This is a genomic window from Brachybacterium sp. EE-P12, assembly GCF_003711805.1.
Taxonomy (GTDB): Bacteria; Actinomycetota; Actinomycetes; order Actinomycetales; family Dermabacteraceae; genus Brachybacterium.
In genome coordinates, this window is sequence record NZ_QXCP01000003.1 from 340,959 (window position 1) to 383,807 (window position 42,849).

Consider the following 42,849-nt stretch of genomic DNA (forward strand, 5'->3'; position numbering starts at 1 on the left):
GTACGCCGCGGCGGCCGACGGGAACGTGCTCGCCTCGATCAGCGGGTCGTGGTCCGACGCATTGAACGAGACCGTGCCGGGCGGCTCCGGGAAGTGGGCCGTCGCGCCGATGCCCACCTGGCCCGACGGCTACGCCTCCGGCGGCCACGGCGGCTCCGCGGCCGCGATCCTCGCGAACTCCGCGCATCCCGCCGAGGCGCTCGAGTTCCTCACCTGGATGTGCACCGACCCCGCCGGCATCGACGCGATGATCGAGCACTCCGGCATCGGCTGGTCGCCCGCCGCCGACTACATCGGTGAGATCCGCCAGCAGCCCAGCGAGTTCTTCTCCGGCCAGAACTACAACGAGGAGGTCATCGTGCCGATGGCCGAGGGGCAGAACCTCGACTGGACCTGGGCCCCGCTGATGCAGCGCGCCCAGGCGATCATCGGCGACGGCATGACCGCCGCCGTGACCGGCGACGTCCCGCTCGCGGACATGTTCGCCAGCGCGCAGGAGGAGATCGTCGAGATCATGCGCACCATCGGTCTGAACGCGGAGGAGGCACGATGAAGGGCAAGAGCGCCCCCTGGCTGCTGCTGGCACCCTTCCTGGTGCTGTTCATCGGGACGATGATCGTCCCGATCATCATGGCGATCGGCTACAGCTTCACGCGCGTCGAGCGTCTAGGCCTCCTCGGCGAGGCCGGCGTGAACAGCGCCTTCGCGGGCCTGGACAACTACGTCGCCGCGCTGACCAACGTCAACTTCCTGCAGTCGATCGGGCGCATGATCCTGTTCGGCGTGGTGCAGGTGACCGTGATGATCGTGGCCGCCACGATCCTGGCCCTGCTGCTCGAGAGCGCCTCGGCGAAGTGGCCCGGCTTCTTCCGCGCCACCTACTTCCTGCCCTACGGCATCCCCGGCGTCATCGCCACGATCCTGTGGTCGTTCCTGTACATCCCGGGGCTCTCCCCGATCGTGGACGTGCTCGAGGTCGTCGGCATCGACATCGACTTCCTCGGCCCGAACATGGTGCTGTGGTCCATCGCGAACATCGTCACCTGGACCTACACCGGCTACAACATGCTGATCATCATCGCGCAGCTGAAGTCGATCCCCGGCGAGCTCTACGAGGCCGCGAAGATCGACGGCGCGAGCTCCTTCCGGGTGGCGACCTCGATCCAGCTGCCGCTGATCCGCCCGGCCCTCATGCTCACGATCATCTTCTCGATCATCGGCACCCTGCAGCTGTTCGCCGAGCCGCGCCTGCTGCAGACCATGAGCGCGGGGATCACCTCGGAGTACACGCCGAACATGTCCGCCTATGCCTTCGCGTTCCAGTACAACGACATCGGCATGGCCGCGGCGCAGTCCGTGATCATCGCGGTCGCGGCCTTCCTGCTCTCGGCCGTCGCGCTGGGCATCTCGAACTGGATGGAGAAGCGTCGATGAGCACCACCGACAACGCCCCCACGCACCGCGCCAAGCCGCTCGGGAATGCCGCCAAGGCCGCCCGGGGCGACGGCCGCGCCGGCACCCGCGACGCGGGCCGGAAGCCCACCACCACGATCATCGTCACCGCGATCCTCGCGATCGTCGCGGTGTACTTCCTGGTGCCGGTGTACTGGGTGGTCGTCAACGCCACCAAGTCCACCGAGGACCTCTTCGGCACCAGCGGCTTCTGGTTCGGCGAGACCTTCCAGCTGTGGGAGAACATCAAGGCCGTCTTCAGCGCCAACGGTGGGATCTTCCCCCGCTGGGCCTTGAACTCGCTGCTGTACTCCGGAGTCGGCTCGGTGCTGGCGACCTACTTCGCGGTCGCCGCCGGGTACGCCCTGGCCAAGTACCGCTTCCGGGGCCGGGGCCTGGTCTACGGGCTGGTGCTCGGCGGCGTGCTCGTGCCCGGCACCGCCGTGGCCCTGCCGCTGTTCTTCCTGTTCTCCTCGATCGGGATCACCAACACCTACTGGGCGGTGCTGATCCCGTCGCTGGTGAGCCCCTTCGGTCTGTTCCTCGCCTCGATCTATGCCGGCGCCGCGGTGCCGGACGACATGCTCGAGGCGGGACGGCTCGACGGCGTGGGGGAGATCGGCCTCTTCCACCGCCTGTCCCTGCCGCAGCTGGTCCCCGCGATCGTGACGATCCTGCTGTTCCAGTTCGTCGCGATCTGGAACAACTACATGCTCCCGCTGGTGATGCTCGCCGACGAGGAGCTGTACCCGATCACGCTGGGCCTGGACAACTGGCGGGCCCAGACGGACCGTCTGCCGGAGTTCTACCAGCTCACCACCGGCGGCGCGCTGCTGTCGGTGATCCCGCTGGCGATCCTCATCCTGGTGCTGCAGCGCTTCTGGCGCGGCGGCCTCACCGAGGGCTCCGTCAAGGGCTGAGCTGGGCCGGCTCGGCGGGTGCCGCCGCGCCCGTCGGCCTCGCCCGTTCGGCAGGCCGGGCTCGTTTGGTCGGGCACGGGCGTCACAGCGACCGCTGCGCCATATATGGCATACAGGTCGCGCTGGCGCCAGTATCCGACCATCGCTCTGTGCGGGGAGCCTTGGTGATCAGGTGTGCCGCGCTGGTGCGGTGGGCCTGTCGGCCTCGCCCGCTCGGCGGGCTGGGTTCGTTTGGCCGGGTACGGGCGTCACAGCGACCATTACGCCGTAAACGGCATACATGTCGCGCTGGCGCCAGTACCCGACCAAGGCCTTGCCGGCTCTCAGTAGGTTTCGACGACACGGACGTCGTCGACGTTGATCCACTGATCCGCTGCGGCCTCCGAGTAGAAGCCGAGCTCCAGCTGCCCAGTCGTCACGCTCACCTCGAGCGCGACGCGGATCCACGAGCTCGAGGACACGGGAAGGTCGGCTCGGGCCTCGGGCGCGCCATGTCCCTTGACGTACATGTACGCAGCCTCCTGCCCTCCGCTGTTCAGCACCCACGCCGACACCTGGTGAGTGCCGTGAGATAGCCCCTCGACGATCTGGAACGTCGACACCGTGTGGGCCGTAGCCTTCCAGTGTGTGAGTTTGTATGAGCCGACGACAGCGGGATCTTGGGTGAAGATGGCGTCCAGGTCGTTCGGGTCCTCGGCCCAGACGCCCCAGCCGCTCGGGCTGTTGGTGTATCCGTCAGCCTCGAATCCGCCGTTGACCACGTGATTTTCTCGCGGAAGCTCGCCGAATACCGAGAGCGTGCTGAGCGCCTCGCCGTCCCAGTCGAACAGCGTCTGGTTGTCCCAGGGGTTCGACAGCGTGCCGGGGTCATCGTTGTCGGCCTTCCCGGCCTCCGACCCCCAATGGGCGCCGTCGACGGGGAGCCAGGTGGGCTCCCACCAGACGAGACCTCGGCCGCGGCCGTCGGGGACTGCGAGCACGATATCGCGCAGGTCCCGGAGGAATGCGGTCTGCCCTGCGACGGTGGCCGGGTATCCGCCATCCTCCTCCTCGGCGGTGTAGAACGAGTTCCCGAGACCGTCCCCGTCCTCGAGGGTCCAGGCGTAGGCGGTTTCGACGACGAGGACGTCCTTGTCGTATCGCTCGCTGATGTCATTGAGGTTGTCGGCGAGTTCGCCCATGGTCCCGTGCCAAAACGGGTAGTAGGAGAGCCCGATGACATCGAAATCCACGTTCTCGGCCACGATGCCGTCGAACCACCATCGGTATAGCGCGTTGTCCCCTCCATGGTCGAGGTGGAGGATGATCTCGACACTCTCGCCGGGCCCGAGCGCACCGCGGACCCCGTCGATCCCGGATCGGAGCAGCTCGGCGAGCTGGGAGAAGTCCGGATTGCCGGCGCCGACCTTCCCGTCGTCCCACAGGATGCCGGCGGTCGTCTCGTTCCCCATCTGCACCATGTCGGGGAGCACGCCGGCCGATCGCATCTGCCCGATCACGTCTTCGGTGTAGTCGTGGACGGTATCGACGAGATCGGTGTAGGACAGGGATCGCCAGGCCTTCGGCTTGGTCTGCGTTCCCGGGTCCGCCCACCAGTCGCTCAGGTGGATGTCGAGCAGAATCCGCATTCCGTGAGCTTTCGCCCGTCGAGCCATCGCGATCGTCGCGAACAGGTCGTTGGTCCCGCCGCCGTACGGCTCACCCGCCGCTGTGTACGGGTCGACCCAGAGTCGAAGGCGTGCAAGGTTCATTCCCGAGGCTGCCATGAGCGCGACGGGATCCGTGACGATCCCGCCGTCGGAGAAGACCCCGCCGCGTTCTTCGACCTCGGCGAGCATGCCGAGATCGCCTCCCATGATGAGCTCGCCGCCGGCCGCACGGGCCTGCTCGGCCGGACCGATGGCACCGAGTCCGAAGCCTGCAGCGACGAGCCCTGCAGTTCCGAGGACGACTGTGCGCCGTGTGGGTTTCCGTATCGCATCGTTCGAGAACGTCATCGTTCATCTCCTTCCTGCCGCAGCTCTCGCTGCGGGCCGCCGCGGCCCCGTGCCGCGGGCGTCTCATGGCGGAACGCCGCCCACGAGTCGAGTGCTCGGCCGTCCTCGTCGAACAGCGCCTGGTTCGACCAGTTGTTCCCGGGCTCTGCCACGTCGTCGCCGTACTCCATGCCCGCTCGGCTCGCCCAGCTGGTGCCCTCGATCGGGATCCACGCCGGTTCCCAATACACGAAACCGAGTCCGCGATGGTCAGGCACTCCTGCGAGCGTTGTGCTCAGGTCCTCGAGGAAGTGCCGTTGTCCATCGACAGTTGCGGGGTACCCGAGGTTCACGGCGGACTCCGCGTCGAAGATCGCAAAGGCGCCGTCGGCAGTGTCGGGTCGATGCGCATAGGCGGTCTCGACGACGCACAGGTCTTTCCCGAAGCGTTCGACCAGGGAGGCGAGGTTCCGCCCGAGATCGTCGAGGGTTCCGTGCCAGATCGGGTAGTAGGACAGGCCGATCACGTCGAAGTCGACTCCGCGTGCGGTGATCTCATCGAACCAGCCGCGGTAGAGGTCTGCCGCCCCGCCGAAGTCGAGGTGGAGGATGATGCGGGTATCCGGTGACTCGGCACGGACCGCCCGTGCTCCTGCTGCGAGAAGGCAGGAGAGGGTGTCGAACTGTCGTCTGCGCTCGTCCGGGTCCACGTCCTCGAATCGCCTCTCCTCGAAGAGGTAGCGGGGCGTGCGGCCGACGGGCCAGAGCATCCCGTTGGTGATCTCGTTGCCGACCTGGACGTAGGCGACCTCGATCCCCTCGTCGGCGAAGCGGCGCATGACCATGAGCGTGTAGTCCTCGACGGCGCCGGCGAGATCGCTCTCGTCCAGCTCTGACCAGGCGCGGGGGAGACGCTGCTTCTTCGGGTCGGTCCAGAAGTCGCTGTAGTGGAGGTCGAGCATGACATCGAGCCCCGCCTCCCGGGAACGGCGGGCAAGCCGGATGGTCCGCTCGAGATCGTTCGTGCCACCGAGATACGGGGCACCGTCCTCGTCGTAGGGGTCGACCCACAGGCGTAGACGCGAGAGTGTCGCTCCTTCGGCTGCCATGATCGTGAATGGATCATCGGAAGTCCGGTCTCGGTGGGAGAACACGGCGCCGAGCTCCTCGAGCTCTTCGGTCATCGACGCGTCTGCGCCGCGGATCTGAAGGATCATCCCTTCTCCCCTCCGGCCGTGAGGCCGCTGATCAGGTGCTTCTGAAGCACGACGTACAAGATGGTGATGGGCACCGCGACCAGGACGGCCCCGGCGGCGAAGGTGGTGAACTCGTTGCGGGTCTCGTCGGCGATCATCTCGAACAGGCCGATGGCGATGGTCTTGTGCTGAGGGCTGCTGATCAGCAGTTTCGGGAGAATGAAGTCCATCCATGGCACGGCGAACTGGGTGATCGCGACGAAGGTCAGCATCGGTTTCATGAGAGGGAGGATGATGTGGGTGAAGATCCGTGTCCGCGAGGCACCGTCGATGAGTGCCGCTTCGTCGAAGCTCGTGGAGATGCCGTCGACGTACCCTTTGAGCAGCCACGTGTTATAGGGAAGCTGTGCGGCAAGGCTCGCGACGATCAGCCCCGTGAGGCTGTCGAGCAGGCCGAAGTTCAGGAACAGCATGTAGACGGCGATGGCGCTGAGGAATGCAGGGAAGATCTGCAGTATCAGCATCGACGTCAGTGCGAACGTTCGACCGCGAAAGCGCAGCCGGGAGAAGATGTAGGCGCTGAGCGCCGATATGACGACGCTGAGGACCATGTTGCTCGTCGCGACGATGAGCGAATTCAGATACCACCGTGGAAAATCGGTTGCGGTGAGGAGTCGGACGTAGTTCCCCAGTGAGGGGTCCGAGGGGATTGCGGAGGCTTGGGCGAGCCCACCGGTCGCTCCGAAGGACGCCCCGACGACCCACACCAGCGGGTAGATGACGACGACCGCGAGCACGGCGAGCTCGATGTGGATGAGGATCGTCTTCGCCCTGTCCCAGAGCACGGCGGTACCGGTGCTGCGCGCAGAGCCGCCGGCGCGTGCGGTGCGACCGGCACCGGATGGGCGGGTGGTGCCGATGATGTCAGAGCTCATCGAATGCCCTCGATCTCTTGAGGTTCCACAGGGAGAAGGTGCCTACCAGGACGAAGATGACGATCGACATGACCGCACCGATGTTGTACAGGCGGTTGTCGACGGTCAGTGTGAACAACCAGGTGATGAGGAGGTCCGTGCTTCCCGCGAATTGGTAGTTCGAATTTGCGGGTCCACCCTCGGTGAGGAAGTAGATGACTCCGAAGTTGTTGAAGTTCGCGACGAACGCGAGCACGGCCAGCGGGGCGGTCGCCCGATAGATGATCGGGAAGGTGATCCGGCGCAGGATCTGCGACGACGATGCGCCGTCGAGCACTGCTGCCTCGTAGTAGTTCTTGTCGATGTTGGTCAGTGCGCCGCCGATGAGCGCCATGAAGTACGGGAAGCCGAGCCAGAGGTTCACGAGCAGCGCCATGACCCGAGCGAGCAAGGCGTTGCTGGGGTCCGTGAACCAATAGATGCGCTGGTCGATCAGGCCCCAGTCGAGCAGGATCTGGTTGATCGGTCCGAACTGTCCGTTGAACATCGATCGGAAGACGAGTGCGGAGATCATCGCCGGCACGGCCCACGGCAGGATGTAGATACTCCTCCAGAACCGTGGGTACCGGACACGCGAGCTGTTGAGGATGACCGCTTGGATGAATCCGAAGAGATATGTCGTCACAGTTGCGATGAACGCCCAGACGACGGTCCATGTGAGCACACCGAGAAAGGTGCCTGACCAGGCTTTGATGGAGAAGATGGCCGTGAAGTTCGACAGGCCGACCCAGTCGACGAGCGACAACGGAGGCAGGTTGTCGCGGTTGTAATTCGTAAAGGCGATGAGGATGCCGAAGATGATCGGCAGAGCGCTCACGAACAGCAGCAGCGCCAGAAGCGGCGACAGCACGATGTATGCGTACGACGACTGCCACAGAGCCGTGAAGTACTCGCGCGAGGTGGGTGCGGTCCCCGTTCGAATGAGGATGCGCCGCGTACGCACCGCGTCGATGACGTTCCAGGCATAGAGCGCGGCGATCACGAGCAGGGTGAGCAGAGCGATCAAGCCGTTGACCATCAGGACGATCGAGTGGTCGCCGCCGGTCAGGCCTGTCAGGCCCGTCGACCGCGGCTCGGTGCCCAGTGTGATCAGGCCCCACAGCCCCCGGAGGAAGAACCCGCCGTTCCTCCTGAAGCTGTAGCTGGTCAGATTGCCGTAGTAGCCGGTCACCAGCTCTGTCGCGACCGTCGCCACCATGAGAGTGAGGAAGATGAGCCCCTTGGCGTACTGGCGGTTCATGGCCTGTCCGCTTCCCCACAGGAGTGCGGAGGCCAGCCCTGCCGCCCACGCGGACGACTGCTGCGGTGCAGGTCGCTCCGGAGCCGACGGCGGCGCTTCCCTCTTCGCGAGCGTGTGTGTCATGGGGCCTACTCCCCGAGACTCGAGAGGTTCTGGTAGTCGGTTTGCGCTTGGCTCTGTGCGTCTCCGACCTCGAGGATGCCGTCCCAGACCTGGGTGACGAGCGCATTGCCCACCGTGTACATGTACGCGGGGATCTCTTCGACGAGATCGGAGTTCTGGGACTGTGCGAGAACCCCCTGGGCGTGCTCGTCGTCGGCGAGTCCCTCGATGCTCGAGGAGAGCTCCGGGGTCAGTGCGGGAACCGCCCCGATGGAGGAGTAGAGCGCCTCGGCGCCGGCGTCGGAGGCCATGAAATCGGCGAGGACGCGGGCTGCGGCCGGGTAGGGGGTGTAGCCGGAGACCACGGCGACCGACAGGCCGGCCAGGGAGAGCGCAGCGCCGCCGTCCGCGGCGGTGGGCAGCGTGGTGACCCCGTACTCGAAGCCGAGGCTCTCGGCGGCAGGGTCGAAGTCACCGAAGGCCCAGGGGCCGGTGATGACGTATGGCGTCTCACCCTTGGCGAACTCGTTCTCGACGGAGTCGTAGGTCGCGTCAGCCGAGTTCACGTCCCAGATGTCCCGCAGGCTCGCGAAGTACTCGAGGCCGGCGGTCAGCTCGGAGGAATCGAGTTGAGGGTCCTCCAGGTCCCCGTCGGGATAGAGCCGCCAGCCGAGAGAGGACAGCACCGGATAGGCGTAGTACATCTCTCCAGCGAGGAATCGGATCGTCCAGGTGTTTGCGGCGCTGTCGTTGTAGCTCGCCGCGAGGTCGGTGATCTCTTCCCAGGTGGTGGCCGGCTCCTCGGAGCCGGTGAGGCTCTTCAGGAGGGTCCGGTTGTAGAACAGCGCGATCGATTCGGTCGCGATCGGCACGCCGTGCATGGCGCCTTCACGGCTGACGGCGGCGGCGAACACCGGGCCGGATCGCTCGGTGAGCGCGTCCTCGTACTGACCGATGGGTGCGGCCGTCCCGGCGTCGATGGCGCTGGAGAGCTGGTCGTACTGGAGCGTGAAGACATCGGCACCGCTGCCGGCTTCTCCATCGAGCGCCATGCGCTCGCCCGCATCGACCTTGGCGACGATCTCGACATCGATCTTCACGTCGGGGTGGACATCCTGGAACGCCGAGACGATGGCGTCGCCGTACTCCTCGTACTCGACCCAGAGGGTCAGGGGCGCCTTGCCGGTGGCGACCTCCTCTTCCATCACGTAGCCCCCGCTGGCCTCGTCCCACTCGAGGTCGCCGTCCGCCCCGCCCTCGGCGGGGGCTTCAGTGCAGGAGCTCAGGGCCGTGACCGCGGTGGCCCCGATCGCTGCGCTGCCGAGGATCATGCTCCGCCGGCTGGGGTGTCCGGTATGCCCTGATGAGTACGCCATCGTCGCTCTCCTTCTGTTGCGGCCCCTGCATCCTTGCGCGGCCTGTCGGGAAGCGGCCCCTCCCGTCTCGGGCCACCGGATCAGCCAACGCATCGATGCAGTGACTGTGATCGATTACAGTAAAAGGTGCCCTAGGTGGTCCTGTCAAGGTTCATGTCGGGCCAGCAGTGCGGAAGTTTTTCCGCTTCGTGTCTGTGAACGATTCCGGCAAGTGGGTCGCCCGGCTTGTCCCGGCAGTCCTCCTGCGCTTGAGTGGGCGCATGAGAGATGTTCACGCCCGGCTCCGCCATCGGCGGCGCGACCTGTTGGCTGCTGGGGCAGCATTCCCGTTGGCCGCGCTCGGCCTCGCGGCCTGCGGCGGGGGTGACGGCCCAGATCCGGACCTGCGGGCCGACCTGCCCCGCGCCGAGGTGGGCCCGGCCCGGGACGCCGGCGACCTGGTCATCCCGTTCACCGCGACGCTGCTGGCCGCGATCGACCGGGCACCCGTCAACGCCGTCTGCTCACCGCTGTCGGCGCAGGTTGCGCTGGCCATCATCGGGATGGGCGCGGCCGGGAGCACTCGCGCGCAGATGGAGGAGGTGCTCGGCGGCCCCACGGACGAGCTCGCCGCCTCCGCCAATACGCTCGCCCAGGTGCTCACCGCCGTCGGCGACCGGGAACGCGAGCTCGCGGAGGAGGAGGCGCCCGAACCGGCGACCGCCTCCCTGGTCAACGGCACATGGGTGCAGGAGGGGATGGAGGTGCGCGAGCCGTTCCTGGAGGACCTCGCCACCTGGTTCGGCAGCGGCCTGTTCGAGGCGGATTTCGTCGATGAGGCTGCGCGGGAGCAGGCCCGTGGCGAGATCAACGGCTGGGTCGCCGATTCCACGAACGACCTCATCGAGGAGATCGTCCCCGAGGGGGCGCTGTCGAAGAGCACCCGGCTCGTCCTGGTCAATGCCCTGCATCTGAAGGCCGCCTGGCCGAAGGAGCTCACGCGCAGCGGTGGCACCTTCACCGCCGCCGACGGCGAGGAGCTCAGCGCCGAGATGCTCGAGGGCGGCACCACAACCTGGTATGAGGACGAGGTATGTCGCGCCACCTCCTTGGATACCTATGGCGAGGAGCTCGCCCTCGCCCTCGTTCAGCCCGCCGGCGACCTCGACGAGGTGCTCGACGCCTGGGCGACGTCGGCCGAGGCTCCCGATGCCGGCCTCGCGGCGCTGCTCGCCGGGCTCGGGGAGTCCGAGTCCCGCACGCGGCTGAGTGTGCTGGCGCTGGACGTCGGCTGGGGTGCCCCGCTCACTCCCACGCTGCAGCAGCTCGGCATGACCGAGGCCTTCAGCGGCGGTGCCGATGGCGGCATGAGGTGGCATATGCACCACCTCGTGCCGCCATGAGCCCGTCCGCGACACGGGCCGGGGCCGCCCGATGTCCACTTCCGCTGGCGGAGTCGGCTCACGTGCACTTGGATGGAGGGATGGATTCCTCCCGTGGCCCTGCTTCCGCCCGACCCGTCGCCTCCGCCCGGGCCGCCGCTCCCGCCCGGCCCCCGGCCGCTGCCGGTCTCGCCGTGGCCCCGCGCCGCCGCTCGGTGCTCGCCGCGGCGGCGGCGCTGCCCCTGGCCGGGGCCGGGCTGTCGGGCTGCGGCGCGCTTGAGGGGATCGTCGGCGACGACATGGAGCCCGACCTCGTGGCCGAGCTGCCGCGCCGGAGGCCCGGCGAGGTGGGCGGGCTCGGCCGGCGCGTCGTCCCCTTCACCGCCCACCTGCTCGCCGGCATCGGCCGCGGCGACGTCAACGCCGTCTGCTCCCCGCTCTCGGCGCAGACCGTGCTGACCATGGCCGCGCTGGGCGCCGCGGGAGACACCCTCGCCCAGATGGAGGAGGTGCTCGGCGGCACCGTCGACGAGCTCGCCACCACCGCCAACACGCTCTCCGCGGTGCTCGCCGCCGTGGGGGACGCGGCCCGGGAGGAGGACGACCCCGAGGGGCCGGAGCCCGCCGTCGCCTCCCTCGTCAGCAGCACCTGGCTGCAGGAGGGCATGGCCGTCGAGCAGGGCTTCCTCGACGGCCTCGCGGAATGGTTCGGCAGCGGCGTGTTCGAGGTCGACTTCACCGACGAGGCCGCGCGGGAGAAGGGCCGGGAGCGGATCAACGACTGGGTGGCCGAGCAGACGAACGACCTCATCGAGGACCTCGTGCCCGAGCAGGCGCTCTCCGATCGCACCCGCGCCGTGCTCGTGAACGCCCTGCATCTGAAGGCCGCCTGGCCCAGCCCGCTCGAGCGCCGCGGCGGCACCTTCACCACGGACGAGGGCGAAGAGCTCTCCGTCGAGCTGCTCCACGGCAGCAGCTCCGCCTGGTTCGAGGACTCGGTGTGCCGCGCCACCGCGCTCGAGGCCGCCGGCGGCGAGCTCGCCCTCGCGCTGATCCAGCCGGCCGGGAGCATCGGCGAGACGATGGACGCCTGGGCTGAGGTCGCGGGCACGCCCGCGGCGGGCCTCGGCGGGCTGCTCGACGGGCTCGAGGACTCCTCGGAACAGGTCGACCTCGCCGTGCCGCCCTTCGACATCGCCTGGGACTCCTCGCTGGTGGAGGTGCTCGAGGGCCTCGGCATGACCGAGGTGTTCTCCGAGACGGCGGACCTCTCCGGCATCACCGCCGAGGAGGACCTGACGATCACCGAGATCCTGCAGAAGGCCGTGATCACGGTCGACGAGGAGGGCATGGAGGCCGCGGCCGCCACCGCGGCGATGGTCGACACGACCGCGGCCCCGGCCGAGCCGAAGCAGCTCGTCCTGGACCGGCCGTTCCTCTTCGTGGCCTACGAGCGCACGACCCGTGCGCCGCTGGTCGCCGGCTGGATCGGGGATCCGACGCAGGCGCGGTGAGGACGGGCTGTACGGAGAGTCGAGCCGAGGCCCCTCACCGAGGAGCGCCCACCTCATCATGCTCCGGGAGCACCCGGATGAACTCCTCCCACGCACGGAGCGAGGTGACCGGGCGCAGAGAGGCCGAGCCGTTCTCCTCCTCGATGAGGAGATGATGCTCCGCACGCCGGATCTGCACCACGAGGTCCTCGCCGGGCTCCTCGTCGAGCGACGTCCAAGAGCTGCGGGCCTCGACGATCTGCCACGAGTCGTCGGCGGCGGGCCCGAGGACGTCGCCGATCAGGGGGTCGAGGCCCGACCAGGCCGCGACGCGCGTGGCGGCGTCGGGGTCCGTGAGCCGGACCAGCTGCTCCTGCGGGACCCGGATCGGTCCCTGCTCCGGGGTGGGTGCGGTGCCCGGCAGGAAACGGACGAGCCGGGTCATCCCGCCGGGGAGGGTTCCGATCGGATAAGCGGTCAGCTCAGCGAGGCCGTCCTTCAGCGGGCTGCGACGCACACCGACGCCGTTCGCGCCGACGAGGAGGTCGTGGTGCTGCTGTGCACCGGGACCCGAGACGGTGATCCCGACGCGGAACAGCGGTGCCGTCAGTGCCCCGCGAATCCCGTCCATCGTCGGGTCCGCTGCGATGCCGGAGGCGTGGGCGGCGAGCACTGCGGAGAGCTCGTCGTCGGTCGAGAGGGCGCTGATCAGGTGGTCGAGCGAGGCGCTGGGACCTCGGAAGGATGCGGTGGCGGGGTCGAAGGCGATCACGCGAGATCCTCCACGTCGAGTCGGATGCTGAGGGTGTCGAGGATCTGCTCCATGAGCGCGGAGCTCTCGCGATCCCGGAATGGGAACGAGGTGAGGGCGAGGGTCACCAAGGTGTCTCCCGCGAGGGCGAACACCTGCCGGGTGATCACCGTCAGGCCGGGAGGGGCGGTCTGCAGCAGGGCTCGGGAATGCCCGCGCAGTCCGCCGACGGCCGCCGGCCGATCCTCGAGGAGGTGCAGGTCGGGGACGGACGCGTGCTGCTGCGCGCGGGAGATCGCGGTGATCGCTTCGAGGTCCCGCGGGGTCTCGGACGGGAGCGGCTCCAGGGTGACGACGATGTTGTCGGCGAACGGGCCGGCCTCCTCGGCGGAGAGCTTCGCGACGAGCGTGGGGGCGCAGTCTCGACGCTCGACCTCCCAGGTACCGGGGATGTCGACGTCGACAGCGACGCCGGGAGCCGTCGTCGTCGTGACGGAGATGCGTTCCAGGTCCATGCCGCTCCTGCCTCGCCCTCGTGCTGTGACGTCTCCGGGCCTCATCCCAGGACCCAGTCGACGATACCGTTGGCGGCGCTGCTCCCTCCGAGCCCGCCGAGGATGCCGCCCACAGCACCGCCGATGACGGTTCCGACGCCGGGACAGATCATGGTGCCCAGCGCGGCCCCGCCCGCGGCGCCGCCCCACGCTCCGAGTCCCCCGCCGAGTGCATTGGCGCCGCCGTCGACGGCGGCGCGTCCGATGCGCTCGCCGGTGCTCAGGCTCGGGTCCGCGGAGTCCTGTTCCCAGCGGTCCCACGCAGCGAAGCCGCTGGTGACGACCGCGCCGACGGGGCCGAGTGCTTTGGAGAACTTCGAGGCCGCACCCGCGGCTCCCCTCATCGAGTTCACCAGGTCGTCGCCGCCGACGAGCATGAACGTCGCCAGGGTGCGAGGGGATGTCAGGAACTTCGCGAGCCCCGAGTAGGCGCCGCTGACGCCGTCGACGAGGCCGCTGAGGCCCATGCCGACCCAGTCCTCCCAGTCGTTGGGGTTCGGGAGGAGGTTACGCAGGGAGAAGTCCCCGAACCGGAAGAGATCGTCGAACTTCTCGGCGAAGGCGGAGAGCGCGTCGGCGGCCGAGGTGACGTCCTGCTCCTGCGCCTCGGCGGAGAGAGCGCGCGCGAGCTCCATGAGCTGCTCGAGCGCGTTGTCGATCGGGCCGTTCTGCAACGCGTCCCACCGGTCGCGGAAGCTGTCGGCGTCCGGCCCGATCCAGGCGCTGCCGAGTGAGCGGATCGTGCTGCCCAGCTGCTCGGTCCTCCCGGCCAGATCCTCGCGGCGCTGGGCCATCAGCTGCGCGAAGTCCTCGCCCTGCGCGGTATCCATCCCGTAGAACATCGTCACCCCTGTGAGTCGTCGCCAGCCCATCTTCCCTGCGGCCGGGGCGGTCGTCGATGGGGAGGACTGCCCATGCCCGGTGCCCGGTGCGGGTGCGCTGCCGGTGCGGTGCGGTGGGCGCAGTCCTCTGCGAGGATGTCGGTCATGTCGGAACGACTCCTGGTCTCCCTCTCCCTGGCGCTGATCGGCCTGCTGCTCCTCGGGGTCGCCCTGTGGCTGCGCACAGGGCGACCGGCTGTGCTGCGCGGCTGGATGAACCCGCTGTCGGAGAACTGGATGGCAGAGAGGGTGGTGCTGCTCGGCCTGCCGACGGTCGGGGCGCTGCTGGTCTGCGTCGCTCTGGCCGCCGCGCCCCACCAGTGGACCGTGCTCCGTCTGCTGGCGATCGCGGGGATGGTGGTGCTGGCGGTCCCCGCCCTGTACTTCTTGATCGCGCCGCTGCCGCTGCCGGGCTTCCTGTACCCGGGATGGGCGCGCCGCCTGCGCGACGGACGTGAGGCACGCATGCGCGCGTTCCTGACCGGCCAGATCTGAAGGTGCCGTCCATCTGCGGGCCCGTGGACGGTGCAGATGAGCCTGCTCTCCTTCGCGAGGGACGACGGGGCCCGTCGACGGTCCGGGTCGGCAGGAACAACCGGCGGGCAGGCCGGTTCGCGCCCGCGCGCGTCGGCTGACACACTGGCGCAAACCGTTTCACCGCCGAGAGGATCGACGACGATGTCCGCAGCGCTCACGCCTACTCCCGACGGCTTCCTCCGCCACGGGGAGCCGCACCTGGTGATCTCCGGCGCGATCCACTACTTCCGCGTCCATCCCGAGCAGTGGCGCGACCGCCTGCGCCGCCTGGTCGCGATGGGCTGCAACACCGTGGAGACGTACGTCGCCTGGAACATCCACCAGCCGGCGCCGGGGCAGACCACCTTCGAGGGGTTCTCGGACCTGGGCCGCTTCCTCGACCTCGCCGCCGAGGAGGGGCTCGACGCGATCGTGCGCCCTGGCCCCTACATCTGCGCCGAATGGGAGAACGGCGGCTTCCCGGGCTGGCTGCTCGCCGACCGGAACCTGCGCCTGCGCCACCGCGACCCGGCCTATCTCGCCCACGTCGACGCCTGGTTCGACGAGCTGATCCCCGTGATCGCCGCACGCCAGGCCGCCCGCGGGGGGAACGTGGTGATGGTGCAGGTCGAGAACGAGTACGGCAGCTTCGGCGACGACACGGCCTATCTCGCCCACCTGCGCGACGGCCTCATCGCGCGCGGCATCGAGGAGCTGCTGGTCACCTCCGACGGGCCTGCCCGCATGTGGCTGACCGGCGGCACGGTCGAGGGGGCGCTCGCGACCGTGAACTTCGGCTCCCGCACGCTCGAGGTGCTCGCCATGGCCGAGGAGGAGCTGCCTGCGCAGCCCCAGATGTGCATGGAGTTCTGGAACGGCTGGTTCGACCACTGGGGCGAGGCGCACCACGAGCGCACCGGCCTCGATGCGGCCGCCGAGCTCTCCGACATGCTCTCCCGCCGCATGAGCGTGAACCTCTACATGGCCCATGGCGGTACGAACTTCGGTCTGCTCGCCGGCGCCAACCACGACGGCGCCCTCCAGCCCACCACCACCAGCTACGACTACGACGCCCCGATCGCCGAGAACGGAGCGCTGACCGAGAAGTTCCGCGCCTTCCGCGACGTGATCGCCGCCCATCGCGAGCTGCCGCCGCTCGATGATCAGCTCCGGCACCTCGGCCTCGCCGCCGAGCCCGCGACCCTGCCCTCTGCCGAGCTCGCGATCGAGAAGGTCTCCTCCCTTCGGGGCGCCGAGCGCTTCACCCGCCCCACCGAGATCCATCCCGTCCCGCCCGCCTTCGAGGACGTGGGGCTCGAGCGCGGCATGATGCGCCTCTCGCGAGAGATCGAGATCGCCGCCGCCGAGCGCGACGGCCGCCTCGAGATCTCGCCGCTGCAGCTCTACGACCTGCACGACCGTGCCTACGCCTTCGTCGATGGGATCCCCGTCGGCGCCACCGGCGTGGTCGGGAACGAGCAGCGCCCCACGGATCCGGCGACGATCGAGCTGACCCCGTTCGCCGACCGGCTGCTGCCGGACGGGGGACGGCGCACCGTGCGCGTGGACCTGCTCGTCGAGAGCCTCGGCCGGGTGAACTTCGGGCCCCGGCTCGGGGAGCGCAAGGGGATCCTCGGAGGGGTGTGGCAGACCATCCGCTTCCTCAACGACTGGCAGGTGGATCCCTGGCCGCTCGAGGAGATGGGGGAGGAGCTCGCGGCGCTGCTCGAGGGCGCCCCCGCGGCAGGCGGCGATGAGGACGCGCTGCCCGTTCTCGTCGGCGCCTCCTTCGCCGCCGACGCGCCGGCCGACACCTTCCTGGACGTCTCCGCCGCCGGGCACGGCGTCGCCTACGTCAACGGCTTCTGCGTGGGCCGCTACTGGGACATCGGCCCCCAGCAGACCCTCTACGTGCCCGCGCCGCTGGTGCGCGAGGGTCGCAACGAGGTGCTCCTGCTCGATCTCGAGAAGATCCCCGCGCGGCTCGCGCTCGCCGAGGAGCACCGCTTCGGGCGCGGGGCCGGCTGAGCGCAGGGGGCGGAGGCGCCGGCGGTGAGCGCGTGCCCGGGAGCCCGGGCGCCGCGCACCGTCAGCTCCGGTTCGAGGGGGTGACGGGCACGTCGTCGGGCAGCAGCTCCGCGAACTCCTCGAGGATCTGCTTGCCGCCCTTCTCCTCCCACTCCCGCAGCGCGGCCGTGAAGGCGTCCATCGTGGCGCGGCCCTGGATCACCTCGTCGCGGACCTCGTCCAGGCGGGTCTTGATCTTCGTGCCCAGGCGGGAGTTCGTGGGCGAGTACAGACCCTTGATCGGGCTCTTCTGCGCGAGCGGCAGCAGCTCCTGCTCGATCTCGTAGATGTAGCGGGAGTCGTCGGGGATCGGGTTGTAGATGACGCCCTCGCCCGCGGCCATGATCTGCAAGGCGCTCTGCAGGCCGGGGACATTCTGCGACCCCTCGTCCGTCAACACGTAGTTGCCGTCCTCGACGGTGTACTCCTTCCCCTCCTCACCCCAGTTGGTCTGCATGTACTCGGTGGTGCCGAAGGGGGCGGAGAGGTAGTCGACGACGCTGAGCAGCTCGCGGATCCGGGCCTCGTCGTCGGTCTTGCGGAAGGGGGTGAAGCCCACCGTGCCGTATCCCATGTCGTAGGTGGGGATGCGGCCGTCGACCGCCGGGAAGGGGATGAGGACGTCGGCCCGCAGATCCGGATTGTTCAGACGGGTCTCCGCGGCGCCGCGCGGGCCGACGGACACCATCGCGGCCAGAGTCCCGTTGGCCAGCAGCTGCGGCGCCTCGGCCAGGTTCAGGTCCGGGTAGAACGCGCCGGCCGCGAACAGCTCACGGGCGAACTCGAGCGCCTCCAGGTACTCCTCCGTCTGCTGGGCGGCGGTGAGGCTGCGATCCTCCTCGACCCGGTAGCCGTTGGGGACCCCGAACCACTCGCCGATCATGTGGAAGGCATTGGGCAGGAACGGCTCGAGCGCCCAGCGCTTGCCGGGTATCGACAGCTCCTGGCACTTCTCCAGGAACTGGGCGGCGCTGTCCGCCGCGAAGCCGTCCACCTCCTCCCACACGTCAGGGTTGCCGACGTAGACCTGGCCGAAGGGGGTCGAGGGGATCGGCGCGCCCCAGATCCGCCCGTTGACCACGGCGGTGCGCCAGGAGTCCTCGCGCAGCGCGGCGAGGTTCGGGTACTCGAGCACCGCGTCGCCGGCGAGATGCTCGGTGAGGTCGGTGAAGGCGGCCTCGAGCATCGGCCCGATGTTGGGGATGCCCTGGTTCGGCGGCACCCACATGAGATCGGGGAGATTGCCCGAGGCGAGGGTGGTGGCGAACTTCGAGGGGTAGTCGTCCACGACCACGTTGAGGTCGAACGTCCCGCCGAGCGCCGAGTTCAGCCGCTGCCAGAAGGGGTTGCGGTCCATCGGAGGAGGCGGGGTCTGGAAGGTCTGCGTCAGGCCCGTGATCGTGCCGGAGGTGATGGGCCTGCTCGACGTCGTCGTGATGAGGCGCTCGGGCACTGTCAGGTACACGTCGTGGAGACCGTCGGCGTTGCCTGGCAGGTCGGGGGCGAGTCCTTCCAGCGGCTGGTAGGTCGGGAGAGTGACGTCCGGGACGTCGGGGATCTCCGGCTCGGGGCGGGGACCGCACGACGAGGCTCCGGCTCCGAGCGCGAGGGCTCCGGCGGCGGCGAGGACGTGGCGGCGTCGGGGTTCGCGGCGCATGGCTGCCTTTCTGTCGAGCACGATCGCTCAGCCCTTGACGGCGCCGGTGATGACGCCCTTGGAGAAGTACTTCTGGAGGAAGGGGTAGACCAGCAGGATCGGCACCAGCGCGACCACGACGACGGCCATCTTGATCGACTGCGGCGCGGCGGTCTGCTGCACGCCCAGCTGGTCCGCGGTCATCGAGGTGCCCTGGATGACGTAGCTGCGCAGGATCAGCTGGATGGGCCACAGCTCCTGGTCGTTGACGTAGAGCATCGCGTTGAAGAACGCGTTCCAGTACGCCACCGCGTAGAACAGCCCGATCACGGCGATCACCGCCTTCGACAGCGGGATCACGATCTGCCAGAGGATCCGGAAGTCGCTCGCGCCGTCGATGCGGGCCGCCTCCAGCAGCTCCTGGGGAAGGGCCATGAAGAACGAGCGCATCACGATGAAGTTGAAGGCCGCGAACGCCGTGGGCAGGATCAGGGACCAGAGGCTGTCCAGCATGTTCAGCTCTTTGATCATGAGGTACAGCGGGATGAGGCCCGGGGAGAAGAACATCGTCAGCACGATCGCGAGCAGCATCGGCTTGCCGAGCAGGACGGGACGGCTGAGGGCGTACGCCATCGTGATGGTCACGAACAGCGCGATGAGCGTGCCCACGGCGGTCACCAGCACGCTCACGCCGAGCGAGCGGAAGATCAGGGGGCTGGCGAAGATCGTGCGATACGCCTCGAATGACGGCTCGGTCGGGAAGAGCACGTAGCCGCCGGCCTCTCGGATCTCGGCGTCCGAGGCGAGCGAGGTGGAGACCACCACGAGCATCGGCACCAGGATCGAGATCGAGATCGCGAGGATCACGAGCGTCTTGAGCACCGACAGGGCGGGGGAGGGTTCCTCCATCCAGACGGGCCGCTCCGAGCGCCCGCCGATCAGGGTCCAGAGGCGCCGGTGGATCGCGCGCTCGTCGAGCCGCCCGGGCCGCACGGCGGTGTCAGGGCGAGATGCGGTGGTCGTGCTCATCGGCTGCTCCCTCGGTAGATGCCGTCCTCGCCCAGCAGGTGGGCGATCTTGTTGGAGGCGAGGATGAGGATCGTCCCCACGACTCCCTTGGCCAGGCCCGCGGCGGCGCCCATCGACCAGCTGCCGTCGATCACGCCCGCGTAGTAGCTGTACGTATCCAGCACTTCGGCGGCATCGGGGCCGACGGCATCGCGCTGCAGGATGAACTGCTCGAAGCCGACGGTGAGGATCGAGCCCAGCTGCAGGATCAGCAGCAGCACGATGACCGGCCGCATGCCCGGCAGGGTGATGTGCCAGATGCGCTGCAGGCGGCCCGCGCCGTCGGACGCCGCCGATTCGTACAGCGAGGCCGGGATCGAGGCGAGGGCGGCGAGGAAGATGATCATGCCCCAGCCGGCGTCCTTCCAGATCACCTGCAGCGTCACCAGCAGCGGGAAGGTGCTCGGGTTGGTCATGAAGGGGATCGTGTCCATGCCGTGGGAGGCGAGGAACTGGTTGATGAAGCCGGCGCCGCCCAGCATCTGCTGGAAGAGCGCGATCACGAGCACCCAGGACAGGAAGTGGGGCAGGTACACGATCGACTGGAAGACCTTGCGGAATCTCGGGGTCATCATCGAGTCGACGATCAGTGCGAGGACGATCGGGACCGGGAAGAACAGCGCCAGCTGCACGGCTGCGAGCACGAGGGTGTTCCGCAGGGCGATCAGGAACTGCTCGTCGCCGAAGAGGTCGATGAAGTTCCAGAGCCCGACCCACTCCGCCTCCGGGATGGTGATGAAGGGGTAGTACTCCTGGAAGGCGATGACGTTGCCGAGGATGGGGACGTAGAAGAACAGCAGCAGGCAGAGTGCGCCGGGGATCATCAGCACGAGCATCTGCCAGTCCTTGCGCAGGCGGCTGCGGAAGGTGGCCCGTGATCTCCGGGGCGCGGGAGTCGAGGTGCGGCTGGGCTTCACCGCCTGCGAGGGCGGCGCGGGGGACTGCGCTGTCGACGTGGTCACGAGATTGGTCCTCTCGGTCATGCCCCGGGCGGGGCCGCTCACGCCCTGGAGGCCTCGGCGCCTTGACAGGGTGCGGTCGAGGGTAAATGCTTTCACGACGCTTGTAAATCGATTCGACACGGTGTCGCCCGGACCTCGTCCGACGGTCGACCGTCAGAGGATGATGTGACGGTGCCCGCTGTGCCTCTCAGTGAAAGTTGTTCTCTCCATGGCTGACCTCAAGATCGGCGTCATCGGCTTCGGCGCCCGCTCCTCCCTCGCCTCCCACGCCCACCACCCGGGAGAGGGCTCTCGCGTCACCGTCGTCGCCGACCCCTCGCAGCGCGGTCGCGACCTGGCCCGCGAACGCTTCGGGGCGGACGTCGCGACCGTGGGGTCGGTCGACGAGCTCCTGGCCGGGCACGAGGTCGACGCGGTCATGATCCTCGCGCCCGACTTCGCTCACGCAGGGATCGCGCTGCAGACCCTCGACGCCGGGATTCCGACCTTCTGCGAGAAGCCGATGGCGATCTCCGTCGAGGACGCCGACGCGATGCTCGCGCTCGCGAAGGAGAAGCGGGCGCGGCTCTACATCGGCCACAACATGCGCCACATGCCGATGGTGCGGCAGATGAAGGCGATCGTGGACTCGGGCCGGATCGGCCGGGTCCGCGCGATCTGGTGCCGCCACTTCGTGGGCACCGGCGGCGACTTCTACTTCAAGGACTGGCACGCCGAGCGGGAGAAGGCGATGAGCCTGCTGCTGCAGAAGGGCGCCCACGACATCGACGTGATCCACTGGCTCGCCGGCGGCTACACCCGCCGCGTCTCCGGGATCGGGGACCTGGCCGTCTACGGCGACATCACCGACCGTCGCGACAACTCCGACCGCGGCATGTGGGACTGGTTCGACGCGGACATCTGGCCGCCCACCGCGCAGAAGGAGCTCAATCCCGTCGTCGACGTCGAGGACATCTCGATGCTGCAGATGACGCTGGACAACGGGGTGCTCGCCTCTTACCAGCAGTGCCACTTCACCCCCGACTACTGGCGGAACTACACCGTCATCGGGGACGCCGGGCGGATCGAGAACATGGGCGACGGCTCCGGCGACCAGATCCACATCTGGACCTCCCGCCGCTCCGGCCCCGGGCGCCCCAGCGCCGTCGAGGTCATCGCCCGGGCCGAGGGCGGCCACGGCGGCGCGGACCCCAGCCTCGTCGCCGAGTTCCTGCGCTTCGCCCGCGAGGGCGGCCGCACCGACGTCTCCGTCGTCGCCGCGCGCGAGGCCGTCGCCACCGGGGTGCGCGGCGCGGAGTCGATCCGCTCCGGCGGCGTGCCGCTCGAGGTCCCCGCCGTCCCCGACGAGGTCCGGGAGTACTTCGACGCCGGCCAGGCCTGACCCTGTTCAGACCCTCATCCCGCAGGCGGCGAGCGCCTCGGCGACGTCGGCGCTCGCGGCCGCCCCGGCATGCAGCGGCCAGGCCGCCGCGACGTACCCGTCCGGCCGCACCAGGTACAGCCGGTCCCCGCGCAGCTCCTGCTGCGGCTCCGCGGGGAAGGCGAACGGCCCCGCCACCGCCTCCGGCACGCTCGGCCGCGCGGCAGGCACGTCGGCCCCGTAGGTGTGCAGCTGCCAGCGCAGCTCCCGCAGCGCCTCCCGGTTGTGCGCGGTGGGCGGGAGGCGTCGGCCGACGGCGCGATCCCGTGCCCACCGCGGCAGCGGTGCTCCGTCCGGCACTGGGTGGTAGTGGATGCGGTACTGGCCCAGCCAGCCGCCGAGGCGCCGGCCGGCGGGGGAGGCGAGCAGGCGCGGGAGGACCACGCCCAGCAGGTCACGGGCGCGGCGCCGGGCGAGGGCGGTGCCCGGGCCGGGCCGGGCGATGACCCCGAAGGCGCGGTCCACGATCCGCACCAGCGTCAGCGCGACCGGCCGCCGCTCGGCCTCGTAGCGGTCGATCTGCGCAGGCTCCCGCAGTCCGGCGGCGATGTCGGCGAGCAGGTTCGCGAGGTGGTGGGCGTCCTGCAGTCCCGTGTTCATGCCCTGCCCGCCCACGGGGGAGTGGACGTGCGCGGCATCGCCTGCCAGCAGCACCGGCCCCTGGCGGAAGCGGGCGGCCACGCGGTGATGGACCCGGTAGGCGGAGAACCAGTCCACGCGCTCGTAGCGGATCCCGAGATCCTCGCGCGCCCCTGCGAGCGCCTCCTCCTGGTCCGGCTCGGCGCCGCCGTGCAGCCAGATCAGCCGCCCGTGGCCGTCCGGGCCCAGCGGGAAGAGGATCGCGAAGCGACGTCGGCCGAAGCGCGCGGTGAGCGCCTCCGGCTCGAGCCCCGCCACCCCGTGCAGGTCCGCGACGCAGAACGTCGCCTCGTCCGTGACGCCCGCGAAGGGCAGGCCCAGCAGGTGGCGCACGGGCGAGCTCGCCCCGTCGGCCCCGATCAGCCACCGCGCCCGCACCGTCACCGGGCCGTCCGGGTCCTCGAGGTGCGCCTCGACCCCCTCGTCGGCCGACGGGTCCGCGGCGAAGTCCACGAGAGCGCATCCGTAACGGACCGGCGCGCCGTCGGCGGCGAGGGCGTCGGCGAGCAGCCGCTCGGTGCGGCTCTGCTCGAAGATCCGCGCCCCCGGGAACGGGGTGTCGCCGCGCTGGGCCGACGCGAAGTCCGCCCCGACAGCGGGCCCGTCCTCGCGGACCCGGATCCGCCCCGCCAGCTGCGCCGCGGCGAGCACCGGCGCGGCGAGGCCCAGCTGGTCGAGGATCTCCATGGAACGGGCCTGGACCACGATCGCCCGGGACTCCCGCGTGGGCCCGGACTTCCCGTCCACGACCAGGACCGAGAGCCCGCGGCGGTGCGCGACGAGCCCGGCCATGAGCCCCGTCGGCCCGGCGCCGACGACCAGCAGATCGGTGGTGAGCACTGCGGCGTCCATGGTGGCCTCGTCTCGATGCGGGAGCGGTCCTCACCACGGTAGACCCGTCCGACCGCCCTGTCCCGGCCCGCGCCGACGTGTACGGTGCACACGCGCTCCGCCCGGAGCCCGTGCCGTCGAAGGAGCCCGCATGATGTCCGCCCCCACCACCCGCCGCGCCCTGCCCGCCGACCTGCCCGAGGCCTGGGCGGGAGCCGCGACCTGGACGGGCGTCGCAGGCGGTGTGCAGCCCTGGCGTGTCGAGCCCGCGCAGCTCGAGCGGATCGTCTCCCCGGCGGTCGAGGAGCTCGCCCGGATCCCCAACGGGGTGCGCCTGGCGGTCGAGACCGATGCGTCCCGCCTCGAGCTCGCGCTGACCACCGAGGACTCCCACAAGGACGCCGCCCGGCGGGTGGATCTCGTCGTCGACGGGAAGCACGTCGCGAGCGTGGAGGCGGCCAGTCGCACGGAGCTGGACCTGGACCTGCCGGGCAGCCGTGCCCGGGTGGAGCTGTGGCTCCCGCACACCGCCCCGACCGTGCTGCACCAGGCGCTGCTGCACGAGGCGAGCGTGCTCGTCCCGGCCCCGCCGCGCGGCCCGCGCTGGACCGTGCACGGCAGCTCCATCACCCAGTGCAACGAGGCCGACAGCCCCCTGGGCACCTGGCCCGCGCTGGTCGCGGCACAGAACGACTACGAGCTCACGGCGCTGGGCATGTCCGGGCAGTGCCACCTGGACCCGCCGCTGGCCGAGACCGTCGGCCGCTCACGGCCGGATCTGGTCACCCTCTGCCTCGGCGCGAACATCTACGGCGCGGCCACCTTCACCGAGCGCAGCCTGCTCCCGGCGATGATCGGCTTCGTCGACCACGTGCGGCGCCTGACCCCGGCGCCGATCGTGCTCATGAGCACCATCACCTCGGGCCCGCACCGCGAGGACGTCCCCAACGCCGCCGGGCTCACCCAGCGCCGCCTCCGGGAGCTCCTCCACCACGGCGCGGAGCTGTTGCGCCGCGAGGACCCGCTGATCACCCTGATCGACGGCTCCGAGATCATCGCCGCGCAGGAGATGCACCTGCTCGGCGACCTCCTCCACCCCACCCCCGAGGGCTACCGGGTGATGGCCGAGCGCCTCGCACCGAGGCTGGCGCGGGCGCTCGCCGATGCGTCGGACACTTCCCCCGGCGCGGCGTGAGGCCTCACCCCTTCTGCCGCCCCGTGAACCGCGGCTCGCGCTTGTTGATCACGTGGAGCCGCTCGCGGCGGCGCACCACCTGGGCGCCGGGGCGGGCGGCGAGGGAGCGCAGGGAGCTGCGGACCTTCATCGTGCGCTCTGCCCGTACCGGCGGCGGAAGCGCTCCACACGGCCCGCGGTGTCCAGCACCTTGGACTGCCCGGTGTAGAAGGGATGCGAGGCGGAGGAGACCTCCACGTCGATCACGGGATACTCCTGCCCGTCCGTCCAGGTGAGAGTGCGCTCCGAGGTGGCGGTCGAACGGGTGAGGAAGGAGAAGTCGGCGCTCGCGTCGCGGAAGACGACGGGCCGGTAGTCGGGATGGATGGACTGCTTCATGGGATGTCCTCCTGGACGGATCGGGATGTGTGCGGTCGTGGTGCCGGCGAGCAGCGGCTCACCAGCTGGACCTCGTGATGCCGGGCAGCTCGCCGCGATGGGCCGCGGCGCGGAAGCGCACCCGGGAGAGCCCGACGGCGCGCAGGAATCCGCGGGGCCGGCCGTCGATCGCATCGCGGTTGCGCAGCCTCGTCGGGCTCGCATCGCGCGGCAGTCGCTGCAGCGCCCGTCGCGCGAGCACCTTCTCTTCGGTCGTCGCGCGAGGGGCCTCGAGCGCGCGCTTGAGTGCGGCGCGCTGCTCGGCGTACCGGGCCACGGTCTCGCGGCGTCGGCGGTCGGCGGCGATCTTCGAGGTCTTCGCCATCAGCGCTCCTCGCGGAACTCGACGACCTCGCGCACGCGCGGATCGAACTTCCGCGTCACGAGCCGGTCGGGGGTGTTCCGACGGCTCTTGGTGGTCATGTAGGTGAATCCGGTGCCGGCGGAGGAGCGCATCTTCACGATGCCTCGTACGTCGTTCTTCCTGGCCATGGGCTGTTTCCTCTCAGATCTACTCGCCGCGGGCGCGGATCTCGGCGACGACCGCGTCGATGCCGCGGCGGTCGATGGTGCGCAGCGGGGGACCGCTCCGGTGGCTTGACAGCGCTGGGATATGGGCAGCGATACTAGTAATGAGAATGATTATCGTCAAGCTGGAAGAGCAGGACCCATGCCCGAGAACCGCTCCCCGATGCCTACGCCCCATGAACACCTCCGCGGGGCCGGGGATTCCCGCCCTGTCGCCGTCGTCACGGCGCTCGACGAGGTGCTGCGCGATGCCCTGGTGGCGAGCCTCCTGCTGGATGAGGAGGGACTGCTCGCCCTGCGCTACGAGGTCGCGGAGGATTCCTCCGCCCTGCGCCGGATCGTCGTCTCCGCAGGCGGCGTCCTCGAGGACGAGCTGGTCGACCTCGCCCATCCCTGCGTCTCCTGCGCCATGCGCGAGGATGCCGTGCCGACCCTCGCCCGCCTCGCCGGCTGTCCCGAGACGTGCGGCCTGCTGCTCGCCCCGCCGCTGAGCGCCGACCCCTCCGTCGTGGTGGGGACCCTGCGCAGTCACGAGTCCGGCTGGCAACTCGCCTCCGCCGTCGCCGCGGCCCCGGCGGACTGCGCCGCGGAGGACCTCCTGGGCGATGACACCCTCGCCGAGCGCGGCCTGCGCTGGGCCGACGGGGACGCCCGCTCCGTCGGCGAGGCGCTCGCCGCGCAGCTGGAGTACTCCGACCTGCTCGTGCTCGCCGGCGAGCCGGACGGCGCCGGGGCCGAGCTCGTCGAGCATCTGCGCGCCCCCGAGCAGCGCGTGGCCCGCGACCCCTTCACCCTCACCGCCCGCGAGGTGCTCGGCGGCCGACACGACCAGAGCGCCGCGCTGCGCCGCCGCGACGCGCGCTGCGTCGAGCCCTACGGCGGGCCGACCGAACACGGCACCTGGACCCTCGACCTGCACTCGCAGCGTCCCTTCCATCCCGAGCGGCTGCTGGGGAACATCGAGGCGCTCGGCGGGGGACGGCTGCGGGGTCGCGGGCGCTTCTGGGTCCCGGACCGTCCCGACACGATCTGCCAGTGGGACGGCGCGGGCGGGCAGGTCTCGATCGGCGCCGTGTGGCGGGCGGGCCGCGAGCTGCCCACCACGCACCTGGTCGTGACCGGCCAGGATCGCGCCGACATGCCGCGGGTGCGGGACGCCTTCGGCCGCAGCCTGCTCACCGAGGCCGAATGGGCCGAGGGGCTCGCGCCCTGGCTCGGCGCCGAGGATCCGCTCGCCCCCTGGCTCGGCGCCCGCGACGCCCGGGTCTGAGCGGATGGCGCGGCGGATCAGGCGGTGGCGGGCAGGGCCGGGTCGGTCAGGCCCCGCCGCACGAAGGAGCGGTGGGAGGTGATCACCAGGGTCAGCAGCGCCCCGACGCTCACCAGCGCGATCACGACGTGCAGGGCGAGGCTCCCGCTCGCGTCCCAGGCCGTGTGCAGCACGACCGCGCCGAGCAGCGAGCCCGCCACGGCCAGCGTCCCGAGCGCCTTGTGCGAGGTCTCCAGCAGGAACCACAGCGCCGCGCACACCGTCCCGGTCCAGGCCACGTGCCCGGCGGGGACCAGGACGCCGCGCAGCACGAGCGTCGCGTCCAGCGCCCCGAGCCCCCCGCCCCTGGACAGCAGCGCACCGAAGCCGTAGCCCATCGTCTCCAGCACCGCGAAGCCCGTGCCGGAGGCGATGCCGATCACCAGACCGCCGCCGCGCGTGAGGCGATGCGCGAGCGCGAGCACGATCAGCGGCACCACCAGCTTCGTGCTCTCCTCGATCACGCCGACCAGTAGGATCGAGGCCCGGCCCAGCAGGGCCCCGGCGATCCGCTCCTCGAGCCCGGCCGCGCAGATCGCGAACAGTCCGCTCGCCGCCGCCGTGACCAGCACGATCCGCGAGGGGACCAAGGGCCCGCTGCGGGTGCTCTGGGCGAGCAGCAGCACCGTCACCGGGATCGTCGCCGCGCCCACCAGCAGCACTGTGGGCAGCATGATCGGGTTCCCGGTGAGCACCATGATCACGAAGGTCGCGATGTAGGCCAGCAGTCCGCAGAGCAGCACCAGCAGCCAGGACAGTCGCAGGTGCCAGGGATAGGGGTGCTGTGCGGTCATCGCCCGCTCCTTCATCCGGCGGGCTCGCTCTCGCTCGCCCGAGGTGAGGCGTCGTCATCGCGGCGGCGTCGAGGTCAGTATGCGCCCGTGCGGCGGCGGTGTCCCCGTCTTCCCCGTCACAGGATGCGCCGACGGGCCCGGCCCGGGGTGATGCCCCGGGACGGGCCCGTCGATCGGTGGTCCGCTCCTCGCCGAGTCGTCGGCGGGTGCGCTCAGGCGCCCGCGCCGACCAGGGTGCGGCCGGTCCGCTCGCCCTCGCGCTCGGCGCGGGCGAGGTGCGCGGCGGAGGACAGGTCCACCTCGATGACGGGGTAGATGTTCCCGTCCTCCCAGGTGGTCGAGTGCTCCGAGGTGCGGGTGGAGCGGGAGAGATAGCGCAGCCCGGCGCTCTGGTCGCGGAAGACGACGAGATGGGGCTGAGGTCGCTGGGTGCGGTGTCGGTGGTCGGTCATGGTGATTCTCCTTCGTCGTCGGCACGCGGCCGACGTGATGTCGTGTGCCCGGCGGGGTGCCGGGAGGGTGCGCGCAGAGCTCCGGCTCCACAGGGCGGAGCGGTGCAGAGGGTCCCGCGCCGTCAGGGCTGTCGATGCCGCTGCGGCGGGCGGGGTGCTCGCGGCGCCGGCTGGGGCGGGCTGCTCGCGCTGCGCACTGTGCGAGGTCCGTGACGCCGCCGTCGTGGCGGAGTCGGACCGGGAGGTCGCACATCCGACGTCGGCTGGGGCCGTCGTCCGGTGCACTGCACGCTACCCGGGGTCCAACCGTCCCGTCCACCGGTTTATTCCCGACCTTCGTCACCTCGGCTCGAGGAGGTGCTCGTCAACGTCGAGACCCGTGAACGGCGTGCGGCTGCGTCGGCCTGCATCTATGACGTTCTGTGGTGGCCGGTTTCCTGGTGCGCCCGCCTCCGTCTACTCTTGCCGCCGAAGGGTAACTTATGTCGGGCATAAGCATGAATTGGGTGGCGGTATGGGGCCGCCCGGGAGGAGGGCGGATGCGGTACGCGTCCAGAAGGCTGCTCCACGGAGCGATCGTGGTGTGGGCCGCGTACACCGTGACTTGGCTGCTGCTCTACCTGCTGCCGAGCGATCCGGTCTCGCTCATGCTGGTGGGATCCGGGAACTCCTCCGGGCAGACCCGCGCGGCGCTGGAGGAGAAGTACGGCCTCGACCGGCCCCCGCTGCTGCAGTACCTGACGCTGCTGGGCCGGGCGCTGCTCGGCGACTTCGGCGACTCGATCGAGTACGGACGGCCGGTGCTCGACGTGGTCCTCGGCGCCGTGCCCTACACGATCCAGCTCGGGGTGGCCGCCGTCGCGGTGAGCATCGTGGTCGGCTTCGGGCTGGCACTCCTCGCCAATGCGACCCGGGCCGCCTGGCTGCGGAACATCCTGTTCTCCCTGCCCTCCGCGTTCCTGTCCTTCCCGGTCTTCCTCACCGGGCTGCTGCTGGTGCAGATCTTCGCCTTCTCGCTCCACCTGCTGCCGGCCGTCGGCACGAGCGGATGGCAGAGCCTGGTGCTGCCCGCCCTGACCTCCGGAGTCCCCGCGAGCGCGGCGATCGCCCAGGTGGCGACCAAGTCGATCCACGAGTACCTCGACTCCCCGCAGTCCTCCTACCTGCGTGCCCGAGGCGTGACCCGCCGCCGGATCCTGATCGCCCACGCGCTGCGCAACGCGGTGATCCCGGCCGTGACCATTCTCGGCATGCAGGTGGGGGGGCATCCTCGCCGGTGCCGTCATCACCGAGACCGTCTTCTCCCGCCAGGGCCTGGGGAGGGTGCTCCAGAACGGTGTGCTCAGCCAGGACATCCCGCTGGTGCAGGGCGTCGTGGTGCTCTCCGCGGTGCTGTTCGTCCTCACGAGCTTCCTGGTGGATCTCGTCTATCCGCTGCTCGACCCGCGCATCAGGAGGGTGTGACCATGACCGAGGGGACCGTTGCCGCGCCGCGAGCGCACGGCCCGCATCCGCTCCCGGGAGGAGCCGCGCGCACCGTCGAGCAGACCGGCGCCGCCTGGGCCTCCCACCCCGTCGACGGCGCCTATCTCGACGAGTGCGCCTACCGTCCCGGTGCCCGCCCTCCGGTGGCCGAGGACGGCGCGGGGTCGCCCGACCGGTCCGTCCTCCGCGCCCTCTTCCGTCGGCGGCACCGCGCCTCGCGGCAGGGAGGACAGCTCTCGCGCGAGCTGCGCCAGCCCACCCTCCTCCTCGCCGTGCTCCTGCTGGGAGCCGTGATCCTCGCGGCGTTCCTGCCCGGCCTGTTCGCGGGCCAGGATCCCTACGCCACCGACGTGACCGACAAGTTCGCCGCCCCCAGCGCGCAGCACCTCTTCGGCACCGACGGACTCGGCCGGGACCAGTTCTCCCGCTTCGTGCACGGGACGGCCAACACCCTGATCGCCTCGCTCGTCGCCGTGCTCATCGGCTTCTCCGCGAGCTCCGTGCTCGGCGTGCTCGCCGGCTACTTCCGCGGCGTCCTGGACGAGACGGTCTCCCGCTTCGTCGACGTGTTCCTCGCGGTGCCCGGCATGCTGATCTCCCTGCTGATCGTCACCGCGCTGGGCTTCGGCACGGTCGAGATCGCGATCGCGGTGGGGGTCGGCTCCATCGCCGGCTTCACGAGGATCCTGCGCGCGGAGGTGCTCCGGGTGCGGGAGGCGGACTTCGTCACCGCCGCGACGGTGAACGGCCTGCCCTGGTACAGGACCCTGTCCCGGCACGTGCTGCCTCATGCGCTGGGTCCGATCATCGCGCTGATCCCGCTGCAGTTCGGCGAGGCCGTGCTGCTGATCTCCTCGCTCAGCTTCCTGGGCTTCGGGGTGCAGCCGCCGGAGCCCGAGTGGGGCGTGATCGTGGCCGACGGCCGCACCTACCTCTCCACGGCGCCGTGGCTCGCGCTCATCCCCGGCGTGCTCATCGCGCTGGTGGTGCTCTCGGCCAACCGGGTCAGCAAGTTCGTCGAAAGGGCACTGTGACCATGAACGGCACCCCCGTCCTCGAGGTCGACGCGCTCCGCGTCGACTACCTGCCCGCCCCGGGCCGTCTCGGAGCGGAGCCCGTGCACGCCGTGCAGGACGTCGGCTTCACGCTGCACCCCGCCGAACGGCTCGCGATCATCGGCGAGTCCGGATCGGGCAAGTCCACCCTCGTCCAGACGCTGCTCGGGGTCCTGCCGCCGAACGCCCGGGTCCACGCGCGCCGGGTCGTCGTCGACGGGGTGGTCACCCAGGAGGGCGCCGAGGGGATCGACGAGAACGCCTGGAACCGGCTGCGCCGGGGCAGGATCGCCTACATCCCGCAGGATCCGAACATCGCACTGAATCCCGTGATGCGCATCGGCCGGCAGATCGCCGAGGGCATCCGGTACGCCGAGCCGCAGGTCGAGAGGGTCGACCGCGAGAAGCGGGCTATCGAGCTGCTGGAGCAGGTGGGGATCGAGGACGCGCAGCGGGTGCACGACGCGCATCCGCACCAGCTCTCCGGCGGTCAGCGCCAGCGCGTGCTCATCGCGATCGCGCTGATCGGCAGCCCCCGCGTGATCGTCGCCGACGAGCCGACCAGCGGCCTGGACGTCGAGGTGCAGAAGCGCGTGCTGGACCTCCTCGACGAGATCGTGGACACCTCGCAGGTGGCGATCGTGCTGGTCACGCACGATCTCGCCGTCGCCGCGCACCGCAGTGACCGGGTCCTGGTGCTCGGCGGCGGCAGGATCCTCGAACAGGGGTCCACCTCCCGTGTCGTCCTCGATCCGCGCGCCGCCTACACCCGGCGCCTGCTGGACGCCGTGCCGCGGCCCGGCCGCCTGCGACGGCGGGAGGCGCGCGACGAGGCACCGCCCCACGTGCGGGTCGAGGGACTGACCAGGACCTATCGCCTGCGCGATCGGGGACGGGGCCGCCTCGAGGTGCACGCCGCCCGGGACGTCGGCTTCACCATCGGGCGCGGGCGGACCTACGGGCTGGTGGGCCGCTCGGGATCGGGGAAGTCCACGATCGCCCGCGTGCTCGCGGGCATCGACCGGTCCGGCTCCGGGCAGGTGCTGATCGGGGAGCGCTCGCTCGTCGGCGGGACACGCGCCGAGCGCCGCGCGGCCGCCCGCGCCGTCCAGTACGTCTTCCAGAACCCCTACGGCTCGCTCGACCCGCGCCAGGACGTCCGGCGGATCCTCGCCGAGCCTCTCGAGGGGCTCGGGATCCCCGCGAGGAGCGAGGAGTCGCAGCGGCGGGTCCGCGAGGCCCTCGACGCGGTCGCCCTGCCCGCAGGGCACCTCGAGCGACGCCCCACGGAGCTGTCCGGCGGTCAGCGCCAGCGGGTCGCGATCGCCCGCGGGATCGTCGCCCGTCCCGAGCTGCTCGTCCTGGACGAGCCGGTCTCGGCCCTCGACGTCTCCGTGCAGGCGCAGGTGATCGAGCTGCTCGTGCAGCTCCAGCGGGAGCTCGGCACGACCTATCTGTTCATCTCCCACGACCTCGCCGTGATCAGCCAGATCGCCGACACCGTCGGCGTGCTCCACCACGGCGTCCTGGTCGAGGAGGGAGCCCCGGGCGCGCTGCTGGAGAACCCTCGCGAGGAGAGCACCCGACGCCTCGTCGACGCCGTTCCACCGCCTCTGCCCGTCCCGTCACCCCTGCCCGCCGCAGCCGGCGGCTGACCCCGTGCCCCTCTACCCGATACCGGAAGAGCTGATCATGAACACCTCCCTCCCTGCCCTCTCCGCCCGTCCCCTCACCCGCCGTCAAGTCGGCGGACTCGGCGCCAGCGTGCTCGGCGCGCTCGGCCTGGCAGCCTGCTCCAGCGGCACCGCCGCGCCGGGCGTCGAGATCTCCGAGGCCGATCGCGTCGACGGCGGCGAGCTGACGATCTACCACGCCAACATCACGGTGCTGGATCCTCGGCAGAACCACGGCATCGTGGGCCGGGCGCTCGCCGACTCGCTCGTGGACGCGGACCCGGACACCGGCGAGATCCTGCCCTGGCTCGCGAGCGGATGGGAGGTCGACGAGGCCGGGCTGACGTACACCTTCACGCTGCGCGAAGGGATCACGTTCTCCGACGGGACGGCGCTGGACGCCGCCGCGGTCAAGACCAACCTGGACCAGTCCGCCCAGCAGGTCGAGGACGGCGAGGGCTGGTACTACCAGGGACTGTTCGACGACTACGTCGGCACCGAGGCGACCGGCGAGCTCGAGGTCGTGGTGACCTTCTCCCGGCCCAACCCCTCCTTCCTCCCCACCCTCGCCACCGGCCAGCTCGCGATCCTGGCCCCGTCCTCCTTCGACCTGAGCTACGAGCAGCGCGACAATGGCGAGTTCATCGGCTCGGGGTCCTTCGTGCTCGAGTCCTACACCCCCAACGAGGGGATCGTCCTGACGCGACGCGAGGACTACGCCTGGCCCTCCGGGGCGGCCACCCACGAGGGCGCCCCGAGCATCGAGAGGGTCTCGATCTCCTTCGTGGACGAGCAGAGCGTGCGCGAGAGCGCCCTGCAGGCCGGCGAGGCGGACCTCGCCCAGAACCCCACCACGCAGGTCGCCGACCAGCTCGAGGCCGAGGGCAACGGGCTGATCTTCCGCGCGCAGTCCGGGATCCCCTACAGCCTGGTGCTGAACCTGACGGATCCGGCGCTGCAGGACATCGCCGTACGGCGGGCGCTGAGCCGGGCGATCGACCGCCAGGCGATCTTCGAGGGCGTCACCGGGGCGCGCCAGCCCGCCTCCACCAGCGTGCTCACCCCGAGCACCACCGGATATGCGGACGTCTCCCAGCACCTGGTCCACGACCTCGACGAGGCGAACACCCTCCTCGACGAGGCCGGCTGGACCGCCGGGGACGACGGGATCCGCGTGAAGGACGGGCAGCGCCTCACCTTCGAGCTGATCCTGTGGTGGGAGCCGCAGGAGGTCTCAGATGCGCTGCAGCTGCTCAAGGAGCAGGTCGCCGAGGCCGGCATCGAGATCACCGTGCGCGAGGACATCGGCGGCGCCGGCGGGAGCTGGCGCGACGGGAAGAGCCAGCTGCACCTGAACAACGCCACGCGCGCCGCCGGGGAGCTCGCCCTGTACTCGCAGTACACCAACGACAACTTCGAGTCCGCGAGCCTCATCGAGGGCGTCGACTTCGGGCGTCCCCTCGACGAGTTCACGGAGTCCGGCGGCCTCAGCGACCTCGTCACCGCGCAGATCACCGAGCCCGACGAGGAGGTGCGGGCGCAGCTGCTCGCCGAGGCGCAGGAGATCATCGTGCGCGATGCGATCCGGATCCCCCTGTTCGACAACATCAACTCAGAGTCCGGCTTCTTCGCCGCGGCGCCGACGGTGCACGGCCTGCGCAGCAGCACCCTCTCCGAGCTGGTCCTCCACGACATCTGGAAGGAGGAGGTGTGAGCGCGCGGGAGTGATCAGGAGCCGTCGCCCACCTCGACAGTGCGCAGCTCGTCGCTCGCTCCGCGGTAGAGCCACAGATGCAGGTGGCGGCGAGTCGGATGACGGCGCCGGTGGGGTCGACGATCCGCAGGCCCCGGCCCGCCCCGCCTGGTGAGGACGGGGGAGTCCCTGGCGTGGGGCGTACCGACAGGGCACCTCACGGGCCGTGCCGCGCGGTCGGTCCCGGCCTATCGTGACGCCATGGACAACAGAGCCGAGGTCCGCGAGTTCCTCATGTCGCGCCGTGCGAAGGTCACCCCGCAGGAGGCGGGGCTTCCCGCCTCCGGGACCCGTCGTGTGCCCGGGCTGCGCCGCAGCGAGGTCGCGGAGCTCGCCGGGGTCAGCGTCGAGTATTACGCCAAGCTCGAGCGCGGTGCGATCGCCGGTGCCTCGGCCGCCGTGCTCGACGCCCTGGCCACCGCCCTGCGGATGGACGAGACGGAGCGCCGCCACCTGCTCGACCTCGCGCGCGCGGCCGACGGGATCCCGACCTCGGGCCGCGCCCGCCGGCCCCGCACCCGCGGCGTCGAGCCGGTGCGCGAGAGCACCCGCTGGGCGATGGAGGCGTTGACCGGGGCGATCGCCTTCGTGCGCGACCAGCATCAGAACATGGTCGCGGTCAACGAGCTGGGCCGCGCCTTCTACTCGCCGCTGCTCGGCGAGGAGGGCGCGGGCGGGCGGGTCCCGAACCTCGCCCGCTTCCAGTTCCTGGATCCCGCCTCGCGCGACTTCTACCCGGACTGGGAGCTGTTCGCCGAGATGTGCGTGGGGATCATGCGCGCCGAGGCCGGGCGCGACCCTCACGACCCGGTGATGCAGGAGCTCGTGGGTGAGCTGTCCACCTGCTCGCCCACCTTCCGCCGGCTGTGGGGCGCCCATGACGTGCGGACCCACGGCTCGGGCACCAAGCGCTTCGTCCACCCCGTGGTGGGGGAGGTGGAGCTCGCCTACGAGGAGATGGCGCTGACCGCCGAGCCTGGCCGGGTCATGCTCGTCTACACCGCCGAGCCCGGCTCGAGGAGCCAGGAGCGGCTGCGGATGCTCGCCAGCTGGGCGGCCTCGGAGCGCGCCGAGCGCGAGGTGGAGCACGAGGCCGAGCGGCCCTGAGCTCGAGGCTCCGAGCCGATCGGTCGGAACCCTGTGCGCGGCGGCGTCCGGGGCATAGCGTCGAAGCTCCAGAGGACGACGGACGACGACGGACGACGGAGGAACGATGACGACGAGCTCGAGCGACCTCACCCAGCAGGACGTCGTGGAGCGGCTCCGCGCGGCGAGCTGGGTCATGCTCACCACCGCGCTTCCGGACGGCACCCTGCTCTCCCACCCGATGACGCCCCAGGGCGTCGACGAGGACGCGGAGGTCTGGTTCTTCGTCGGCCTGCACGGCGACCAGGCTGACGCGCTGCGCGGCGATCCGCACGTGAACCTCTCCATCGCGGAGGCCGGCACCTGGCTGTCGGTCGCCGGACGCGCCCGCTTCGTCGAGGATCGCGCGAAGGTCGAGCAGCTCTGGACCGACCAGGCCGAGGCCTGGTTCCCCGCCGGCAAGGACGATCCGGACCTCGGCCTGCTGCAGGTCAGCAGCGACTCCGCGCAGTACTGGGGCACGCCCGGAGGCGCTGCGGTGCGCCTCGCCCGGATCGTGCGGGCGAAGGCCACGGGAGAGCGGCCGCCCGGGGGCACCGCGACCACCGAGCTGTGAGCACGACGGGGCGGGCCGCAAGGTTGCGGCCCGCCCCGTCCATGGCGCTCGGCATGCTCGACGGTGTGCACTTCGACGGTGTGCACTTCGGCCGCGCCCGACGGTGTGCGTCCGACTCGGCGTCGACGCTGCGAGCCGGGCTCAGGCACGAACGGCCACGGGGCGCGCCGCCCTTCGGTGACTGGCGGGTATCCAGTGTGGGGTGTCGGAATACAGCTCGATTCCGACAGCTGACACTGGATACCTTTCGGTCACCGAACATCCTGCTGAGCCGGGCTGAGCTGGGGGCGGGGATGAGCAGGGCTGAGCGGGGCTGAGCTGGGGCCGGGCCGGGCCGGGCAGGCTGGGCTGGGCCGGCCGAGCAGTGCTGGGGCGTCGTGGGGCGGCGGTCAGCCCGCGCGGCGCGCGGTGAAGCGGTGCAGCAGCTGCGGTGAGTGCCCTGGAGCGACGCCGTGGGCGCGGTCGAGCGCGAGCAGCTCGGGCAGCGGGTCCGCGCGCACGTCGACGAAGCCCGCCTCCTCCCAGGCGGCGCAGATCCCCTCGACATCGGCGCGCGCGAAGTCGAGATGGGACACGGCTCCCTCGTCGTAGGCCTCGGCGAAGTGCTGCTGCCGATCGGTCGCGGGCCCCGGTCCCGTCGCGGAGGCGTCCGCCTCCGGTGCGAACCACTGCCCGTCGACCGCGACGAGCACCCCGCCCGGGCGCAGCAGCTCGTGCCAGCGGCGCAGCGCGGCAGGGGCATCGCGCAGGGTCCACAGCAGGTAGCGCGAGACGACCGCGTCGAAGCTCCTCCGCGCGAACGGCGGATCGACCGCGTCGCCGGTCAGGAAGCGAGGCGGGCGGGGGTGGCCGACGAGCTTCGCCCGGGCCTGCTCGAGCATCCCCTCGGCGAGATCGATGCCGGTGACCTCGTAGCCGTCGGCCGCGAGCAGCAGGGCGACGTTCCCGCTGCCGGTGCCGACGTCGAGCACGGTGCGAGTGCCCTCGGGGAGCGCGTCCCGCCAGGTCCGCGACCAGGTCTCGCGCTCTCCGGGCAGGGCCAGGCGGGCGAGCTGGTGCTCGTCGTACTCGGCGGCCCAGCGGGTCCAGTAGCGGTTCCAGGCCTGCTGGTCCACGTCGGCGGTGCGGGTCATCGAGGCGTCTCCTGGGGATCGGGGGCGTCGGGGGCGTCGGGGGCGTCGAGGGCTTCGAGGGCGTCGGGGGCGCCGTGGGCGTCCCGGCCGCGGAAGAGGAACTGGACGGTGCCGTCGGCGGCGATCGCGCGCTCGGCGGCGACCGCGTAGGTGGCGCCGATGAGGCCCTGCTCGAGGGCGTCGGCCGGCGGACCCTCGGCCCGGATCCGCCCGTCCTCGAGCACGAGCACCCGGTCGCAGTAGCGGGCGGCGAGGTTCAGATCGTGCAGCACCACCACCGTCGCGAGGCGCCGCGCCCGCACGATCTCGAGCACATGGTGCTGGGAGCCGATGTCGAGATGGTTGGTCGGCTCGTCCATGAGCAGCACGCGAGGCTGCTGGGCGAGGGCGCGCGCGATGAGCACCCGCTGCTTCTCCCCGCCGGAGAGCAGCCCGAACTCGCGCCGTGCCAGGTGCAGGGCACCGGCCGCCTCGAGTGCCTCGGCCGCGATCTCGAGGTCCTCGTCGCCGGTCCCGCCGAAGGCGCCCGAGTGCGGGACCCTCCCCAGCAGCACCACGTCGGCGACGCTCAGCGGGACCTCGCCGGTCATCTCCTGCGCCATCACCGCGATCGACCGGGCCCGCTCGCGTCCCGTGAGCGCGGCGAGGTCGCGGCCGTCCAGCAGCACCTGCCCGGCGTCGGGCACCAGCGCCCGGTGCAGGATCCGCAGCGCGGTCGTCTTCCCGCTCCCGTTCGGGCCGACGAGCCCCAGCACCTCGCCCCGGGTCACGGAGAGGCCCACCCCGGCGAGCACCTCGCGACCGCCGAAGGCGTGGCGGAGCCCGCGGGCCTCGAGCGCGGGCGCGGCTGCGGGCACAGGTGCGACGGCGTCGACGCCGGTCATCCCTCGAGCTCCCGCAGCCACTGGTGGATCCGCTCCAGACCGTCGACCACGAGCGGCGAGGCGGGCTCGGCGAAGTTGAACAGCAGCGGCAGCACGGCCTGCTCCTGCACGGCGCGCAGGCTCGCGAGCTGGTCCTGGCTGATCATCTCCTCGACCACGGAGGTGCCGTCGTCGGCGCCGTCGGTGGACTGGTGCAGCACGATCAGCACGTCGGGATCCGCGGCCAGCAGCGGCTCGGCGCTGATCTCGAAGACCCGCTCGGCCGTGCCTGCAAGGACGTTCTCGATGCCCAGGGCGTCCAGCTGCGCGGTGACCATGCTCGCCGCGCTGTAGGTGTACAGCGGCCCGCCGCCCACGGAGGGGTAGAGCACCGCTGCGGTCGCGGTCCCGAGCTCCTCCGCCGCGCCGGTCACGGCCTCGACCCGCTCCCTCAGCGAGGCGGTGAGGGTCTGCGCCTGCTCGCCGCGGTCGAAGATCCGCCCGCAGGTCGCGATCTGCTCGTAGAGGGTCTCGAAGCTCGAGCGGTGGTGGTCGGAGGCGCAGTAGACGTTCTGCACGACCACCTGCGCGCCGGCGTCGGCCAGCGCCTCGCGGGTCACCCCGTCGGGCAGTCCGAAGACGATGTCGGGCTGCTGGGCGATGACCAGCTCCTGGGAGATCTGCAGGTGGCCGGAGGCGTCGATGTCCTCGGACAGCGCAGGGATCTCCTCGATCCGTGCGGCGAGGTCCTCGTCGTAGCAGCCGGGCGGGAAGGCGCCCGCGCGGGAGACCACCCGGTCCAGCACCCGGATGCCGTCCAGCGTGGTCACCGGCGCGGACTCGAGCAGCACGACGCGCTCGGGCGGGGCGTCGAAGCGCAGCCTCGCCTCGCAGTTCGCGATCTCGAGCGGGAAGCCGTCCGCACCGTCGCCCGTGCCGCCACCGTCGCCGGCGTCCGAGGCACCGCCCGTCCCTCGGCCTGCGCTGCATGCGCTGGTGAGGCCGACGACCCCAGCGAGGCCGGCGAGCATCGTGCGACGGCGCACGGCGGCGCGCTGCGAGGGGAACGGGGGCATGCTGTCCTCCTTCTGGGGACGAGGATTCGGGGGCGCGGACGGGAGCGTCGGGGGAGCGGGCGCGGAGCAGCGGATCAGCGCTGCCGGGCATGGAGCCGGCGCACCAGGATCAGCAGGAAAGGGGCGCCGATCGCGGCGGTCAGCACCCCGATCGGCAGCTCGCGCGGCTGCATCACCACCCGCGCGACGGCATCGGCCCACAGCAGGAACAGGCCGCCGAGCATCGCCGAGGCCGGGACGAGCACCCGATGCCGGGCGCCGACGAGGCGGCGCGCGAGGTGCGGGATCACCAGGCCCACGAAGCCGATCGCGCCCGCACCGGCGACCGCGGCCGCGGTGCACAGCGAGACGATCAGCAGGAAGCCCGCCCGCGCCCGATCAGGGTGGATGCCGAGGCCGTGCGCGATCTCGTCCCCGGCGCTGAGCGCATCCAGCACGCGGGCCCCGCCCAGCAGCACGAGCGTGCCCGCGACGCCCGCGGCCAGCGCCACCCACAGGAACGCGTTCCAGCGGGCCAGGGAGAGCGAGCCGAGCATCCAGAACATCACCGAGCGCGAGCCCTCGGCCGAGTCGGAGGAGAAGATCAGCAGGTTCGTCAGGGCCGTGAGCGCATAGCCGACGGCGACGCCCGAGAGCAGCAGCCGCAGCGAGGTGACCCGGCCGCCGGCCCGCGCGATGAGGAACACCAGCAGCGCCGCCGCGAGCGCGCCGAGGAAGGCCAGCACGGACTGCGCGCAGTCCCCGAGCGCAGCGCCGACGCCGAAGAGGATCGCGGCGGCCGCGCCGGTGGAGGCGCCGCCGGAGACGCCGAGGATGTACGGGTCGGCGAGCATGTTGCGCACCATCGCCTGCAGGGCCGCGCCGGACAGCGCGAGGCAGGCGCCGACGGCCGCACCCATCAGCACGCGCGGGACCCGCACGTCCCACACGATCGAGTCGATCGCCGGCGTGCTCGCGCGGCCGATGGGCAGGCCGACGTGCTGGGCGATGACCTGCACCGTCGTGGAGGCGGGGATCGGCACCGGCCCGATGCCGACGCACAGCACGATGCTCAGGCCGCTCGCGACGGCGAGCAGGCCGAGCAGCAGGGCGGAGCGGCGTGCGCGAGCTCGCACGCCGAGCGGGTCCGCTCCCCTCGGGGAGAGCGTGGCGGCGTGGGCGGATGCGGCGTGGACCGGCGCGCTCATCGCCGGCGCCCCGGGAGGGCGCGGAGGCGAGGCGACGGGACCTGAGGGGACATTTGCACGACTCTACAAGTATCGGGCCCGTCGTCGGCAGGGCGGTGCCGCGGGTTGTCCGCCGCGGCGTCAGCCTTCGGGGTGGTGCACCTCGTCGAGATGCTCGGAGCCCAGCTCGTGCAGCAGGTCGTGGGCGAATCCGCTCGCGAGCTCGTAGCGCACCACCCGGCCGACGCGCACGGCATGCACCCACCCCGCCTCTCGCAGGAGCGCGAGCGCATGGGACGTGGTCGACTCGTGCGCGCCGATCGCCCGGGCGAGGTCCGAGCTGCGGATGCCGGGATGGGCATGGAGGCAGAAGAGGATCCGCAGCCGTCGCTCGTCGGCGAGCAGCGCCATCCGCTCGGCGAGCTCGGGGAAGTCGTCCACGTCCGCGAGGAGGTCGCGGAGCTGCTCGACCAGCTGGTCGTCGTCGGGGACCTCCGCGGCGGATCGCACGTGCGCAGGGCGGGCGGGGCTCATGCCGGCCACGGTACCGGCCCGGGCGCGACGACTCGGAGGAAGGGGTGGGTCGCTCCCGACGCGGCACGTACTGTCGTAGTGACCAGAGATCGAAGTCCGGTCACTACAGGGAGGACGCCCGTGCCGCGACCCCGCATCCCCGATCGCCGACGGTGCATCCTCGCGGCCGCCCGCGAGCTCGCCCAGAAGCACTTCGCGCCCTGCTGAGCCCTGTCCGGCACGCCCGCAGCCGGCTCGAGGGAGGCCCCGGCGGGTGCCGCGCCGACGCCCATCGCGCATGGTCTGCCCCCTACACTGTCGTCGACGACCGCGCTCTGTCCCCGATCCTCTGCGAGGTGCTGCGATGGTCGACCTCCTGTGGGGCATCGGAGGGATGGCAGGACTCCTGCTCATCGCCTTCGCCCTCTCCAGCAACCGCCGGGCGATCCGCGTGCGCACCGTCGTGGGCGCCTTCGCGCTCCAGCTCGTGCTGGGGGTGATCGTCCTGTACTGGGGCCCCGGCCGCTGGGCGCTGGAGAAGGTGAGCGCCGGCTTCCAGGCCGTCATCGACACCTCCTCGGAGGGCATCTCCTTCCTCTTCGGCGGGCTGCTGCCGGCCGAGGGCGAGGGGACGATCTTCGCGCTGCAGGTGCTGCCGGTGATCGTCTTCTTCGCCTCGCTCACCGCCGTGCTCTACCACTGGCGGATCCTGCCGAAGATCGTGCAGTGGCTGGGCGGCGGGCTCGGGAAGCTGCTCGGCACGAGCTACGCCGAGTCCGTGAACACCGCCGCGAACATCTTCGTGGGTCAGACCGAGGCGCCGCTGGTCATCCGTCCCTACATCAGCAGCCTCTCCCGCTCGGGACTGTTCGCGGTGATGGTCGGCGGGCTCTCCACCGTCGCGGGCTCCGTGCTGGTGGGCTACTCGCTGCTGGGCGCGCCGCTCGAGTACCTCATCGCGGCGAGCTTCATGGCCGCTCCCGGTGCGCTCCTCATGGCGAAGATCCTGATGCCCGAGGACGATCCGGAGGCCGTGGCCCGAGAGGCGGAGCTCGTCGTCGCGTCCAGCCACGCCAAGGGCGGTGCCGCGACCCACCCGGCGGGCGCGAGCGCCTCGGCCGACGCCGACGCGGCGGTCGACGGCGCTGCCGCGACCGATGGGGCCGCCGGCGACGTCCCGGAGGGTGACGGGGACGCACCGGCCGACCGCAAGCGCAGAGGACGCAGAGGACAGGACGAATCGGACTCCCTGTCCTACAGCAACGTCATCGATGCCGCCGCCGGCGGTGCGGCCGACGGCCTGAAGCTCGCCCTGAACGTCGGCGCGATGCTGCTGGCCTTCATCTCCCTGATCGCGCTGATCAACCTGCTGATAGGCACCGTCGGCGGCTGGTTCGGGGCCGGTGACCTCACCTTCCAGCAGATCCTGGGCTGGGTGTTCGCACCGGTCATGGCGATGATCGGGGTGCCGTGGGAGGAGGCCGCCGCCTCGGGCAGCTTCGTGGGGCAGAAGATCGTGGTCAACGAGTTCGTCGCCTTCGCCGGCTTCGGCCCGGAGATCGACACCTTCAGCCCCAAGACGGCCGCGATCACGAGCTTCGCCCTGACCGGCTTCGCGAACCTCTCGTCGCTGGGAATCCTGCTGGGCGGCCTCGGCGGCATCGCCCCCGACCGCCGCTCGGAGATCGCCCAGCTCGGCCTGAAGGCGATCCTCGCGGGAACCCTCGCGAACCTCATGAGCGCCACGATCGCCGGGATCATGCTCGGCTGATCGCCCCGGGAGGCTGTGCCGGGCCCATGCCGAGCCGGCGCCGGGCCCATGCCGAGCCGGTGCCGGGCCCATGCCGAGACCGGTCGGCCGGAGCGGACGGATGGCCTGCATCGTGCCGAGGACGGGAGAGGTGATGGCCCGCTGCGGGGTCGCGCAGGGTGCGCCCAGCAGCCCGCTGAGCAAGACGCCGACAGTTCGTGCCGAACGGCCTGCACAGCGATGTGGCCGAGGCCACCTCGGAAAGGGTCGTTCTGGCTTGACGGGGCGTTCGGGGGTGCGTAATGTTCTTCCTCGTGCCCAGGAGATCGGGACAGCGGATCGGCCGGTGGTCGAGGAAGCGGTTCTGGTCCTGACCTGGGGCGGAAGGTTCTCGGAAGAGGATCGCGGCGCGGATCACACCGCAGCGATTTGACTCGGGGGAGCGGAAGTCCTAAGTTAGACGGGTTGCCTCAGGGCGAAGAGCTTGAAAAGGTTCGGAACGCTGAGTGCGCGTGTTGCTTGATATCTCAATAGCGTGTCTGTTTATCGATGCCATTATTTTGAATGGCA

The 42,849-nt window shown here is 70.8% G+C and carries 39 protein-coding genes and 2 pseudogenes (1 of these 41 cut by a window edge); 18 read left to right on the plus strand and 23 right to left on the minus strand.

Annotated features, from left to right (window positions below):
- The 3 genes in view from D1648_RS02965 to D1648_RS02975 are tightly spaced (each overlapping or abutting the next) and all read left to right on the plus strand, a layout consistent with a single transcriptional unit that may run on beyond the window.
- A protein-coding gene (locus D1648_RS02965) for an ABC transporter substrate-binding protein (protein WP_241155330.1) crosses the window boundary here: on the plus strand, positions 1-553 show its final stretch. It extends 752 nt beyond the left edge of the window; 553 of the gene's 1,305 nt are visible here — the last part of the coding sequence; its start codon lies off the left edge, out of view; it ends in the stop codon at positions 551-553.
- Positions 550-1,434 (plus strand): carbohydrate ABC transporter permease, encoded by an 885-nt coding sequence (locus D1648_RS02970; RefSeq protein ID WP_122939316.1) that lies wholly within the window; start codon positions 550-552, stop codon positions 1,432-1,434. The genes D1648_RS02965 and D1648_RS02970 overlap by 4 nt, the downstream gene beginning before the upstream one ends.
- Positions 1,431-2,372 (plus strand): carbohydrate ABC transporter permease, encoded by a 942-nt coding sequence (locus D1648_RS02975; RefSeq protein ID WP_122939317.1) that lies wholly within the window; start codon positions 1,431-1,433, stop codon positions 2,370-2,372. The genes D1648_RS02970 and D1648_RS02975 overlap by 4 nt, the downstream gene beginning before the upstream one ends.
- Before the next feature lie 323 nt (positions 2,373-2,695).
- Here the strand turns inward: D1648_RS02975 and D1648_RS02980 are convergent, their stop codons facing one another.
- From D1648_RS02980 to D1648_RS03000, 5 genes are read right to left on the minus strand one after another with little or no spacing between them, the layout of a single operon-like run.
- Positions 2,696-4,369 carry a glycosyl hydrolase 53 family protein gene (locus D1648_RS02980; RefSeq protein WP_122939318.1) on the minus strand — a complete coding sequence of 558 codons (1,674 nt, stop codon included), beginning with the start codon at positions 4,367-4,369 and terminating at the stop codon, positions 2,696-2,698.
- Entirely contained in the window at positions 4,366-5,565 is a 1,200-nt protein-coding gene (locus tag D1648_RS02985) for a glycosyl hydrolase 53 family protein (protein ID WP_122939319.1), read from the minus strand. The genes D1648_RS02980 and D1648_RS02985 overlap by 4 nt, the downstream gene beginning before the upstream one ends.
- On the minus strand, positions 5,562-6,479 hold the full coding sequence (locus tag D1648_RS02990) for a sugar ABC transporter permease (protein ID WP_122939320.1): 918 nt from the start codon (positions 6,477-6,479) through the stop codon (positions 5,562-5,564). Before D1648_RS02990 ends, D1648_RS02985 begins: the two co-directional genes overlap by 4 nt.
- Positions 6,469-7,881, minus strand: coding sequence for a carbohydrate ABC transporter permease (locus D1648_RS02995; RefSeq protein ID WP_122939321.1), 1,413 nt, complete (start codon positions 7,879-7,881; stop codon positions 6,469-6,471). The genes D1648_RS02990 and D1648_RS02995 overlap by 11 nt, the downstream gene beginning before the upstream one ends.
- A 5-nt stretch (positions 7,882-7,886) precedes the next feature.
- Complete coding sequence (locus tag D1648_RS03000; RefSeq protein ID WP_122939322.1) at positions 7,887-9,236, minus strand: extracellular solute-binding protein; 1,350 nt, start codon at positions 9,234-9,236, stop codon at positions 7,887-7,889.
- 329 nt (positions 9,237-9,565) lie between these two features.
- Here D1648_RS03000 and D1648_RS03005 point away from each other — a divergent pair, with 329 nt between their 5' ends.
- Both D1648_RS03005 and D1648_RS03010 read left to right on the plus strand, forming a co-directional pair.
- Positions 9,566-10,618 (plus strand): serpin family protein, encoded by a 1,053-nt coding sequence (locus tag D1648_RS03005; protein WP_241155331.1) that lies wholly within the window; start codon positions 9,566-9,568, stop codon positions 10,616-10,618.
- 80 nt (positions 10,619-10,698) lie between these two features.
- Positions 10,699-12,111 carry a serpin family protein gene (locus D1648_RS03010; RefSeq protein WP_241155332.1) on the plus strand — a complete coding sequence of 471 codons (1,413 nt, stop codon included), beginning with the start codon at positions 10,699-10,701 and terminating at the stop codon, positions 12,109-12,111.
- Between the two features lie 34 nt (positions 12,112-12,145).
- Here D1648_RS03010 and D1648_RS03015 read toward each other — a convergent pair whose 3' ends face one another.
- The 3 genes from D1648_RS03015 to D1648_RS03025 are packed head-to-tail and all read right to left on the minus strand — an operon-like array spanning position 12,146 to position 14,225.
- Positions 12,146-12,862 carry a hypothetical protein gene (locus tag D1648_RS03015; RefSeq protein WP_122939323.1) on the minus strand — a complete coding sequence of 239 codons (717 nt, stop codon included), beginning with the start codon at positions 12,860-12,862 and terminating at the stop codon, positions 12,146-12,148.
- The gene (locus tag D1648_RS03020; RefSeq protein WP_122939324.1) at positions 12,859-13,356 is read right to left on the minus strand and encodes a hypothetical protein; all 498 of its coding nucleotides are present in this window, start codon (positions 13,354-13,356) and stop codon (positions 12,859-12,861) included. Before D1648_RS03020 ends, D1648_RS03015 begins: the two co-directional genes overlap by 4 nt.
- A gap of 41 nt (positions 13,357-13,397) precedes the next feature.
- Positions 13,398-14,225 (minus strand): WXG100 family type VII secretion target, encoded by an 828-nt coding sequence (locus D1648_RS03025; RefSeq protein WP_126281970.1) that lies wholly within the window; start codon positions 14,223-14,225, stop codon positions 13,398-13,400.
- A 156-nt stretch (positions 14,226-14,381) separates the two neighbouring features.
- On the opposite strand from D1648_RS03025, the gene D1648_RS03030 reads away from it, so the two are divergent.
- A complete protein-coding gene (locus D1648_RS03030) occupies positions 14,382-14,771 on the plus strand; it encodes a hypothetical protein (RefSeq protein ID WP_122939326.1) in 390 nt (129 codons plus the stop codon).
- Positions 14,772-14,954: 183 nt separating this feature from the next.
- The gene (locus D1648_RS03035) at positions 14,955-16,820 is read left to right on the plus strand and encodes a beta-galactosidase family protein (RefSeq protein WP_122939327.1); all 1,866 of its coding nucleotides are present in this window, start codon (positions 14,955-14,957) and stop codon (positions 16,818-16,820) included.
- A gap of 61 nt (positions 16,821-16,881) precedes the next feature.
- Here the strand turns inward: D1648_RS03035 and D1648_RS03040 are convergent, their stop codons facing one another.
- From D1648_RS03040 to D1648_RS03050, 3 genes are read right to left on the minus strand one after another with little or no spacing between them, the layout of a single operon-like run.
- The gene (locus tag D1648_RS03040; RefSeq protein ID WP_122939328.1) at positions 16,882-18,516 is read right to left on the minus strand and encodes an extracellular solute-binding protein; all 1,635 of its coding nucleotides are present in this window, start codon (positions 18,514-18,516) and stop codon (positions 16,882-16,884) included.
- A gap of 27 nt (positions 18,517-18,543) precedes the next feature.
- On the minus strand, positions 18,544-19,524 hold the full coding sequence (locus tag D1648_RS03045) for a carbohydrate ABC transporter permease (RefSeq protein ID WP_122939329.1): 981 nt from the start codon (positions 19,522-19,524) through the stop codon (positions 18,544-18,546).
- A complete protein-coding gene (locus D1648_RS03050; protein WP_370239751.1) occupies positions 19,521-20,525 on the minus strand; it encodes an ABC transporter permease in 1,005 nt (334 codons plus the stop codon). The genes D1648_RS03045 and D1648_RS03050 overlap by 4 nt, the downstream gene beginning before the upstream one ends.
- A 208-nt stretch (positions 20,526-20,733) precedes the next feature.
- Here D1648_RS03050 and D1648_RS03055 point away from each other — a divergent pair, with 208 nt between their 5' ends.
- A complete protein-coding gene (locus tag D1648_RS03055; RefSeq protein WP_122939331.1) occupies positions 20,734-21,906 on the plus strand; it encodes a Gfo/Idh/MocA family protein in 1,173 nt (390 codons plus the stop codon).
- Between the two features lie 6 nt (positions 21,907-21,912).
- On the opposite strand, the gene D1648_RS03060 is transcribed toward D1648_RS03055, so the two are convergent.
- Positions 21,913-23,436: an FAD-dependent monooxygenase gene (locus D1648_RS03060; RefSeq protein ID WP_122939332.1), complete on the minus strand. Its 1,524-nt coding sequence runs from the start codon at positions 23,434-23,436 to the stop codon at positions 21,913-21,915.
- A 130-nt stretch (positions 23,437-23,566) separates the two neighbouring features.
- Between D1648_RS03060 and D1648_RS03065 the strand changes: the two genes are divergently transcribed.
- Entirely contained in the window at positions 23,567-24,610 is a 1,044-nt protein-coding gene (locus tag D1648_RS03065) for a GDSL-type esterase/lipase family protein (RefSeq protein ID WP_164518561.1), read from the plus strand.
- A 4-nt stretch (positions 24,611-24,614) separates the two neighbouring features.
- Here the strand turns inward: D1648_RS03065 and D1648_RS03070 are convergent, their stop codons facing one another.
- From D1648_RS03070 to rpmG, 4 genes are read right to left on the minus strand one after another with little or no spacing between them, the layout of a single operon-like run.
- Positions 24,615-24,740 (minus strand): ribosomal protein bL36, encoded by a 126-nt coding sequence (locus tag D1648_RS03070; protein ID WP_122939334.1) that lies wholly within the window; start codon positions 24,738-24,740, stop codon positions 24,615-24,617.
- Positions 24,737-24,988, minus strand: a complete 252-nt coding sequence (locus D1648_RS03075) for a type B 50S ribosomal protein L31 (protein WP_122939335.1) — start codon at positions 24,986-24,988, stop codon at positions 24,737-24,739. Before D1648_RS03075 ends, D1648_RS03070 begins: the two co-directional genes overlap by 4 nt.
- 58 nt (positions 24,989-25,046) lie before the next feature.
- Positions 25,047-25,352: a 30S ribosomal protein S14 gene (gene rpsN / locus D1648_RS03080; protein ID WP_122939336.1), complete on the minus strand. Its 306-nt coding sequence runs from the start codon at positions 25,350-25,352 to the stop codon at positions 25,047-25,049.
- On the minus strand, positions 25,352-25,519 hold the full coding sequence (rpmG, locus tag D1648_RS03085) for a 50S ribosomal protein L33 (RefSeq protein WP_122939337.1): 168 nt from the start codon (positions 25,517-25,519) through the stop codon (positions 25,352-25,354). Before rpmG ends, rpsN begins: the two co-directional genes overlap by 1 nt.
- A gap of 178 nt (positions 25,520-25,697) precedes the next feature.
- Between rpmG and D1648_RS03090 the strand changes: the two genes are divergently transcribed.
- Complete coding sequence (locus D1648_RS03090) at positions 25,698-26,825, plus strand: GTP-binding protein (protein WP_241155333.1); 1,128 nt, start codon at positions 25,698-25,700, stop codon at positions 26,823-26,825.
- A gap of 17 nt (positions 26,826-26,842) precedes the next feature.
- On the opposite strand, the gene D1648_RS03095 is transcribed toward D1648_RS03090, so the two are convergent.
- Together D1648_RS03095 and D1648_RS03100 are read right to left on the minus strand one after the other, a co-directional pair.
- A complete protein-coding gene (locus tag D1648_RS03095; RefSeq protein ID WP_164518562.1) occupies positions 26,843-27,658 on the minus strand; it encodes a PrsW family intramembrane metalloprotease in 816 nt (271 codons plus the stop codon).
- A gap of 212 nt (positions 27,659-27,870) precedes the next feature.
- Positions 27,871-28,110, minus strand: coding sequence for a hypothetical protein (locus D1648_RS03100; protein WP_122939339.1), 240 nt, complete (start codon positions 28,108-28,110; stop codon positions 27,871-27,873).
- 647 nt (positions 28,111-28,757) lie between these two features.
- On the opposite strand from D1648_RS03100, the pseudogene D1648_RS03105 reads away from it, so the two are divergent.
- The 7 genes and pseudogenes from D1648_RS03105 to D1648_RS03130 form a co-directional block, all read left to right on the plus strand.
- Positions 28,758-29,300: pseudogene (locus D1648_RS03105) on the plus strand (ABC transporter permease subunit); the annotation flags it as partial.
- A gap of 94 nt (positions 29,301-29,394) precedes the next feature.
- Positions 29,395-29,574 carry an ABC transporter permease subunit gene (locus D1648_RS18355; protein ID WP_305037961.1) on the plus strand — a complete coding sequence of 60 codons (180 nt, stop codon included), beginning with the start codon at positions 29,395-29,397 and terminating at the stop codon, positions 29,572-29,574.
- A 578-nt stretch (positions 29,575-30,152) separates the two neighbouring features.
- A pseudogene (locus D1648_RS18475) lies at positions 30,153-30,629 on the plus strand (ABC transporter permease); the annotation flags it as partial.
- A gap of 2 nt (positions 30,630-30,631) precedes the next feature.
- Positions 30,632-32,305, plus strand: coding sequence for an ABC transporter ATP-binding protein (locus tag D1648_RS03115; RefSeq protein ID WP_122939341.1), 1,674 nt, complete (start codon positions 30,632-30,634; stop codon positions 32,303-32,305).
- A gap of 37 nt (positions 32,306-32,342) precedes the next feature.
- On the plus strand, positions 32,343-34,037 hold the full coding sequence (locus D1648_RS03120) for an ABC transporter substrate-binding protein (RefSeq protein ID WP_122939342.1): 1,695 nt from the start codon (positions 32,343-32,345) through the stop codon (positions 34,035-34,037).
- 240 nt (positions 34,038-34,277) lie between these two features.
- Positions 34,278-35,183 (plus strand): helix-turn-helix domain-containing protein, encoded by a 906-nt coding sequence (locus tag D1648_RS03125; protein ID WP_122939343.1) that lies wholly within the window; start codon positions 34,278-34,280, stop codon positions 35,181-35,183.
- A gap of 106 nt (positions 35,184-35,289) precedes the next feature.
- Positions 35,290-35,778: a pyridoxamine 5'-phosphate oxidase family protein gene (locus tag D1648_RS03130; protein WP_122939344.1), complete on the plus strand. Its 489-nt coding sequence runs from the start codon at positions 35,290-35,292 to the stop codon at positions 35,776-35,778.
- Between the two features lie 389 nt (positions 35,779-36,167).
- Here the strand turns inward: D1648_RS03130 and D1648_RS03135 are convergent, their stop codons facing one another.
- From D1648_RS03135 to D1648_RS03155, 5 genes are all read right to left on the minus strand, one after another.
- Positions 36,168-36,911 carry a class I SAM-dependent methyltransferase gene (locus D1648_RS03135; protein WP_122939345.1) on the minus strand — a complete coding sequence of 248 codons (744 nt, stop codon included), beginning with the start codon at positions 36,909-36,911 and terminating at the stop codon, positions 36,168-36,170.
- Positions 36,908-37,795, minus strand: a complete 888-nt coding sequence (locus D1648_RS03140; protein WP_122939346.1) for an ABC transporter ATP-binding protein — start codon at positions 37,793-37,795, stop codon at positions 36,908-36,910. The genes D1648_RS03135 and D1648_RS03140 overlap by 4 nt, the downstream gene beginning before the upstream one ends.
- Entirely contained in the window at positions 37,792-38,850 is a 1,059-nt protein-coding gene (locus D1648_RS03145) for an ABC transporter substrate-binding protein (protein ID WP_122939347.1), read from the minus strand. The genes D1648_RS03140 and D1648_RS03145 overlap by 4 nt, the downstream gene beginning before the upstream one ends.
- Positions 38,851-38,924: 74 nt before the next feature.
- Complete coding sequence (locus tag D1648_RS03150) at positions 38,925-40,037, minus strand: iron ABC transporter permease (protein WP_164518563.1); 1,113 nt, start codon at positions 40,035-40,037, stop codon at positions 38,925-38,927.
- Between the two features lie 120 nt (positions 40,038-40,157).
- On the minus strand, positions 40,158-40,550 hold the full coding sequence (locus D1648_RS03155) for a helix-turn-helix transcriptional regulator (protein ID WP_122939348.1): 393 nt from the start codon (positions 40,548-40,550) through the stop codon (positions 40,158-40,160).
- Between the two features lie 343 nt (positions 40,551-40,893).
- On the opposite strand from D1648_RS03155, the gene D1648_RS03160 reads away from it, so the two are divergent.
- Complete coding sequence (locus D1648_RS03160) at positions 40,894-42,300, plus strand: NupC/NupG family nucleoside CNT transporter (protein WP_122939349.1); 1,407 nt, start codon at positions 40,894-40,896, stop codon at positions 42,298-42,300.
- Positions 42,301-42,849 lie beyond the last annotated feature (549 nt).

Bases quoted from the DNA above. Each gene is read 5' to 3' on its own strand.
- D1648_RS03060 (WP_122939332.1), bottom strand. From the start codon at position 23,436: ATGGACGCCGCAGTGCTCACCACCGATCTGCTGGTCGTCGGCGCCGGG.
- D1648_RS03045 (WP_122939329.1), bottom strand. From the start codon at position 19,524: ATGAGCACGACCACCGCATCTCGCCCTGACACCGCCGTGCGGCCCGGG.
- D1648_RS03150 (WP_164518563.1), bottom strand. From the start codon at position 40,037: ATGAGCGCGCCGGTCCACGCCGCATCCGCCCACGCCGCCACGCTCTCC.
- D1648_RS02995 (WP_122939321.1), bottom strand. From the start codon at position 7,881: ATGACACACACGCTCGCGAAGAGGGAAGCGCCGCCGTCGGCTCCGGAG.
- D1648_RS03010 (WP_241155332.1), top strand. From the start codon at position 10,699: ATGGATTCCTCCCGTGGCCCTGCTTCCGCCCGACCCGTCGCCTCCGCC.
- D1648_RS02975 (WP_122939317.1), top strand. From the start codon at position 1,431: ATGAGCACCACCGACAACGCCCCCACGCACCGCGCCAAGCCGCTCGGG.
- D1648_RS03055 (WP_122939331.1), top strand. From the start codon at position 20,734: ATGGCTGACCTCAAGATCGGCGTCATCGGCTTCGGCGCCCGCTCCTCC.
- rpsN (WP_122939336.1), bottom strand. From the start codon at position 25,352: ATGGCGAAGACCTCGAAGATCGCCGCCGACCGCCGACGCCGCGAGACC.
- rpmG (WP_122939337.1), bottom strand. From the start codon at position 25,519: ATGGCCAGGAAGAACGACGTACGAGGCATCGTGAAGATGCGCTCCTCC.
- D1648_RS03040 (WP_122939328.1), bottom strand. From the start codon at position 18,516: ATGCGCCGCGAACCCCGACGCCGCCACGTCCTCGCCGCCGCCGGAGCC.
- D1648_RS03020 (WP_122939324.1), bottom strand. From the start codon at position 13,356: ATGGACCTGGAACGCATCTCCGTCACGACGACGACGGCTCCCGGCGTC.
- D1648_RS03075 (WP_122939335.1), bottom strand. From the start codon at position 24,988: ATGAAGCAGTCCATCCATCCCGACTACCGGCCCGTCGTCTTCCGCGAC.
- D1648_RS03070 (WP_122939334.1), bottom strand. From the start codon at position 24,740: ATGAAGGTCCGCAGCTCCCTGCGCTCCCTCGCCGCCCGCCCCGGCGCC.
- D1648_RS03065 (WP_164518561.1), top strand. From the start codon at position 23,567: ATGATGTCCGCCCCCACCACCCGCCGCGCCCTGCCCGCCGACCTGCCC.
- D1648_RS03120 (WP_122939342.1), top strand. From the start codon at position 32,343: ATGAACACCTCCCTCCCTGCCCTCTCCGCCCGTCCCCTCACCCGCCGT.
- D1648_RS03155 (WP_122939348.1), bottom strand. From the start codon at position 40,550: ATGAGCCCCGCCCGCCCTGCGCACGTGCGATCCGCCGCGGAGGTCCCC.
- D1648_RS03100 (WP_122939339.1), bottom strand. From the start codon at position 28,110: ATGACCGACCACCGACACCGCACCCAGCGACCTCAGCCCCATCTCGTC.
- D1648_RS03030 (WP_122939326.1), top strand. From the start codon at position 14,382: ATGTCGGAACGACTCCTGGTCTCCCTCTCCCTGGCGCTGATCGGCCTG.
- D1648_RS03095 (WP_164518562.1), bottom strand. From the start codon at position 27,658: ATGACCGCACAGCACCCCTATCCCTGGCACCTGCGACTGTCCTGGCTG.
- D1648_RS03000 (WP_122939322.1), bottom strand. From the start codon at position 9,236: ATGGCGTACTCATCAGGGCATACCGGACACCCCAGCCGGCGGAGCATG.
- D1648_RS03025 (WP_126281970.1), bottom strand. From the start codon at position 14,225: ATGGATACCGCGCAGGGCGAGGACTTCGCGCAGCTGATGGCCCAGCGC.
- D1648_RS03145 (WP_122939347.1), bottom strand. From the start codon at position 38,850: ATGCCCCCGTTCCCCTCGCAGCGCGCCGCCGTGCGCCGTCGCACGATG.
- D1648_RS03115 (WP_122939341.1), top strand. From the start codon at position 30,632: ATGAACGGCACCCCCGTCCTCGAGGTCGACGCGCTCCGCGTCGACTAC.
- D1648_RS03090 (WP_241155333.1), top strand. From the start codon at position 25,698: ATGCCCGAGAACCGCTCCCCGATGCCTACGCCCCATGAACACCTCCGC.
- D1648_RS02980 (WP_122939318.1), bottom strand. From the start codon at position 4,369: ATGACGTTCTCGAACGATGCGATACGGAAACCCACACGGCGCACAGTC.
- D1648_RS02970 (WP_122939316.1), top strand. From the start codon at position 550: ATGAAGGGCAAGAGCGCCCCCTGGCTGCTGCTGGCACCCTTCCTGGTG.
- D1648_RS03160 (WP_122939349.1), top strand. From the start codon at position 40,894: ATGGTCGACCTCCTGTGGGGCATCGGAGGGATGGCAGGACTCCTGCTC.
- D1648_RS03135 (WP_122939345.1), bottom strand. From the start codon at position 36,911: ATGACCCGCACCGCCGACGTGGACCAGCAGGCCTGGAACCGCTACTGG.
- D1648_RS03035 (WP_122939327.1), top strand. From the start codon at position 14,955: ATGTCCGCAGCGCTCACGCCTACTCCCGACGGCTTCCTCCGCCACGGG.
- D1648_RS03140 (WP_122939346.1), bottom strand. From the start codon at position 37,795: ATGACCGGCGTCGACGCCGTCGCACCTGTGCCCGCAGCCGCGCCCGCG.
- D1648_RS02985 (WP_122939319.1), bottom strand. From the start codon at position 5,565: ATGATCCTTCAGATCCGCGGCGCAGACGCGTCGATGACCGAAGAGCTC.
- D1648_RS03130 (WP_122939344.1), top strand. From the start codon at position 35,290: ATGACGACGAGCTCGAGCGACCTCACCCAGCAGGACGTCGTGGAGCGG.
- D1648_RS03125 (WP_122939343.1), top strand. From the start codon at position 34,278: ATGGACAACAGAGCCGAGGTCCGCGAGTTCCTCATGTCGCGCCGTGCG.
- D1648_RS02990 (WP_122939320.1), bottom strand. From the start codon at position 6,479: ATGAGCTCTGACATCATCGGCACCACCCGCCCATCCGGTGCCGGTCGC.